The organism is uncultured Rothia sp. (genome assembly GCF_963555405.1).
Lineage (GTDB): Bacteria > Actinomycetota > Actinomycetes > Actinomycetales > Micrococcaceae > Rothia.
In genome coordinates this window covers 115,343-173,013 of the sequence record NZ_CAUVVO010000001.1, presented here as the reverse complement: position 1 = coordinate 173,013, position 57,671 = coordinate 115,343, and the positions used below count along the sequence as shown (strand labels likewise).

At 61.7% G+C, this 57,671-nt stretch carries 44 protein-coding genes (2 of these 44 running past the window's edge); 21 read left to right on the top strand and 23 right to left on the bottom strand.

Annotated features, from left to right (window positions below; genetic code table 11):
• A protein-coding gene (gene pgi / locus RWL87_RS00660) for a glucose-6-phosphate isomerase (RefSeq protein ID WP_313968569.1) crosses the window boundary here: on the bottom strand, positions 1-377 show its 5' end (the start). 1,300 nt of this gene lie to the left of the window's left edge; 377 of the gene's 1,677 nt are visible here — the first part of the coding sequence; the start codon lies at positions 375-377; its stop codon lies off the left edge, out of view.
• Between the two features lie 129 nt (positions 378-506).
• Between pgi and RWL87_RS00655 the strand changes: the two genes are divergently transcribed.
• From RWL87_RS00655 to dapC, 5 genes are all read left to right on the top strand, one after another.
• Positions 507-1,457, top strand: coding sequence for an NAD(+) diphosphatase (locus tag RWL87_RS00655; RefSeq protein WP_313968568.1), 951 nt, complete (start codon positions 507-509; stop codon positions 1,455-1,457).
• 209 nt (positions 1,458-1,666) lie between these two features.
• Positions 1,667-3,577 (top strand): translational GTPase TypA, encoded by a 1,911-nt coding sequence (gene typA / locus RWL87_RS00650; RefSeq protein ID WP_313968567.1) that lies wholly within the window; start codon positions 1,667-1,669, stop codon positions 3,575-3,577.
• A 381-nt stretch (positions 3,578-3,958) separates the two neighbouring features.
• Positions 3,959-5,308, top strand: coding sequence for a PIG-L family deacetylase (locus RWL87_RS00645; RefSeq protein ID WP_313968566.1), 1,350 nt, complete (start codon positions 3,959-3,961; stop codon positions 5,306-5,308).
• Positions 5,309-5,805: 497 nt separating this feature from the next.
• Positions 5,806-6,126, top strand: a complete 321-nt coding sequence (gene fdxA, locus RWL87_RS00640) for a ferredoxin (RefSeq protein ID WP_005505213.1) — start codon at positions 5,806-5,808, stop codon at positions 6,124-6,126.
• Between the two features lie 211 nt (positions 6,127-6,337).
• Positions 6,338-7,477: a succinyldiaminopimelate transaminase gene (dapC, locus tag RWL87_RS00635; RefSeq protein ID WP_313968565.1), complete on the top strand. Its 1,140-nt coding sequence runs from the start codon at positions 6,338-6,340 to the stop codon at positions 7,475-7,477.
• 119 nt (positions 7,478-7,596) lie between these two features.
• On the opposite strand, the gene RWL87_RS00630 is transcribed toward dapC, so the two are convergent.
• The 7 genes from RWL87_RS00630 to dapD all read right to left on the bottom strand — a co-directional run bounded on the left by RWL87_RS00630 (position 7,597) and on the right by dapD (position 14,590).
• Complete coding sequence (locus tag RWL87_RS00630) at positions 7,597-8,535, bottom strand: amino acid ABC transporter permease (protein ID WP_200962838.1); 939 nt, start codon at positions 8,533-8,535, stop codon at positions 7,597-7,599.
• The gene (locus tag RWL87_RS00625) at positions 8,532-9,215 is read right to left on the bottom strand and encodes an amino acid ABC transporter permease (protein WP_005505219.1); all 684 of its coding nucleotides are present in this window, start codon (positions 9,213-9,215) and stop codon (positions 8,532-8,534) included. Before RWL87_RS00625 ends, RWL87_RS00630 begins: the two co-directional genes overlap by 4 nt.
• A 20-nt stretch (positions 9,216-9,235) precedes the next feature.
• Complete coding sequence (locus RWL87_RS00620; RefSeq protein WP_070604112.1) at positions 9,236-10,066, bottom strand: glutamate ABC transporter substrate-binding protein; 831 nt, start codon at positions 10,064-10,066, stop codon at positions 9,236-9,238.
• A 15-nt stretch (positions 10,067-10,081) separates the two neighbouring features.
• Positions 10,082-10,846, bottom strand: coding sequence for an amino acid ABC transporter ATP-binding protein (locus tag RWL87_RS00615; RefSeq protein ID WP_005508489.1), 765 nt, complete (start codon positions 10,844-10,846; stop codon positions 10,082-10,084).
• 376 nt (positions 10,847-11,222) lie between these two features.
• Complete coding sequence (galE, locus tag RWL87_RS00610; RefSeq protein WP_049327623.1) at positions 11,223-12,236, bottom strand: UDP-glucose 4-epimerase GalE; 1,014 nt, start codon at positions 12,234-12,236, stop codon at positions 11,223-11,225.
• 201 nt (positions 12,237-12,437) lie between these two features.
• The gene (locus tag RWL87_RS00605) at positions 12,438-13,322 is read right to left on the bottom strand and encodes a DUF4253 domain-containing protein (protein ID WP_313968564.1); all 885 of its coding nucleotides are present in this window, start codon (positions 13,320-13,322) and stop codon (positions 12,438-12,440) included.
• 302 nt (positions 13,323-13,624) lie between these two features.
• Positions 13,625-14,590, bottom strand: coding sequence for a 2,3,4,5-tetrahydropyridine-2,6-dicarboxylate N-succinyltransferase (gene dapD, locus RWL87_RS00600; protein WP_005505235.1), 966 nt, complete (start codon positions 14,588-14,590; stop codon positions 13,625-13,627).
• 101 nt (positions 14,591-14,691) lie between these two features.
• Here dapD and dapE point away from each other — a divergent pair, with 101 nt between their 5' ends.
• From dapE to RWL87_RS00580, 4 genes are all read left to right on the top strand, one after another.
• Positions 14,692-15,870: a succinyl-diaminopimelate desuccinylase gene (gene dapE / locus RWL87_RS00595; protein ID WP_070737594.1), complete on the top strand. Its 1,179-nt coding sequence runs from the start codon at positions 14,692-14,694 to the stop codon at positions 15,868-15,870.
• A gap of 120 nt (positions 15,871-15,990) precedes the next feature.
• Positions 15,991-16,392 (top strand): taurine ABC transporter substrate-binding protein, encoded by a 402-nt coding sequence (locus RWL87_RS00590; protein WP_313968563.1) that lies wholly within the window; start codon positions 15,991-15,993, stop codon positions 16,390-16,392.
• A gap of 5 nt (positions 16,393-16,397) precedes the next feature.
• On the top strand, positions 16,398-17,756 hold the full coding sequence (locus RWL87_RS00585) for a hypothetical protein (RefSeq protein ID WP_313968562.1): 1,359 nt from the start codon (positions 16,398-16,400) through the stop codon (positions 17,754-17,756).
• Positions 17,757-17,939: 183 nt separating this feature from the next.
• Complete coding sequence (locus RWL87_RS00580; RefSeq protein WP_096741066.1) at positions 17,940-18,317, top strand: twin-arginine translocase TatA/TatE family subunit; 378 nt, start codon at positions 17,940-17,942, stop codon at positions 18,315-18,317.
• Positions 18,318-18,390: 73 nt separating this feature from the next.
• Here the strand turns inward: RWL87_RS00580 and RWL87_RS00575 are convergent, their stop codons facing one another.
• The 3 genes from RWL87_RS00575 to RWL87_RS00565 are packed head-to-tail and all read right to left on the bottom strand — an operon-like array spanning position 18,391 to position 21,818.
• Positions 18,391-19,593, bottom strand: a complete 1,203-nt coding sequence (locus tag RWL87_RS00575; RefSeq protein ID WP_313968561.1) for a P-loop NTPase — start codon at positions 19,591-19,593, stop codon at positions 18,391-18,393.
• Complete coding sequence (locus RWL87_RS00570; protein WP_313968560.1) at positions 19,583-20,497, bottom strand: DUF1003 domain-containing protein; 915 nt, start codon at positions 20,495-20,497, stop codon at positions 19,583-19,585. Before RWL87_RS00570 ends, RWL87_RS00575 begins: the two co-directional genes overlap by 11 nt.
• Positions 20,490-21,818 (bottom strand): magnesium transporter MgtE N-terminal domain-containing protein, encoded by a 1,329-nt coding sequence (locus RWL87_RS00565; protein WP_296548394.1) that lies wholly within the window; start codon positions 21,816-21,818, stop codon positions 20,490-20,492. The genes RWL87_RS00570 and RWL87_RS00565 overlap by 8 nt, the downstream gene beginning before the upstream one ends.
• 199 nt (positions 21,819-22,017) lie before the next feature.
• Between RWL87_RS00565 and RWL87_RS00560 the strand changes: the two genes are divergently transcribed.
• Positions 22,018-23,022: a hypothetical protein gene (locus RWL87_RS00560; protein WP_313968559.1), complete on the top strand. Its 1,005-nt coding sequence runs from the start codon at positions 22,018-22,020 to the stop codon at positions 23,020-23,022.
• Between the two features lie 150 nt (positions 23,023-23,172).
• Here the strand turns inward: RWL87_RS00560 and RWL87_RS00555 are convergent, their stop codons facing one another.
• Positions 23,173-24,708: an aminopeptidase P family protein gene (locus RWL87_RS00555; protein WP_070687483.1), complete on the bottom strand. Its 1,536-nt coding sequence runs from the start codon at positions 24,706-24,708 to the stop codon at positions 23,173-23,175.
• 215 nt (positions 24,709-24,923) lie between these two features.
• On the opposite strand from RWL87_RS00555, the gene RWL87_RS00550 reads away from it, so the two are divergent.
• Both RWL87_RS00550 and RWL87_RS00545 read left to right on the top strand, forming a co-directional pair.
• Entirely contained in the window at positions 24,924-25,895 is a 972-nt protein-coding gene (locus RWL87_RS00550; protein WP_313968558.1) for a PHP domain-containing protein, read from the top strand.
• 177 nt (positions 25,896-26,072) lie between these two features.
• On the top strand, positions 26,073-26,897 hold the full coding sequence (locus RWL87_RS00545) for an S-layer homology domain-containing protein (protein WP_070507628.1): 825 nt from the start codon (positions 26,073-26,075) through the stop codon (positions 26,895-26,897).
• A 53-nt stretch (positions 26,898-26,950) separates the two neighbouring features.
• Here the strand turns inward: RWL87_RS00545 and RWL87_RS00540 are convergent, their stop codons facing one another.
• The 5 genes from RWL87_RS00540 to RWL87_RS00520 all read right to left on the bottom strand — a co-directional run bounded on the left by RWL87_RS00540 (position 26,951) and on the right by RWL87_RS00520 (position 34,426).
• Entirely contained in the window at positions 26,951-28,609 is a 1,659-nt protein-coding gene (locus RWL87_RS00540; RefSeq protein WP_313968557.1) for a transcriptional initiation protein Tat, read from the bottom strand.
• 627 nt (positions 28,610-29,236) lie between these two features.
• On the bottom strand, positions 29,237-30,508 hold the full coding sequence (locus tag RWL87_RS00535; protein WP_313968556.1) for a site-specific DNA-methyltransferase: 1,272 nt from the start codon (positions 30,506-30,508) through the stop codon (positions 29,237-29,239).
• An 8-nt stretch (positions 30,509-30,516) separates the two neighbouring features.
• Positions 30,517-32,202 carry a DEAD/DEAH box helicase gene (locus RWL87_RS00530; protein ID WP_313968555.1) on the bottom strand — a complete coding sequence of 562 codons (1,686 nt, stop codon included), beginning with the start codon at positions 32,200-32,202 and terminating at the stop codon, positions 30,517-30,519.
• A 511-nt stretch (positions 32,203-32,713) separates the two neighbouring features.
• A complete protein-coding gene (locus RWL87_RS00525) occupies positions 32,714-32,941 on the bottom strand; it encodes a DUF3107 domain-containing protein (protein WP_296546467.1) in 228 nt (75 codons plus the stop codon).
• A 222-nt stretch (positions 32,942-33,163) separates the two neighbouring features.
• Positions 33,164-34,426: a glutamyl-tRNA reductase gene (locus RWL87_RS00520; RefSeq protein ID WP_313968554.1), complete on the bottom strand. Its 1,263-nt coding sequence runs from the start codon at positions 34,424-34,426 to the stop codon at positions 33,164-33,166.
• 369 nt (positions 34,427-34,795) lie between these two features.
• On the opposite strand from RWL87_RS00520, the gene hemE reads away from it, so the two are divergent.
• The 7 genes from hemE to hemB all read left to right on the top strand — a co-directional run bounded on the left by hemE (position 34,796) and on the right by hemB (position 43,271).
• Positions 34,796-35,974: a uroporphyrinogen decarboxylase gene (hemE, locus tag RWL87_RS00515; RefSeq protein WP_313968553.1), complete on the top strand. Its 1,179-nt coding sequence runs from the start codon at positions 34,796-34,798 to the stop codon at positions 35,972-35,974.
• A 130-nt stretch (positions 35,975-36,104) separates the two neighbouring features.
• A complete protein-coding gene (hemG, locus tag RWL87_RS00510) occupies positions 36,105-37,655 on the top strand; it encodes a protoporphyrinogen oxidase (protein ID WP_313968552.1) in 1,551 nt (516 codons plus the stop codon).
• Between the two features lie 115 nt (positions 37,656-37,770).
• Positions 37,771-38,598, top strand: a complete 828-nt coding sequence (gene hemQ / locus RWL87_RS00505; protein ID WP_313968551.1) for a hydrogen peroxide-dependent heme synthase — start codon at positions 37,771-37,773, stop codon at positions 38,596-38,598.
• Entirely contained in the window at positions 38,595-40,034 is a 1,440-nt protein-coding gene (locus tag RWL87_RS00500; RefSeq protein ID WP_313968550.1) for a ferrochelatase, read from the top strand. Before hemQ ends, RWL87_RS00500 begins: the two co-directional genes overlap by 4 nt.
• Before the next feature lie 162 nt (positions 40,035-40,196).
• Complete coding sequence (locus tag RWL87_RS00495) at positions 40,197-41,333, top strand: hydroxymethylbilane synthase (protein ID WP_313968549.1); 1,137 nt, start codon at positions 40,197-40,199, stop codon at positions 41,331-41,333.
• A 5-nt stretch (positions 41,334-41,338) separates the two neighbouring features.
• Positions 41,339-42,214 carry a uroporphyrinogen-III synthase gene (locus RWL87_RS00490; protein ID WP_313968548.1) on the top strand — a complete coding sequence of 292 codons (876 nt, stop codon included), beginning with the start codon at positions 41,339-41,341 and terminating at the stop codon, positions 42,212-42,214.
• Between the two features lie 55 nt (positions 42,215-42,269).
• The gene (hemB, locus tag RWL87_RS00485; protein WP_313968547.1) at positions 42,270-43,271 is read left to right on the top strand and encodes a porphobilinogen synthase; all 1,002 of its coding nucleotides are present in this window, start codon (positions 42,270-42,272) and stop codon (positions 43,269-43,271) included.
• 90 nt (positions 43,272-43,361) lie between these two features.
• Here hemB and RWL87_RS00480 read toward each other — a convergent pair whose 3' ends face one another.
• The 6 genes from RWL87_RS00480 to RWL87_RS00455 all read right to left on the bottom strand — a co-directional run bounded on the left by RWL87_RS00480 (position 43,362) and on the right by RWL87_RS00455 (position 50,522).
• The gene (locus tag RWL87_RS00480; RefSeq protein ID WP_313968546.1) at positions 43,362-44,015 is read right to left on the bottom strand and encodes a hypothetical protein; all 654 of its coding nucleotides are present in this window, start codon (positions 44,013-44,015) and stop codon (positions 43,362-43,364) included.
• A gap of 153 nt (positions 44,016-44,168) precedes the next feature.
• On the bottom strand, positions 44,169-45,359 hold the full coding sequence (locus RWL87_RS00475; RefSeq protein WP_313968545.1) for a carboxylate transporter: 1,191 nt from the start codon (positions 45,357-45,359) through the stop codon (positions 44,169-44,171).
• A 143-nt stretch (positions 45,360-45,502) separates the two neighbouring features.
• Positions 45,503-46,684 carry a sugar dehydrogenase gene (locus RWL87_RS00470; protein ID WP_313968544.1) on the bottom strand — a complete coding sequence of 394 codons (1,182 nt, stop codon included), beginning with the start codon at positions 46,682-46,684 and terminating at the stop codon, positions 45,503-45,505.
• A gap of 32 nt (positions 46,685-46,716) precedes the next feature.
• Complete coding sequence (gene hemL, locus RWL87_RS00465; protein WP_313968543.1) at positions 46,717-48,066, bottom strand: glutamate-1-semialdehyde 2,1-aminomutase; 1,350 nt, start codon at positions 48,064-48,066, stop codon at positions 46,717-46,719.
• A gap of 214 nt (positions 48,067-48,280) precedes the next feature.
• A complete protein-coding gene (locus tag RWL87_RS00460) occupies positions 48,281-49,648 on the bottom strand; it encodes a threonine/serine exporter family protein (protein ID WP_313968542.1) in 1,368 nt (455 codons plus the stop codon).
• A gap of 178 nt (positions 49,649-49,826) precedes the next feature.
• Positions 49,827-50,522, bottom strand: a complete 696-nt coding sequence (locus tag RWL87_RS00455; RefSeq protein WP_049337874.1) for a 3'-5' exonuclease — start codon at positions 50,520-50,522, stop codon at positions 49,827-49,829.
• 191 nt (positions 50,523-50,713) lie between these two features.
• On the opposite strand from RWL87_RS00455, the gene RWL87_RS00450 reads away from it, so the two are divergent.
• Together RWL87_RS00450 and RWL87_RS00445 are read left to right on the top strand one after the other, a co-directional pair.
• Positions 50,714-54,544, top strand: a complete 3,831-nt coding sequence (locus tag RWL87_RS00450) for a PD-(D/E)XK nuclease family protein (protein ID WP_313968541.1) — start codon at positions 50,714-50,716, stop codon at positions 54,542-54,544.
• Positions 54,545-54,613: 69 nt separating this feature from the next.
• Positions 54,614-57,671, top strand: partial view of an ATP-dependent DNA helicase gene (locus RWL87_RS00445; RefSeq protein WP_313968540.1) — the 5' portion only. It continues 1,694 nt past the right edge of the window; the window shows 3,058 of its 4,752 coding nt (coding positions 1-3,058); the start codon lies at positions 54,614-54,616; the stop codon falls past the right edge of the window.

Here is a 57,671-nt window from a genome sequence, read left to right as displayed (position 1 = left end):
TTCAGCACGGCGTGAACGTCTGCGTCTACGTCCTGGCCGTCAACGGTCAATGCGGGGGTGTAACCCTCGGGGCGGCGCAGCGCAGTGTGCAGTACTGCGCGGTCCTCGGTGACGTTAATGTGCTCGCCGGAGAACATTGCCTCGCGAGCCTGCTCCAGCTTGACCTCTTCAGCGAGCTTGACCAGCAGCTCAACGGTTTCGGAGGTAATCAGGTTCTTGGACAGGTCGACGTGCAGTTCGTCGGCGGTGAAGCTGAACTTCTGCGCGCGTTCCGGGTCAGCGGCAAACCATTCGCGCAGGTTCGGGGTGAGAGCCTTGTGGTGAGCGGACAGAGCCGACCAGGCAGAGGTGGTCGTGGGGTCAATAGAAGTAGTCATGCTTCCATTCTCTTATTTTCGGGGGTCTCTGTCACCTCTTTCGAAGGTGATATGGGACGATACGGCGAAAAAATCGAAACCTGGCACGCTATCGTGGCCCTTGCAATATCAAGATGTAGAGTAAAACCTATGACTTCTTCACCTGAACACATGCCCGCTGATACTCACGCACCCGCTGATACTCACTCACTGCGCTACCTGCTGATTTCTCGCGCGGGAGAAACCCTCCTCAACGATGACGGAACCCTGCACTACCTGACCGGTAGCGATACTGCCGAGCCGCTGACCGAAGAGGCTATCCTTGCGCGTAGCGTGATTCGCCCCGCCGCCTACGGTACCGATGAGGAGAAGAACAGCGGGGCACAGGTGCACGTGCTCTACTGCGAGGACGAAACCCTCGCGCAGGTCGCCGCCGACCTCAACAACCCTCGGGTGCACGCCTCCACTAGCGGTTTCCGTTACTACCCGGTCCACGACGACCCGCAAGGCCGCGCCCACTACGCCACCGCCCTGGCGCGCCGCGACTACCTCATCGACATGCGCTACTCCGCCTACAGCGGCGAGGAGGCTCCCCTCGGCTCGAAGGGCATCCGCCGCACCGCCTCCGGCGAAATGGTGTTCCCCCGCATTGAACCTGCCGTCATGGCGCTGGTGACCAGCCGCGACGGCGAGCGCGTGCTGCTGGCGAATAACCGCCAGTGGCACCCCAACCGCTTCGCCCTCATCGCCGGTTTCGTTGACCCCGGTGAGAACCTTGAAGAGGCGATTGCCCGCGAAGTCTACGAAGAGACCGGTCTGCACGCCCTCAGCACCGAGTACCGTATGAGTGATGTGTGGCCTTTCCCGCGTTCGCTCATGATTTGCTACCGGGTGCGCGTGGATGAGAACGAAACTATCATTCATCACGACGGTGAGATCCGTGCCGCACGCTGGTTTACCGCCCCCGAGTTGCGTGAGGCGATTGCTATTTCGGAGGAGCGCGGTAACAGCGACGAGGATGACCCCGCCAAGCTGGAGTTGCCCGGCACGAATGCCGTTGCCCGTCGCATGATTGATGAGTGGCTCGCAGAAAAGCCCTAGTGATACACTGGTAGCTAAGCCCAACGGAGGGGGGTCCGTTTTGGCGTGCCCGGAAACGTTCTCATCGCAGAGCGGGTCCACTGGCATACACTCAAACCGGCAAACACCCCCAGATAACCTATCTAAGGTACTGCCCCGTGACCCCCGCGCCTTCGAGAGCGCACCCGCTGGCAAGACTATCCCCTAGATTTAAGCGAGAAACTTAACGCATGTCTGAAAACACCGCTTCGCGCCCCGACCTTCGCAATGTGGCCATCGTGGCACACGTTGACCACGGTAAGACCACCATCGTCGACGCGATGCTGCAGCAGACCCACGCCTTCTCTGCCCACGCAGATGTTGAAGACCGAGTCATGGACTCCGGCGACCTCGAAAAGGAAAAGGGCATCACCATTCTGGCGAAGAACACCACCGTGTTCTACAACGGCCCTTCCGCCAACGGTGAGACCATCACCATTAACGTTATTGACACCCCCGGCCACGCCGACTTCGGTGGCGAGGTGGAGCGCGGCCTGTCCATGGTTGACGGCGTTGTGCTGCTCGTGGACGCATCCGAAGGCCCGCTGCCCCAGACCCGCTTCGTGCTGCGTAAGGCACTGGCTGCTAAGCTGCCCGTGATCCTCGTGGTGAACAAGGTTGACCGCCCCGACTCCCGTATCGACGAGGTCGTTGGCGAGTCCATGGACCTGCTGCTCGGCCTGGCATCTGACCTGGCGGACGAAGTTCCGGACCTGGACCTGGACGCTGTGCTGAACGTTCCGGTGGTGTACGCATCCGGTAAGGCTGGCGCTGCATCCCTGAACCAGCCCGCAGACGGCCAGCTGCCCGACAACGACGACCTTGAGCCGCTGTTCAAGACCATCATCGAGCACGTGCCCGCCCCCACCTACGACCCCAACGAGGTTCTGCAGGCACACGTGACCAACCTGGACTCCTCTCCGTTCCTGGGTCGTCTGGCACTGGTCCGTATCTTCAACGGCACCCTGAAGAAGGGCCAGACCGTTGCATGGGCACGTCACGACGGTGAAATCAAGAACGTCCGCATCTCCGAGCTGCTGGCTACCAAGGCTCTCGAGCGTGTACCCGCAGAGTCCGCTGGCCCCGGCGAAATCGTCGCAGTGGCTGGTATCGAGGACATCACCATTGGTGAAACCCTCACCGACGCTGAGAACCCCAAGCCCCTGCCGCTGATCAAGGTGGACGACCCCGCGATCTCCATGACCATCGGTATTAACACCTCCCCGCTGGCTGGCCGCGTCAAGGGCGCAAAGGTCACCGCACGTCAGGTGAAGGACCGCCTGGACCGCGAGCTGATCGGTAACGTGTCTATCAAGGTTCTGCCCACCCAGCGTCCGGACGCGTGGGAAGTTCAGGGCCGTGGCGAGCTCGCCCTGGCTATCCTCGTGGAGCAGATGCGCCGTGAGGGCTTCGAACTGACCGTGGGTAAGCCCCAGGTGGTTACCAAGACCATCGACGGCAAGGTCTACGAGCCCATGGAGCACATGATCATTGACGTGCCCGAAGAGTACCTGGGCGCTGTCACCCAGCTGATGGCTGCGCGTAAGGGCCGCATGGAGAACATGGCGAACCACGGTACCGGTTGGGTCCGTATGGAGTTCGCTGTTCCCGCACGTGGTCTGATTGGTTTCCGTACCCAGTTCCTGACTGAGACCCGCGGTGCCGGTATTTCTTCCTCCTACTCGATTGAGCACGAGCCCTGGGCTGGCGACATTGAGTACCGCACCAACGGTTCGCTGATTGCTGACCGTGCCGGCGTGGTGACCCCCTACGCGATGATTAACCTGCAGGAGCGTGGCACCTTCTTCGTGGAGCCCACCTCCGAGGTGTACGAGGGCATGATCGTTGGTATGAACTCCCGTGCAGACGACATGGAAGTTAACATCACCAAGGAAAAGAAGCTGACCAACATGCGTTCTTCGACCGCGGACAACTTCGAAAACCTGACCCCGCCGAAGAAGCTGACCCTGGAGGAGTCCCTCGAGTTCGCTCGTGAAGACGAGTGCGTTGAGGTGACCCCCGAGGCGATTCGTATCCGTAAGGTCATCCTGGATTCCAACGAGCGTGTCCGCGAGTTCCGCCGCCGCGCACGTGCGAACTAGTACAGCGCGAACTGATAGCGCGTTAGCGACTCACCTGATGTAGCGGGCGTCGTTGCCCAGAGTCGTTGTTCAAGAGCCGCCGCTACCTTTCATATGGAAGGCAGCGGCGGTTCTGTTTAACCACCCCGATCCGTTCGGGAAATAACGGCGGGCGGCGGGAGAGAAGGGGGAGGAAAGCCGGGCGCTTTTGCTTTCTGCCTAAAACTGCTTCCGAAAAGCCTGAACACCCCGCGCTGTACATGCGAGTGTGTAAGATAAAATAATGCGCCTGCACGGTGGCGGCACCCGTCCGTTACTCAACGTCTGCTGATCAACGACGTAAATTGCTGGCGCGCTTTGACCGTCCAAGAAACCCAACCCTGCGTATGAGAGGGAAAGCCTGTGTCTGAAACCGAGAACACTCAGCCTGATTCTGCGACCCCCAGCTACCCCACGCAGGGTGAGCGCATCACTCCCGGTTCCCGCCGTGACCTGCTTCCGAATAACTACGATGCGAAGAAAGCACGCATCCTGTTTGTGCATGCACACCCGGATGACGAAACCTCCTCGACCGGCGCGACCATGGCGTACTATGCGCAGAAGGGCGCGGAGGTGTACCTGCTGACCGCTACCCGCGGTGAGCTGGGCGAGGTCATCCCCGAGGAACTGCACCACCTGGAGGTTGGTAAGCCCGGTTGCCGCGATAACGGTGAGGCGCTGGGCGAGTATCGCACCGGTGAGCTTGCCGGCGCTATCAAGGCGCTGGGCGTGAAGAAGCAGTTCTTCCTGGGCCAGGCGCCCGCCGTCGCGGAGGGCGCGCTGCCGCTGTACCGTGACTCCGGCATGGCGTGGGGCCCGGAGGGTAAGCCCGTCGCTAACCCGGTGGCGGCGGCTGATTCGTTGACCGCGCAGCCGCTGGAACCGCAGGCTCAGGCGCTGGTTGCCGCTATCCGCGCCCTCACCCCGGATGTTCTGGTCACCTACGATTCGGGCGGCGGCTACGGCCACCCCGACCACGTGCGCGTGTACGAGATCGTGCACCGTGCCCTGCAGATCCTTGAAGATGACGAGGACCGCCCGATTCTCACCTGGGGGATTGAGGGTGAGTTCGATACGGCGGATCAGCGCGTGCAGGCTGCTATTTACGGTGACGGCACCGCCAAGCGCAAGGCAATGGAGGCGCACCGCACCCAGATCACGGTGGTGGACGAGAAGACTTTTGAGTACTCGAATAAGGTGCCGCAGAAGATTTCTGCCGTGGAGACTTTCCGTGTGCTCGACGGTGACCCGACCGCGACCGTGCACCCGAAGCCGCAGGAGGCTGGTCTGGTGGCGGGCGTTCTGACCGGCTCGATTCTGGGTATTTTTGCCGGTATTGCCGGGTCGATTTACCACGCCTGGGTCGTGTACGCGGGGGATACCGCCCTGCCCCTCGGCTTGCTGGTGGCGTACCTGACGGTTTTCTTTACCGCCCTGTGGTGCGCCCTGTCGCTGCGTCGTGGCTATGCGGCGGCGGTCGTGGCTGTTGCAGTGTTCGTGACCGTGTACGTGCTCGGTTACGGTCGCCCCGATTCGCCGTTTGTTTTGGTGAACCCGGGCCATTCGGCGATTGGCTTCTACGGTGCCCTGTGGTGGTTTGGTGCCCCGGTTGCGGCGATGCTGGGCATGCTCGTGTACACGCGCGCTCGCGTGAAGGACGCACAGTATTTCTCACCGCGTGCGGCGCATCAGCGCGCTCGCGCTAAGAAGTAGCCTGATGGTTATCGCTAAGTCATAACGTGGGGGAGGGGCGTTCCTGTCTGCCGGGGCGCCCCTCCTGCTGTTTTGGGCGCGGCACAGTTGCTGTCTTCTGCACCCGCCGGACAGAGGCCCGGATAGCGGAAAATAGGGAAGAAAATTTATGCGTTATTCGGTGAATTTAGCGGGGTGGAAATAGTGGCGACTTCATCAAAAAACTATGTGACGAAGATTTCATTTTTGGCTTAATCTATTTTTAAAAACCAGCCGACTAGTCGTAATGCAAATAAATACCAGGTCAGCCTAGCCTAAAAAATGCCCCCACAAACCCAATTACCCACTGTCTGATACACCACGAAAATACTGTTAAACAGTCAGCGCGCGATAGACTATACACAGACTTCCCCGCCGGGTACCACCTACTCGGCGGTTTACTCTGTAGATTTTGCCCTGCAGCAGACGACCCGCAGACCGGCGGGCACGGGGCGAACAGCTTCTAGAAAGGCACACCAATGACCTACGTAATCGCGCTTCCCTGCGTGGATGTCAAAGACCGCGCATGCGTTGAAGAATGCCCCGTCGACTGCATCTACGAAGGCGAACGCACCCTGTACATCCACCCGGATGAGTGCGTGGACTGCGGCGCCTGCGAGCCCGTCTGCCCCGTAGAAGCAATCTACTACGAAGACGACGTCCCCGAAGAGTGGAGCGAATACGTCAGCGCCAACGCAGACTTCTTCGACGACCTGGGTTCCCCGGGCGGCGCAGCAAAGCTCGGCCCCACCGGCAAGGACGTGCCCTTCATCGCGGCACTGCCCCCTCGCGGCGAGTAACCCAAAGCGGCGAGTAGTAGCCTGCGGCGAATAATAGCGACAACCGCATAGACTGACCGCACCCGCTAACGGGTGCCAAGAGCCTCCATCACAGCACCCGGTGCCCACGCACCGTCTAGGCGCTGGAATGGAGGCTCTTGCTGTAGGCACGCCAACGCACGGACGCTAGACTAAAATGACGAAAACTATTCCCAAGCAACCAGGTGACACAATGACTTACGGCCTGAACCTGCCCGAATACCCCTGGGAGGCGCTCGCCCCCTACCGCGCAACCGCGGCCGCCCACTCGGATGGTCCGGTGGACCTGTCCATCGGCACCCCGGTCGACCCGACCCCGCAGAACATTCGTGAGGCGCTGGCGGCTGCCTCCGATGCACCCGGCTACCCGACCACCCACGGCACCCCCGCCCTGCGTGAGGCTATTGCCGAGTGGTTTGCGCGCCGCCGCGGCGTGACCGGCCTGAGCCCGGAGGCGATCATGCCCACGGTCGGTTCGAAGGAACTCGTGGCGTGGCTGCCGTTCCTGCTGGGTCTGGGCCCGGGCGATGTGGTCGTGTACCCGCGCGTTGCGTACCCCACCTACGATATGGGTGCCCGCTTTGCCCGCGCCGAGTCCGTGCCCGCCGACAGCCTGGACGAGCTGGACGCTGACATCCGCAGCCGTGTGAAGCTGATTTGGGTGAACTCCCCGGCGAACCCGAACGGCACGGTCCGTACCGTGGAGCAGCTGCGTGAGATTGTGGCGCAGGCGCGTGAAATCGGTGCCGTGGTGGCGTCCGACGAGTGCTACGCGGAGCTCGGTTGGGGTGCCTGGGATGAGGCGCGCGGCGGTCAGTCGGTGCCGTCCATCCTGGATCCTCGTGTGTGCGATGGTGATTTTACCGGCCTGTTTGCCGTGTACTCGCTGTCGAAGCAGTCGAACCTTGCCGGTTACCGTGCCGCGTTCATTGCCGGTGCCCCCGAGCTGATGCCGAACCTGATTAATAGCCGCAAGCATGCCGGCATGATTGTGCCCGCCCCCGTGCAGGCTGCCATGATGGTGGCGCTGGCTGATGAGGCGCACGTGGCGGCGCAGAAGGACCTGTACCGTGCCCGCCGCGAGGTACTGCAGGAGGCGATTGCCGCCGCCGGTGGCCGCATTGAGAATTCTGAGGCTGGCCTGTACCTGTGGACCACTTTCGGTGAGTCCACTTGGGATTCGATTGGTCGCCTGGCGGAGCTGGGTATTATTGCTGGCCCCGGCGTGTTCTACGGCGAGGACGGCGAAGGCTACGTGCGTATTGCCCTGACCGCTTCTGATGAGGCGGTGGCGAAGGCTGCTGAGCGTCTGAAGGCATCGGCCGCTAAGTAGCCCCGACGGGTCTAACTAGCCCGCATAGCAGAAAGCCCCCGCACCCTCCCGAAAGGGGAGTGCTGGGGCTTTGCCGTATCTGCTGATAATCGTTGGCTGAGGAGCCCGAACGAGAAGGGTTACTTGCGGTCGCCGGGCAGAACGAACATCTGAACGGTCGGCGGGTTCGGGTTATCCAGAGCGTCCGGAATCAGGTTTCGGGTCACCTTCGCGGAGGTGCGCGACGCCAGCCTGTCCGTAATGCCGGTTGCTACAGCCGTCAGCACGAAGTTCACCGTCACGAAGAGTGCCGCCGCCAGAATCAGGGTCTGCAGCACGTTACCGTCACCGGAACCGATGCGGCGCGCCGAGGCGAGCAGCTCTGGGTAGGAGATGATGTAACCGAGTGCGGTGTCCTTCAGAATCACCACGAACTGGCTGAGCATCGAGGGCATCATTGCGGTGAACGCCTGCGGAAGCAGGATCCGAATCAGCGTCTGGGTCGGGGTCAGACCAATCGCAAGACCCGCCTCGCCCTGGCCGCGAGGAAGCTGCTTCACGCCCGAACGCAGCAGCTCAGCAATCACCGAACCGTTGTACAGGGTCAGACCAATCACCACGGCGATGAAGGGCAGCTGAGCAGGCGGAAGACCGCTGTACTTGCCCAAAAAGAGCCAGAAGAAGATCATCATGATCAGCACCGGCACGGCGCGGAAGAACTCCACCACCACGGTGCCGAACCAGCGGATAACGCGGTACTGGGAGAGTCGAGCAATACCGAAGACCACACCGAACGCAACCGAGGTAACCACCGAAACCGCTGCCGCCGACAGGGTCGAGGCAAGGCCCGGCAGGTAGTAGGAGCTCCAGGCGCGGGCGGTGAACAGGTCAGTCCACTTTTCTGCCTCCAGCTGCCCCTTCTGACCCATCACGGTCAGCACATACACCGCAAATAGTGCAAAAAGGATTACAGCAGCAATGTTGAAGATGCGGATACGACGCTGCGCAATAGGACCCGGCTCGTCGAAAAGCACCGAAGAAGTGGCGCGGGTGTCATTACTGATAAAAGGGTTTTTCATCGCTTCACCGCCAGCTTACGGGATGACCAGGTGGTCAACGCACCAATGGGAACAACAATAATGACGAAGCCCATCGCAAACATGATGAAGATAGCGAGCACCATGTTCGCGTCGAACTCAATCATAGATTTCATCAGCCCGGAGGCCTCCGCCACCGACGCGACCGAGGCGACAGTGCTGTTCTTCGTCAACGCAATCAGAGTATTGCCGAGCGGGGTAATGGCACCGCGTAGAGCCTGAGGGAAAATCACCAGGCGGGCGGTGTCGAAGAAACCCAGACCGATAGCGCGTGCCGCCTCAGCCTGACCCTTAGGCACGGTGTTCACACCCGAACGGATCGCCTCGCAGATAAACGCCGAATGGTAAATCGACAGGGCAATGACCGCGTACACGAAGAAGTTCGTGTCGAAATCGTGCGAGAAGGAGAGCTGGAACTGCGTCCACACACCCAAAATGGCGAAAGTCATCATGATGGTGAGCGGAGTATTACGGACAGTGTGCACATAGGCGGTGCCCACCCAGCGCAGGGACGGGACGGGGCTGATGCGCATGAGCGCCAGCACGGTACCGAGAACGAACGAGCCAATAGCCGCCCAGAAGGTCAGCTGAATATTGGTCATGAAGGCGCCAACCACATCGTACTTGGACAGGAGGGTGCCGAGTTGGTCAAAGAATGACATTCGTGAACCTCTCTAGAGGCCTAGGCGCAGGAGGTGCCCAGGTGCGGCGGGTTGGTTTCGGTGTTGTAGTGGTAGCCGGTGCCTTCGGTGTACTTGGTGATGAGTTTCTCCCAGGTACCGTCGGCAACCATCTCGTTGATGGCGTTGTTCACGGCTTCGCACTTGTCGGTGCCCTTGGGCAGACCCACGCCGTAGCGTTCGGTCGTGAAGGGGGAGCCGACCACTTTCAGCTTGCCCTTGTTCGCTTTGGTGGCTGCCAGACCGGCGAGGGTAATGTCGTCGGTGGTGACGGCGTCCACCACGCCGCCGTTGAGGGCGACCACGCAGTCGGAGTAGCTGTTCTGCTTGACCAGGTTCACGTTCTTGGCGAACTTGTCCTGCACCTTCTGGGCGCTGGTGGAGCCGGTGACGGAGCAGAGGTTCTTGCCGTTGAGGTCGTCGGGGCCGTGAATATCGGTGTTATCGGCACGCACGAGCAGGTCCTGACCTGCGGTGTAGTAGGGGCCGGCGAAGTCCACGGTCTTCTTGCGGCTTTCAGAGATGGAGTAGGTCGCAAAAATCATGTCTACCTGACCGGTGTTGAGCATGTTTTCGCGGTTAGCGGCGGGGGATTCGACGAACTCAATCTGCTCTTCGGAGTAGCCGAGCTTACCGGCGACGTAGCGTGCCACCTCCACGTCGAAGCCGGTGTAGGTGTTGCCGTCCTGGTAACCGAGGCCGGGCTGGTCTACTTTGATGCCGATGCGGATCTTGTGGTCGCTGTCTGCGCTGGAGCATCCGGCGAGGACGCCGGTCAGAGCGAGGGATGCTGCTGCGGCGAGTGCCGCGAGCTTGCGTGAATATTTTTGCATGTTGGTCCCTCTGCTTTAGTGGTTGATGATCTTGGAGAGGAAGTCCTTGGCGCGCTCGCTCTTCGGGTTGGTGAAGAACTCGTCCGGGTGCGCCTCTTCGACGATCTCGCCGTCGGCAAGGAAGACGATGCGGTCTGCCGCCTTGCGGGCAAAACCCATCTCGTGGGTCACCACGATCATGGTCATGCCTTCCCTCGCGAGGGAGACCATGGTGTCGAGCACCTCGTTGACCATTTCGGGGTCGAGCGCGCTGGTGGGTTCGTCGAAGAGCATGACCTTGGGCTTCATGGCGAGTGCACGGGCGATGGCGACGCGCTGCTGCTGACCGCCGGAAAGCTCTGCGGGCATCTTGTGCACCTGGGAATCCACACCGACCTTCGCGAGCAGGTTCATGGCTTCTGCTTCTGCCTCTGACTTGGACATTTTGCGGATTCGGCGGGGCCCAAGGGTTACGTTATCGAGGATGTTCTTGTGCGCGAAGAGGTTGTAGGACTGGAAAACCATGCCGACTTCGGCGCGGAGCTTGGCGAGTGCGCGGCCTTCTTCGGGTAGTTCTTGTCCGTCAATGGTGATGGATCCGCTGGTGATAGTTTCGAGGCGGTTGATGGTTCGGCAGAGGGTGGATTTGCCGGAACCGGAGGGGCCGAGGAGGACGACGACCTCACCTTTTCCCACGGAAAGATTGATGTTCTTCAGAACGTGGTTGGTGCCGTAGTACTTGTTGACGTTGGCGATTTCGATGAGGTTTTTCTGCGCTTCGGGAGCTGCCTGTGCGGACATTTTGAACCCTTTCACGTGAGGTGCGTCTATGATGCGGGTTGTCTGTATGCTGAGTTTTCAGCTTACGCCTCAGACGGTTTCCTGTCTGCAAAATATTCACTTTACTGGGTAAGCAATGTGAATTTTTAAGCATGAATGCATAGTTATAGTATTTTTGACGTAAAAATATGGGTAAAAAACACCCCATCTTCACAAAAGGCTCTGACTAGGGAATATATCCTTCTCCTTCTCAACGCACTCACGAGGTGTCAAACGCCTTTGGGGAGGTAGTCACGACTTGGTAAAAATTTCGAAAAAAGTGCAAAAAAGTGCCCGATAGGTGAGATAAACACCTATCGGGCACTCTTCAACACCCCTCACAAGGGGCTAAAACAGCTTAGGCTTCGTAACCGTTGGGGTTGTTCTTCTGCCAGTTCCAGTGGTCGCGAACCATGGTCTTAATGTCGCGGCTAGCGCTCCAACCCAGATCCGCCAGAGCAGAGGAGGGATCAGCGTAAGAGACCGCAACGTCACCGGGGCGACGATCCACAATCTTGTACGGCAGCTCCTTACCGCACGCCTCCTCGAACGCGTGCAGAACCTGCAGAACCGAGTAGCCGTTACCGGTACCCAGGTTCCAGGTGTGCAGGCCGCCGTGCTCAGTAATGTAGTTCAGCGCCTTCAGGTGACCGTCAGCTAGGTCAACCACGTGGATGTAGTCGCGCACGCCGGTACCGTCAACGGTCGGGTAGTCGTTACCGAAGACGTTCAGGTGATCGCGGCGACCCACAGCAACCTGCGCGATGAAGGGCACCAGGTTGTTCGGGATGCCCGCCGGGTCCTCACCGATACGGCCGGACTCGTGCGCACCAACGGGGTTGAAGTAACGCAGCAGAGCGATGTTCCACTTGGAGTCGGAAGCAGCCAGGTCAACCAGCATGTCCTCAATGTGCTCCTTGGTGCGGCCGTAGCAGGACTGCGCATCCATGTTCATCTTCTCGATCAGAGGCATGGACTCGGGCTCACCGTACACGGTAGCGGAGGAGGAGAACACGATGGAGTGGCAGTCAGCCTCGTCCATTGCGTACAGCAGGTTCAGGGTGCCAGCCACGTTGGTCTGGTAGTACCACAGCGGCTTCTCTGCGGACTCGCCCACAGCCTTCAGACCCGCAAAGTGAATCACAGCGTCGGGGCGAACCTGCTTGAAGAGAGCCTTCATACCTTCGAGGTCGAGCAGGTCAACCTTGTGGAACTCGGGGGCGCGGCCTGCGAGTTCAGCGACGCGCTTGAGGGACTCCTCGGAAGAGTTCGCGAGGTTATCCATGACGACGACGTCGTGGCCTGCCTTGAGCAGTTCAAGTACAGTGTGGGAACCGATGTAGCCGGCGCCGCCGGTAACGAGTACCTTCATGATGTCCTTTCGGGCTTTATATATCCGGAAAAAGCGCTCCGGATGGGGGACAAAAGCTGTTGAGCTGTATCTAATAGTACAGCTGTGCACGGGGTGTAAGTACTGCGGGACACTGTGCGCTTGTGCACTCTGGTGTGAGCATGTGGGAGGCGTTATTGAGGTGTGCCGCCACTCGCCCCCGCCTCGCTGTATAGCTCGCGTCTAATCCCACCAGAAATACCACTGGCGGCTCTGGTGAATAAACTCCGCCAGCCGCTCAACATCTTCAAACACCTGGAACGGAAGATCGGAACAAAACGCGAACTGCTCGACCGCCAGATTCTTCGCCTCGACCGGGTCGGTGACGGGGCGTTCCACCAGAAACTCCAGGCAGTCAGCACCGTCAAGAGCCGCCGGGATTGCGCCGTACTTTTCACGCCAGTAGTGGGTGAACGCCAGCTGCGTCTCAGCATCCGGGCAGTCATTCCAGCCGCCGAAGGGCAGGTAAGCGGGGATATCGGCGGGGTCATTGGTCGGAATCTGTAGCAGGAGCATCTCGCCTTGATCCTCCTCATCCACAAGCTCATAGCGGAGCAGAGCACAAAGACACGGGGCGTCAGCTTCGGGTTCCTCATCAGGTAGAAAATCGGAGCTCATAAACTCGCCCATAAGTTTGTTGAGGTTGAAGTCGTCCGGGTCGTCCTCGTTGGTATCTTCGCCATCGCCCACAACCCGTTGCAACTGCCGGGCAATGGCGGCGCTGCCGTATTCTTCGGCGGAGGCACCACCCCGGGCTGTACGGTAACGCCCCAGGACAGCACGAGTGTAGGCGCTCACTTGCTCGGGGGTGAGAGTCTCAACATCGTCGATAATGTCGTGCTCAAGGGACACCGCGATAACCATGCTCTCAAGCACCGTATCGTTCAGGTTCAGGAAGAAGGGAACGAACCCCTCCGTGCGCCCCAACTCCGCCAGCTCATCGTAACGAGCCATGGCATCAGCTGCCGGGGTACCCGCCGGAATACGCTCGTGCGGGTAGGGGAAAAGGCGCGTAAAGTGCCGGTAGGTTTCGCTCATCGTCGACTCTGACTTAGTTGATTCAGGCATCTGAGTTCCTCTCTGAACTGTACAAGTGGTCAGTCATGGCGGGTACGCTGTACCCGGTACTACCAGCCTAGCGAAAGCCCGAGCCGTACGCCCTGAAAACGGTCATCGTAGCCGCCGCGGATTCGCGCCCAGCCTGTAAGAGCGGCGGACGAGGGAACACCGGGCGCAGAAAAGGGGCCGGGATGCTTCACACATCCCGACCCCTAAAGTTCACGGGCCGACCCCTAAAGTTCACGGGCCGACCCCCAACGTTCGCAAGGGCAACCAGCGCTAGTCCAGGTACAGACTAGTTCAGATGCAGACTAGTTCAGGTGTAGCGCCTCGTTCAGCTCCACGGTGTTCTTCGCACGCGGCAGAACCTCAATCGCGCCGCTGATCGAATTGCGGCGGAACAGCAGATTTGACACGCCGGACAGCTCCGCAGCCTTCACCACGCGCGCCTCCTGACCGGGCAGCAGAACACTCACGCGCGAACCAGCGGTCACATACAGGCCAGCCTCAACCACGCAGTCATCACCCAGGGCAATACCGATACCGGACTCCGCACCCAGCAGAGAACGCTCACCAATAGAGACGCGCTGAGTGCCACCACCGGAGAGGGTACCCATCGTGGAGGCGCCGCCACCCACATCCGAGCCGTCGCCCACCACAACGCCCTGAGAAATACGGCCCTCAACCATGGAGGTGCCCAGGGTACCGGCGTTGAAGTTCACGAAGCCCTCGTGCATCACGGTCGTGCCGGACGCCAAGTGCGCACCCAGGCGTAGACGGTCACCGTCGCCAATACGCACGCCGGCGGGAACCACGTAATCCACCAGGCGCGGGAACTTATCAATGTGGCTCACGCTCAGGTGGCCCAGCTTGCGCAGACCAATCGCCAGCTTCTGGAACTCGGCGGCAAGCACCGGGCCGTGGTTGGTCCACGCAACATTCGCCAGGGTGCCGAACAGACCGTCCAGGTTCAGCTCGTTGGGGCGAACCAGAGTGTGCGAGAGCAGGTGCAGACGCAGGTACGCGTCGACCGCATCTTCGGGTGCCTCATCCAGGTTGATGGAGGCGGTACGCACCTCGGTACGGGCGTTGCGCGCCGGATGCTCAACGGCCAGGTCCTCCAGTTCGTCCGCGATGGACAGGTCGGGAGTCTGGGTGAGGGAGGGAGCGGGGAACCACGCATCCAAGACGGTGCCGGCGTGCTCGCCAGAGACAACAACATTGACCAGTGCGACGCCGGAGGCGTAACGGGGAGTGTTTTCAGACATGCCTCCCATTATAGTTTTGGGGGTGAGAGCCCCTTCAAGACCGTCTCATATGCTCGATATCGGCGTTGTGGGCGTGGGGGTGGGCGCGGGCGAACCTGTAAGGTGGAAGGATGAGCGTTTCCCCCAAGAACTCTGAGCTTCACCCTGTACCGCAGCCGCCCCTGAACCTGGACGTGTCCATGCCTGAGCTGACGCGTGCCCTGCTGGATTACGAGTCGGTTTCCGGCAATGAGCAGCCAATTGCTGACGCCGTGCACATGGCGCTGTCGTTCTGCCCGCACCTGCACCTGACCCGTGACGGGGACGCCATTATCGCCCGCACCGAGTTCCCGCCGCTACCCGGCGCTGAGGGGGAACGCACCCGCATTATTCTTGCCGGTCACCTGGATACCGTGCCCTTGCCCACCGTTGAGGGTTCCCCGGGTACCGTGCCGTCCACGGTGCGTGAAGAAGAGGACGGGTACGTGCTCTACGGCCGCGGCGCAACCGATATGAAGGGCGGCGTGGCGGTCCAGTTGAAACTTGCCGCCGAACTGACCGCGCAGGACACCGACTACAACCTGACCTATATCTTCTACGACAACGAAGAGGTCGCCAGCGAGCTCTCCGGCCTGGCGCGTCTGATCCGCAACCACGGTGAGCTCATCACTGACGCAGACTTCGGCGTGCTACTTGAACCGACCAACGGCACCATTGAGGGCGGCTGCAACGGCACCATGCGTTTCTTCGTGCGCACCCGCGGCCTTGCCGCCCACTCGGGACGTGCATGGCACGGCGAGAACGCAATTCACGCCCTGGCACCGGCGTTGGCGGCGCTCGCCTCCTACGAGCCGAAGACTATTGCTGTGGAGGGCCTGGACTATCGTGAGGGTCTGAATGCGGTGCAGATTTCTGGTGGCGTTGCCGGTAACGTGATTCCTGATGCGGCGGCAATGCACGTGAACTACCGGTTCGCCCCGGATAAGACCCTGGACGAGGCGGTCGCCCACGTGCGTGAGGTCTTCACCGGTTACGAGCTGGATTTTGTGGATCTTTCCCCGGCGGCTCGCCCCGGACTGGACACCCCGCTGGCGGCTTCCCTGATTGAGGCGGTGGGGCAGGAGCCTCAGCCGAAGTACGGTTGGACGGACGTAGCACGCCTGAGCGAGATCGGTATTCCCGCGGTGAACTTCGGCCCCGGTGACGCTCTGCTGGCTCACACCGATAACGAGCACGTGAGCTTTAGCCAGCTGACCCGCTGCCACGCCGATTTGCGTGCCTGGCTGCTCAGCGACCGTGACGAGGACTAACCGCGACGAGGACTAGCCGCGGCGCTAACTCTGTTGGTGCTGATTCTGCCGGTGCTGGCGCTACTATTTAAATTTAGGTGACCGTCAGGGGTTGACGGTCCTGCATGATATGAGATTGACATGAACTTTCTTCTGATTCTGCTTGCCCTGCTGATTTCGGGCATTGCGGTGCTCTCCGTTGTGGCGCTCGGCGGTGAGCGTGCCGTGCCCGGTGCCGCGTTCTTCAGCGGCGTGGGCCGTGACGGTCTGGGCACCTTCGACCGTGTGGAGGATTTCGGCTTTATCGCTCCTCTCGTCGGTGCATCCGAAGATAACAAGGCACTTGAGAACGCACCCGCCGCTGAGTCTGCTGCTTCGACCGCAGAATCTGCTGATGCTAACGTCGCTGCCGCTGAGCCGGTTCGCCGCGGCGCGGTTCCGCTGGCTGACGAGGCTGAGAGCACCCTGAGCGCTCACGAATTCGTGGAGAAGCGCAAGAGCCCGCAGGCTGAGGGTGCGTCTTCGGCGGCTGAGGGGAACTAACTCCTGTGAGTGTTTCGCCTGAACGTAATAGCGCTTCCCCTGCGCATTCCCCCGCGCAGGATGCCGCTACCCCCGCCTCCGGCAAGGAGCAGAGCGAGTCCTTTGATGAGCTACTGACCTGGGCGTACACCGCCGCCGGTGAGCGCCTGCACCGCGTGGGGGAGCGTCTGCGTGCCCTGCCCGCGTGGCTGTCGGTGCTGCTGATTTATGGTCTGTCCCGTGTGTGGGGTTTCATCGTTTTTGCCGTGGTCGGTCAGCAGCAGTTGCGCAGCCCCTGGGGTCAGCACCTGGATTACCTGTCGTTCATTAGCATCTGGGATGCCGGCTGGTATGAGCAGATTGCGGTACAGGGCTACCCGAGCGAGCTGCCGGTGAACGCGGCGGGCGTGGTGCAGCAGAATCAGTGGGCGTTTTACCCGATTTTTCCGCAGCTTTCCGGCGCTATTAGCCATGCGACGGGCATCGGCTACTACCCGGTGGCGGCGACGGTTGCTCTGCTTGCCGGTTTCGCGGCGGCGTGGGTGATTTACCTGCTGTTTGAGGCGTCGTTGAAGGCGACCGGTTTCAAGAGTGAGGAGTCGCCTTCTGCGCTGTCCATGTGGGCTGTGGCGTTGGTGTCGTTCTTGCCGGTGGCGCCGGTGCTTCAGGTGCCGTATGCGGAGTCGCTGAACCTGGTGCTCCTTGCCGGTGCGCTACTGTGCCTGGTTCAGGGACGCTACGGTCTGCTGGTTCCTGTGGCGGCGTTGGCGTGCCTGTCCCGCCCGGTGGGTGTGCCCCTGGGCGCGGCTGCTGGCCTGTGGTGGTTTGCGTGCTGGGTTCGTTCGAGCCGCCAGTCGGGTATGGGTGCGGCGTTTGTGCGCCATCTGGGGCAGCTGGTCAGCGCCTTGGTGGTGTGTGCGTGTGCGCTGGTGTGGCCTGCGATTGCGTGGTGGGCTACGGGCCGTGTGGATGCGTACACCGCCACGGAGACAGCGTGGCGCGGCACCCATTTGGCGCCGATTCAGCCGTGGCTTTCGCAGGGGTACCTGTACTTTGGGTATGCGGCTCCGGTGCTGCTGACCCTGCTGATTTTGGGTTTTATTGCTCTGTGCTTGAGCCCTCTGGCGCGTAGGGTTTTGGCGGCTCCGTTGAACCTGTGGTGCCTGAGCTATTTTGCGTATTTGATTCTGTTTTTGAATCCGCAGTCGTCGACGTTCCGTCTGTTGTTGCCGTTGTTTCCGCTGGTGATTGTGGTGGCGGCGGCGAGCCGTTCGCGGGCGTATCGTTGGGCGCTGTTGGTGGCGGGTGCGTGTGCGCAGTGGGGCTGGGTTGGCTGGCTGTGGCATTGGAAGCAGCTGCCCGGCGGTGGAGACTACCCGCCGTAAACCGAATATCGTGACTGGAGACCGCCGGTGTGCTGCCGGCGGTCTTTTGCGTTCTTAGCCGTGGGCGCAATGGCCCTCTATGGTGCGGTACCACACGCCTTCTGCTTGTCCAGAGCTTAAAGACACGTCCAGAAAGCGCCGCGGGTTCGGCGGTGCTGGCTAGGAACTGATAATCTATATTCTGTGTTTGGTATTAGTGGCACCGAGTTGATTATTTTGGCCATCATCACGTTCGTGGTGATCGGTCCCGAACGCATGCCCGAATACGCCCGACAGATCCGTGAATTCGTCAAGACCGTGCGCCGCATGGCGTTCGACGCGAAGGACGACTTCAAGGAAGCGCTGGGCGAGACGGGTCTGGAAGATATTAACTGGCGCCAGTACGACCCCCGCCAGTACGATCCGCGCGTGATTGTGAAGCAGGCATTCGCTGAGGATGACGCTGAGCGTGAGCGTGAGGCAAGGGAACGTGAAGAGGCGCTGCTGAAGGAGAAGGAGAAGGCTGAGAGCCGTGCTCTTCCGCGAGGCGCATACGCCCCCTTCGACGTGGACGCCACCTAAGATTTTGAACAGAAAGAACCCCGCGCCGTGATGGTGCGGGGTTCTTTCTGTATCAGCTTGTAGAAGCTCAATCCTACACGAAGAGCGGCAGGCTCTGACCCGCCCGCGACTCGCCCGACTGCAGCAGCTGCGAGGCGATGGACTGGATTTCTTCGGCGGTGGGGGAGTCCGGGTGACCCCAGACGACGGGCATGCCGTCGTCGCCGCCGGTACGCAGGTTCACATCCAGCGGGACCGAACCGAGCAGCGGTACCGGGTAGGAGAGCGCCTCCGAAAGACGTTCAGCGAGCACCTGACCGCCGCCAGAACCGAACATATCGAGCACGGTGCCGTCCGGCAGGGTCATTGCCGCCATGTTCTCGACCACGCCTACGACCTTCTGACCGGTCTGCAGGCTCAAGGTGCCGGCACGCTCCGCCACATCCACCGCGGCGTGCTGAGGAGTGGAAATGAGCACCAGTTCCGCATTCGGCAACAGCTGAGCCATGGAGATGGCAATATCGCCGGTGCCGGGCGGTAAATCGAGCAGCAGCACATCCAACGCGCCGAAGTGGACGTCCATGATGAACTGCTCCAGGGCACGGTGTAGCATGGGGCCGCGCCACGCCACCGGCTCGTTACCCTTGAGGAACATGCCGATAGAAATCACGCGAATAAAGCCGCCGCTGACCTTCTGCTCACCCCAACGCTGGGCGGGGGCGGGCACGTCCACGGTCGGCGGAAGAATCAGGTCATCCAGGCGGGTCGGGGCGTCGGTAATGCCCAGCAGACCCGGAATGGAGAAGCCGTGCACATCCGCGTCAATGATGCCCACCGCAAGCCCGCGCGAGGCGAACGCGGCGGCAAGGTTCGCGGTCATGGAGGACTTGCCCACACCACCCTTACCGGACACCACACCGAACACGCGGGTCAGCGAACCGGGCGCGGTGAACGGGTTGGAACGCTCCGGCTTAAGCATAGAACGCAGGGCGGACCGCTGCTGCGGGTTCATCGCGCCCACCTGCAGCTGCACGCGCTCAATACCCTCAACGGTAGCGGCGGCGTCACGAACCTGCTGCTCGATGGTGTTCTTCAGCGGGCAACCCTCAATGGTGAGCAGAACCGTGACCTCAGCCCAGTGGCGGCCGGGAATCGGCTCACCGCGCTCATCCAGTTCAGGATGCACGAGCGCAGTCTCCACCATGCCCAGCTCCGTAATGGGGCGGCGCAGTTCGGGGTCCTCGACGCGGGCGAGCGCCGCGTAGAGCGCATCCTGCAGCGGGTTATCAGCGGTCACGGGCGCCTCCCTCACGGGTGCGCTCTGCCTGCTGCTGTGCCTGCTGGGATTCGCGGCTCTGAGGCTGGCTCAAATCGCCGTGACGGGAATCCTGCGCGGAGTCCTTCACGGAGTCCTTCACAGGGCGTTCAGCCTTGTCAGAAGACTTCTCGGTACCGTTCTCGGCGCCTTCAGTGCCCTGCTCCTCAGCGTCCTTCTCTTCACCCTCGGAGGTATCGATATCGTCGATAGCCTCCTCCAGGTCCTCAATGTCCTCGCTGATGTCCTGCAGCTGCTCGGCGTGACGTTCCTGCTCCTGCGCAATGTTCTGCAGTTCCTCAAGAATGTCACGTAGCTCGCTACGGACGAAGTCACGGGTCGCGACCTCACGCAGAGCAATACGCAGCGAAGCAATCTCGCGGGTCAGGTACTGGGTCTCCTCCAGGTTCTGCTGATCACGCTTACGGTCCTCGGACGCCACCACGCGGTCGCGGTCATCCTGACGGTTCTGCGCCAACAGCAGCAGGGGAGCAGCGTAAGAAGCCTGCAGGGACAGCATCAGGGTCAGCAGGGTGAAGTTCAGGCTACGCGGGTCGAACTGCATCTCCTCCGGCGCCAGGGAGTTCCAGGCAAGCCACACGCCACAGAAAATGGTCATCCACATCAGGAACTGCGGGGTACCCATGTAGCGTGCGAAACCCTCGGTCATACGGCCGAAAGCGTCCGGGTTGGGGCTGGCGAACAGCTTCGGCTTGCGGGTGCCGGGGGTGCTCAGCTGCGAGTCGCTACGCTGCGGGCGGGAGTCGCCGCGCTCGCGGTTGCGTTCTGCGTACTTCTTCTCCAGGCGGTCCTTGAGAATGCGCGCCTTATCGATGCGGGGGTTCTCTTCGGTACGGTTTGCGTCGCGGCGGTTCGATTCAGGCAAAGCGTCGTCCTACCTTTCGTACGGGAGTTCCATCATCGTAAGTGCGCCAGTCTTCGGGCAGGAGCGCATCGAGCACGTCGTCGATGGTCACTGCGCCTACTAGGCGGTGCGATTCGTTCACAATGGGAACGATGGTCAGGTCGTAGGTTGCCAGCACGCGTGCCAGCTCTTCCAAACTTGCCTGGTCAGAGACCGGCTCGGTGTCGGTATCGAGGATGTGACCGATCGGCTCGCTCGGCGGCACACGCAGCAGCTTCTGCATGTGCACCAGGCCCAGGTACTTGCCGGTCGGGGTTTCCAGGGGCGGGCGGGTCACCATGACGGCAGCCGCCATCGCCGGAGGAATCTCTTCGGCACGGATGTGCGCAAGCGCCTCGGCGACGGTCGCCTCGGGGGAGAGGATAATCGGCACGGGGTTCATGAGCGAACCGGCGGTACCTTCGTCGTATTCGAGCAGTCGACGCACGTCGTCTGCCTCGTCGGGTTCCATGAGTTCGAGTAGCTTTTCACGCTGGGCGTCGTCGAGCTCGATGAGCAGGTCGGCCGCGTCGTCCGGTTCCATCTCTTCGAGGACCTGCGCGGCACGCTCATCGTCCAGGTGCGAAAGAATTTGCACCTGGTCCTCGGCGGGCAGCTCCTGCAGAACGTCCGCGAGGCGTTCATCCTGCAGTTCGGCGGCGATTTCGACCATGCGCTTATCGCTCATCTCGTGGATGGCGTCCGCAAGGTCGGCGGGCTTGGAGTTCTCGTGGTTGGCCACGAACGCGGTTGCCGCCTGCGGTTCCACGTCGGTGGAGAGCAGGGCCTCGTCCCAGTCGACGATGAGGGTCTCCTTGGACCGGCGGCGCCACGTGCTGGAGGAGGAGCTGACGCGGGAGACGAACAGCTCGGTCACGCCCCAGTCGCCGTTGCGGCGCTGCTCAATGGCGACGTCCTCAATGACGGCGTCGCCGCTGCCGTCGAGCAGGCGCACGCGGCGGTCAAAGAGCTCACCGACGATGAGGGTCTCAGAGTTGCGCTGTTCGAAGCGGCGCAGGTTCACCAGGCCGGTCGAAATAATCTGTGAAGCGTCGATACTTCGCACACGGGTCATGGGCATGAACACGCGTTTCTTGCCGAGCACCTCAACGATGATGCCGACAACAATAGGTTCGGTGCCCTTGGCGGGGCGGGCGCCCGCAATGGACGCGCCCAGGCCGCGTTTGAGCACGACGACGTCTCGGAGACGGCCGAGGCGGTCACCGAAGGGGTCAAAAACGTCGAGGCCCAAAAGGCGGGCAATGTAAATCTTGCTGGGGGTGCTGAACTTCGAATTGCTCACCTCTCTAGGGTACGCTCCGCCGCGGGGATTCGCACTTTGAGAAGCCGAATTGAACAGGTGTTCTTACGCCCCGTTGGTACTGCGTGTACGTGCCCTCTACATTCGCTCTACGCCGCGCCCCTACGCAGGGTTCTATGCCGCGGGAGAGCACTGACCGCCTCACCCCTCACGGTTTTTGACGGGCGGTAGAATAGGAGCCATGACTTCTAACCTGCCGAATATTCCCTCGACCCCGCCTTCTTCGTACTTGGCGTCGCGCCTGGCGCAGGCTCAGGGCAAGCCCCTGCCCGCCGGCGAGGCGATCGCTTCCTTCGTCCGTCACGATGATGCGCTCGCCGCTTTTGACGTGCTCAGCGAGCAGGATTACCCGGTCACGGCGCTGTACCTGGTCAATGACGGTATCCGCCAGGTGGAGTACCCGGTACCGTTGCCCTATGGTCGTCTCTTGACTTTTGCGGCACTTCGAGGCGCAGGATTCGGCGCGGTTTTTTCACTGCTGATGATGGCCTCGACTAATGACTCCTCTGCTGTTGAGGTAATAAAGTATGTGTTGCTGTCGATTGCCGCGTTTGTGCTTTGGCAGATGTACATTCTGCGTCGCTCCCACGGCAGTCGCCACCCGATACGTACTGAGTCAATCCCCTCGCGTACCGTGATGTACGCCCTGCCGGAGTACGCTCAGGATGCGCGCCGCGTGCTGGGTGCGCACCCTCGCTTCTCGGCGGCGGTTGCGGCTGCGCGTGCGGCGGCAGCCCCGGAAGCTTCGCAGGCGCGTGCCGCCCAGAGCACGGTCTCGATGAACGGCGCCCCGGTTCCGACCGGCGCCCCGAAGGCACCCTCGTACCGTGCGCAGGCGGGTAGTCAGCCGGCACCGAACCAGAACCTGCCCGAGCGTGATACTTCCGCGCAGGATGCGGTGGCTCAGAGCGCGGCGCAGAACATGCCCGCGCCCACCCAGCCTACGCAGACTGTTCAGCCCGCTCAGACTTCTCAGACTTCTCAGACTGCTAGCCAGGAGCCGGCAAACACTGAACCGGCGACCGCCCAGAAGTCGGAGCCGCAGAAGCGCCCGGCTCAGCGTTTCGGTCTGCGTGTGGACGACCCGGAAGAGTACGCGAAGCTGATTCAGCCCAAGCCGCAGCGTCCGACTCCGCGCCCGCAGGGCCTGCACGATAAGAACCAGCCCGCCAAGGACTCCGAATAACCTCACGCCGCAACGGCGGTAGCCGCCCGTAACAGCTCATACGGCAGGCATAGAAGACACGCGAAAGCCCCTCACCGAACGAATCGGTGAGGGGCTTTCGCTACGCATTATCGTCAGACCGTACTAGCCGGTACAGTCCGGTGGGAATGGTTAAGCCTCCTTGGAGAGCTTCGCCATCCACTCCTCAATGCCCTCAACGGTGCGGGGCAGTGCAGCGGACATGTTCACGTTGCCGTCCTCGGTGCAGAGCACGTCGTCCTCCAGGCGGATACCGATACCGCGGTACTCCTCGGGAATGGACATGTCCTCTTCCTTGAAGTACAGTGCCGGCTCAATGGTGAAGACCATGCCCGGCTCCAGCTCAGCCCACATGTACAGTTCAGCCTTCGCCTGCGCGCAGTCGTGCACGTCCAGACCCAGGTGGTGGCTGGTGCCGTGCGGCATCCAGCGGCGGTGCTGACCGCCCTCAATGGTGAGGGAAACCTCGGCAGAAACCGGCAGCAGGCCCCACTCTTCCAAGCGGTGAGCCAGAACCTCCATTGCGGCGTCGTGAATCTCGTGGAACTTACGGCCCGGCTTAGCCACCTCGAACGCTGCGTCAGCTGCGTCCAGCACAGCGTTGTAGACCTTCGCCTGAACCTCGGTGAACTTGCCGTTCACGGGGAAGGTACGGGTCACGTCTGCGGTGTACAGGGTGTCGTCCTCAACGCCTGCGTCCAGCAGCAGCAGCTTGCCGTCATCGACGGTGCCGTTGTTGCGGATCCAGTGCAGGATGGTTGCGTTGTTACCGCACGCTGCGATGGTGTCGTAGCCCAGGTCGTTACCGTCGGTACGTGCCACGGAGAAGAACGCGGTCTCAACGACGCGCTCGCCGCGGTGGTGCGCAACAGCCTTAGGCAGCTCGCGAACGACCTCTTCGAAGCCCTTGACGGTCAGGTCAACGGAACGCTGCAGGTTCTCAACCTCGATAGCGTCCTTGATCAGGCGAGCCTCGGAGAGAGCCACGGCAAGCTCGGAGTCCAGCTTGTCAGCCTGCTCCAGCTCCACGCCGGTGTTGTAGCGGGAGGTGTCAACCAGTGCGTCAACAGCCGGGTCAACGTTGCGGACCAGGCGGATGTTCACGCCGCCCAGGCCCTGGTTGCCGGCGTTCTTGGTGATAGCAACCTCAAGCTCGGACAGGTCGCGGGTACGCAGACCGTAACGCTCGGAGAACTCCTTCAGAGTGGGGCGGGGGCCAACCCAGAACTCGCCGTAGCGTGCATCCGCGTAGAACTCTGCGGTGTCGCGGCCAGCCAGCGGGCGGAAGTACAGGGTTACTTCGTGGTTGGAGCCGTTGTCGCCGGTGCCCTCTTCGACGGGCTCGAAGACCAGCACGGCGTCGGGCTCGTGGTCGATGCCCAGACCGGTCTGGTGCGCAAACGCCGAGTGCGGGCGGAAGCGGTAGTCGCAGTCGTTGGAGCGGACCTTCAGCGGGCCCGCGGGCAGGACGAGGCGCTCGCCGGGGAATGCCTTGGAGATCTTGGCGCGGCGCTCAGCTGCGTAGTCTGCTACGGGCTCGCGGGTGTAGCCGTCATCTTCGGCAGGTGCCCAGTTTGCGGCAATGAATTCGGTGAATGCAGACGCCTTGGGGGTGCTGCGGTGGTCAGTCTTCTGAGCTTCGGTGCTCTTCTCGTTGTTCTCAGTCATGGGTTAATCATATCGTCTTCAATACTGGTGGGCAGGTGTTTTAGCGCTTTTGACCATAAGAGAGGGCGCGGTGGGTCAGAATATATCTTTGACCTGCGACCGGGTGCCCGATATTGCGCCGCCGATATTGGTAGGGTTGAATCAGAAGAGTAGATGACATGCTTAAAACCCCGCTGAGGCGGCGACGAACTAGCAGGGGCGGGGAAGGAGAGAATATGACGCAGACAGAACACCTAAACAGTGCACCTAATACGAAGCAGGCACCGCAGCCCGCTGAACCGGGCGCGCCTGAAAGCCTGAACCCTGCCGGACGCTACGACCTGCATATTCACTCCGCTATTTCTGACGGAACGCAGAGCCTGACCGAGCTGGTGCCGCTGATTGCTCGCACCGGGTTGGCGGGTTTCGCGCTGACTGATCACGATACGACGGCTGGGTGGGCGCAGGCGGCTCAGCTGGCGGATGAGTACGGTCTGGATTTTCTGCCGGGTGCCGAGTTCTCTTGCCGTTACCGTTACACCGACGGTGGGGGTCGTGCACGCACGAAGACCATTCACCTGCTTGCTTATGGTTTTGATCCGGTGGGTTCGGAGTTGGCGCGCCGTGTGGAGGCGATTCGTGCCAGCCGTGCGGGTCGCGCGCAGGCTATTGTGCAGCGTCTTGGCGCTGACTACTCGCTGACCTGGGACGACGTGTTGGCGCAGGTGGGGGAGGGGAACACGGCGGTGGGTCGCCCCCATATTGCGGACGCGCTGGTTGCTGCCGGTGTGGTTGCTGATCGTTCTGAGGCTTTCGCGAAGCTGCTGTACACGGGCAGCCCCTACTATGTGCCGCAGGAGGCGCTGGACCCGTTGGAGGCGGTGCGTCTGGTGCGTGAGGCTGGGGGCGTGCCGGTGATTGCGCATCCGATGAGTACGATGCGTGGGCCTGCGTTGAGCCTGGAGTACCTGGGTTTGATGGTTGAGGCTGGCCTGGCGGGTGTGGAGGTGTACCACCGCGAGAACTCCGCGGAAGACCGGGCGCGCCTGCTGGAGTTTATTGAGCGTCAGCGTGCGGCGGGCCGTGAGGTGCTGGTGACGGGTTCGAGCGATTATCACGGCGCGGGTAAGCCGAACCTGCTGGGTGAGAACACGACGGATGCGGCGACGGTGGCGCGTATCCGCGAGCAGCTGGCGGCACAGCACTAAGACGAAAAAGAGTGGGGCGGGTTCCTTGATGGGGAACCTGCCCCGCACTCTTTTGTTTTCACCTCATTGCATATTCTCTAAATCTCTACCTGAAGGTTAGGATTTTTGATACGCTGAGAACGTTCTACTCATGAGGGTGCACAAAGATTGTGTCCCTCTGTTCATGAAGGAGCTAGGATGCTTCGACAATTATTCGCCCGTCCTACGAAGCGGGCTATCCAGGCTGGCGGCACGGTACTGCTGGCTGGCGCCATGGTGTGCGGCAGTGTTCCGGCGTATGCCACCGGGCATTTGAAGCCTCACGAGGTGACCCCTATTGTGCAACCGGACGAACCGGCAGTGACCTGTAACGACCGCGCAGAATATGAGTATTATCGGCAAGATGGCGAGTTGGGGCGTCGCGTTATCTTTAGTTGGGCACAGTGTGTTGGTCTGATTTCTGAGCGTCAGAAGTACAAAATGGTCAAGAAAGATAGTGTTATTTCTCGCGGCCAGTTTGTGGAGTATCTATACCGTCTGTCAGGTTCTCCCGAAGTGAAGAATCTTCCGGCTCAGTCTCCGTATGGTGATATTAAGACTGATGATCCGCGTTTTCCCGTGGTGATGTGGGCTCGTCAGCGGGGCATTACCTGGGGTTGGAGTGATGGGAATTTCCATTACGATACCCCTGCTAGTGAGGCTGCTACTGCCTTGATGGTGTATCGATTGGCGGGTAGTCCAAACGTAACGGTAGAAGTAGACGATCCTAATGCCTATTTCCTATATACTCCTTGGAAGGAAAAATGGCCGAATATGCCCTATAATTCGGAGCTTCATAAGGCATACACCTGGTTATACTATGGTCTTCAGAATCCAAATAATAAAGATTCTGTCGAGAACGTATCGTATCGACAGCATGGTATCGTATCACCTAATGATGAATTTGAGTGGTTGACTTACGCTACGTATGAGCAGGCCTTTGAAGTGATTCGTCTGGCAGATAAATCTTTCAAATTTAAATAAGAAACGTATCCCCGCTTATGTATCAATACATAAGCGGGGATATGTTTATGAATTTATTCCACAACTATATATTCTTTTTTATTGGAAGTTCCCACTGGAGTCTCAGTAGATTTATAGACATACTGATTAATTTCAATCTTGTAGGGTGGGTTCAGGGAATTTTTAATAGAAAACTTCCATTTATCGTTCAGAACCTTGGGTTTAGGTTTGTTATTGTCTTCGTAGTCCATGTGGCATTCGTCGTATGCATTGGCTCCAATAATATTCAAACGCCTAACACTACCTTCAAGATAGAAGCCCCACAGTGAAGCGAGGATTCTTTCTAGGGGTACTTCTTGGCTTGGCCCGTAGGGGTTGTCTGAGCGTACTCCTGTAAAGGTGCAGTCGCTAGCCCATGAGCTGATATACCAGTTCGCTGCCTCATGATTACCCGCTGTACCTGAGACTGCGTCATGCCAGCTGGAGGATTCACCGATACAGCCTACATAGTTATTCCGCGGCATGAGGGCGAACCATCCGTGGCCGCCGTTCTCTTGTGCCGTGCATCCTTGAAAGAGGTTACGAGTTCCGGCGACATACCATCCAGCACCGGCTTTGGCGGTGTATTGATCGTCGGACTGATCCTTTTTCCGCGTTACGTAGATAGGATTTTTTGGTACGGAGCGACGGTTGTACCAACTGGTTGACCCAAAGAATTTGCATTGGGAGGCGTAGATTTCAATTCCGGCATAGTTTTTATTTGAAAGATTGGCATCAGAGATATCTACTGTAAAGAACTTATTATCTGCACCGCCAGGATTATTGTCATCTATCCTGCGCAACGGATGACCGACAGGTTTGCCAACCAGCAAGCCTTGACGCAAAGACTTACGGACACGAATTTTATCAACTTTCATACCGCGGTCATGAAGCCCCAAAATCGCAACGCCCATATCTACATCCCAAATTTCTAGGTTAGAGAGGGAAGGGACAGCCTCAGGGTCATTGGGCTTACCCGTAAACTCAGTATGTAGAATAATGCCTGCCACATGGGCTAGCGGTGCCCTAGTATGCGTATTATCCCTAAGTTGATCTACGTTGATATGCCCTTTTTGAGGGCTCGTGCGAATCCACATATCACGCACTCCGAAGCGCATTGGACGATTATTTGTCGCATTAGATATCGGATTTTGATAAGTTCCCGTATGAAAAACACCGAAACATTCATCAGAGGTACCCGCTGCCTTGGTAAGCGCATCTGTGGGCGTCGCAATAATTCGGGTGGACATTCCATGGCCGAAAAACTCCACCTTATCGAGCAAGTGAATGAAGGGGTGCGACACCTTGTAAATACCGGCAGGTAGCTCAATTGACCCTCCACCGAGCCAATACAGGCGCTCTGCCAGCTTATTCAGCTGATCGGTGCAGTCCACCCCGCCCGTGGGGTCTACGCAGTAATCCAGAACATTAACGTGAAGGCCGTTCTTCGCAAGATTATGGGCTGTGTACTCCCTCGCAGTATCAGTGTACGTGAGATATTGCAGACGCTTATTGAACTCGTCTAGCCGCTTCTGGGTATTTTTTACCCATTCTGGGGCGCGAGTCATGAACTCTTCAGTCTTATTTGCTTGCTCCGCATGGGCTGGGGAGAAAGCTGAGACCCCTGCAGTGGTTGCGGCAAGAGCTCCTCCTGCAAAAAGGGCGCGCCGCGATGGCGCATGATATTCAGACATCGATGTCTCCTAGAGGTGAGTGAATTATTCGCCCTTCATCACGACGAAGTGATGTTAGTGGGCGGATACTTTCTGCACGTAGCACCGTGCTGCGTTGCAGAAGGTATCTCTAGTGTGTATCGCTTTTTCTTCTCTTTGCAAGAAAATTTATGATTTTTACATAAATTCGTTTCAAGTTTTACGTAAATATTTTAATTTTCTTCAATGTGTTAATGAGGTATATAAAATCTATTGCCTTAAATATTTTTAATATTAAATTAAAACTAAAAAGAATCATAAAGCATAATTTCGAACCCTCGTTGGGAGGAACGTCATCACAACATCCCCAGTGGTTCGGAATTGCGCCGGGCATATGCCTGGCTGGAATTTAGCGGGATGGCCGAACGTATTTAGCTGGTGACGTTGCAACTGTTGACGAGCTGTGGTTCGATGCATGGCATTTCAAGCCACTCATATACAGGCTTTGGAGGTGTTGCGTTTAGCCGACACTCGAGGTGCATTATAAAGAGAAGGCACCTTAGAACAGAACACTAGAGCAACACAAAAGAGTGTGGGGCGGGTTCCTCATCAAGGAACCCGCCCCACACTCATAACGCGTAACTCTCACGAACACGTGGAAAAGACCGCCTAGACGCTCTCACGCGACGCATGATGCTGCAACACCGCACCCGCCGCCGCCGCATCCAGCTGCGCAGCCGCACGCGCCGCACGAGCCTTCGCCCGCGCCTGATGCTGACGCTGACGACGCAACTCATCACGCCCATCAATACGCATCTTCTTATCCACCGCATCCATCGACCAGTGACGCACAAACCGACACGACGCACCCTCAACAGGCTGCGTAGTCTCCGTCAACGTATCCAACACGGCCTTGAGCGCATGACGGCTCGCCGCCGTCAACGCATCACGACTCGTACCGCCACGAACACCCACCGTACGCTTCGGCGTGAACAACACACTCGCCCCACGCGGCACACCACGGTACGCCTCAAAAGACACCGGATCCACGCCCAGACGCTTAGCCATCACCTCAATCGCCGGCGGGTTCTGATCCACACACACGAACTTACGGCCCAACTGAGCCGCCGCCGCACCCGTAGAACCAGAACCAGCGAAGAAATCCAACACCCAATCACCCGGGCGGGAACTCGCCGCAATCATACGGCGCAACAGACCCGTAGGCTTCTGCGTCGGATAACCCGTCTTCTCCTTACCCGTAGGCGACACAATCGTATGCCACCACACATCCGTAGGGAGCTTACCGCGAGAAGCCTTCTCCTCAGTCACCAGGCCCGGAGCCATATAGGGTTCGCGATCAACCTCCGCAGTATTGAAGTAATAGCTGCGGTGATCCTTCGCGTACACCAGAATATTGTCGTGCTTGGTCGGCCAGCGGCGCGTTGACTTCGCACCGTAGTCGTACGCCCAAATTAGCTCATTAATGAAGTTCTCACGACCAAAAATCATGTCGCACATGATCTTCACGTAGTGCACTTCACGCCAATCCAGGTGCAGGTACAGGGTGCCGTCCTGCGCGAGCAGACGATGCGCCTGCTCAATACGCGGAGCAAGGAACGCCCAATAATCCTCGAACGAGTCGTTATAGCTCGCCAGGGTCTGCAGGGTGCTCGAATAGCTCTTGCCCTTAAAACCGGTGCGGTCACCCTTCTCAGAAGCCTCCGCGCTCAACGTGCGGCGTGTCTGCTTCTTACCCGTATTGAACGGCGGGTCAATGTAGATGACAGTGAACGCACCATCGGGCAGCTCACGCAGATACTCCAAGTTATCTGCCTGCACCAGCAACGACGGGCCCTGCGGGTCGAAAAGCGCCGAATCTGCGGGGTTCGCCTCAGCGGCAGGGGAGGGTGCGGCGGGCGTCGGGGATGCTGAAATACCCAACCCCGGCCCTAGCCTTCAGAACCAGCACGGTCAGCGCCACGGCCCTTACCGCGCGAACCCTCAGCACGGGAGCCTTCAGCACGGGAGCCTTCAGAACGGCGGCGGGTACGGCGGCGACCCTCACCCTCCACCGGCTGACCCTCAACACGGCGGGTACGGCGACGCTGGCGAGGCGCACACTCAGAACGCTCAGCAGAACGTTCGGAACGCTCAGTGCGCTTGCGGCCCTCGGAGCGGCTACGGCGCTCGCCGCGGCCCTCACCGGAACGACCCTCACGGCCACCGTCGCGGCCACCGCGAGAACGGCGCGAACCCTTCTCACCGCTACGGCCACCCTCACGGGAACCGTCACGGCCACCGCGAGAACGAGCCGGACGGCCATCACGCGAGTCACGGGCACTCTCAAAGAACTCATCGCCCATGCCCTCAGCCACACGCTCCTCGCGCGGCAGACGGCCCTTAGTACCAGCCGGAATGTTCAGGTCATAGAACAGGTGCTCAGAGGAAGAGTAGGTCTCAACCGGCTCGGGAACACCCAGCTCCAGGGCGTCGTTAATGACCTTCCAGCGCGGCAGGTCATCCCAGTCAACCAGGGTGATGGCGGTACCCTCATTGCCCGCACGACCGGTACGACCGGTACGGTGCAGGTAAGTCTTCTCATCCTCGGGCACGCGGTGGTTAATCACGTGGGTCACGTCTTCAACGTCAATACCGCGAGCCGCCACGTCGGTAGCGACCAGAATATCGACCTTGCCGGTGCGGAACGCCTTCAGCGCCTGCTCACGCGCAACCTGGTTCAGGTCACCGTGCAGGGGAGCGGCAGCGAAGCCGCGGTTCACCAGCTCCTCCGCCACACGGGCAGCGTCACGCTTAGTCTTGGTGAAGATGACGGTACGGCCACGGCCGGTAGCGCGCAGAATGCGGCCAATCATCTCGTCCTTGTCCAGGTGGTGCGCACGGTAGACAACCTGGCGAATCGACGCCTTAGTCTTCGAAGCGTCCTCGGGGTCAGCGGCGCTAATGCGCATGGGCTTGGTCATGTACTGGCGTGCCATCGCAATGACCGGGCCGGGCATGGTCGCGGAGAACAGCATGCTCTGGCGGTCCTCCGGCAGGTAGCTGAGGATCTTCTCAACCGAGGGCTGGAAACCCAAATCCAGCATCTCGTCAGCCTCATCGAGGACCACAATCTTAACCTGCTTCAGGTTCAGGAAGCCCTGCTGGTACAGGTCGATAATGCGGCCGGGGGTACCCACCGCAACCTCCAGGCCGCGGCGTAGCAGCTCAGCCTGAGGCTCAATCGGCACACCACCGTACAGGGTCGCGACGCGGGCGTTGCGCAGCTTCGCAGCAATCGCCAGGTCCTCACCCACCTGAATGGCAAGCTCACGGGTCGGAACCAGAATCAGCGCCTGAGGTGCGCCGGGGTGCTCCAAATCAGCCCAGCCCTCATCGTCGCGGCCGACCACACGCTGAATGGTGGGCAGACCAAAGCCGAGGGTCTTACCGGTACCGGTCTTCGCCTGACCAATGATGTCCTGGCCAGACAGAGCCACGGGAAGAGTCAGCTCCTGGATGGGGAAGGGGGAGGTAATGCCAACCGCCGCGAGGGCATCGCTAATATCCTGGCGAACGCCGAAGTCGGCGAAGGACTTTGCAGTCTGAGTGGTTTCCTGCGTGTTCGTTTCAGTCACTGGACCGTATCTTTCTACCCCTGTTCGGGGTGTGTTTCTCCCCGTAACGGGGGTGTACCAGCCAGCGCCTCAACGGTGGAGACGGTGACGGGCGGGCGTCGAAAGCCGGCCGCGGGAAATTCTTACACGGGAAATTCTTGCCGAGACGCCGCCTGCACACATGCTCAATGCACATGGTTAGTGCTCATGGTTGATTCATGATGAGGTGCAGCCTCGGGGTCTTGAAAGGGGTACGACCGGTCATTCACTTAACCCCTCAATATTAACCCGGATTTGCTTCCGACGCACCCCCGACCGGCTGTGGTGTGCACCCGTGATGGGCGATATACCGCCCCAAAACCGGGTATTGCGAGGTTTTTGTGTAGGTGGTTTAAAACGCAAACCCCCGCATTCGGCACGGCGTAACCGTACGGCGCAGAAAGCGCACGCACACAGCGCATAAAGCGCGGCTACGCATCGTGACAGATGCGGGGGAAAGCTAAAGCTAAAGGGGGCTCAGCCGGCTGAATACTTAGGCGCCGATACCGAAACCAACGTGACGCTTAGCGTCAGAACCCAGCTCAACATAGCCGATCTGAGCGCCAGAAATCAGGGTGGTGTTGCCCTTATCGTCAGTAATCTGCAGCAGAGAGCCGTCCTCAATCGCCTTAGCGACCTTCTCGGTGATAACGTCCTTGGATTCGCTGGTCTCAACAACGATTTCGCGGGCGATGTGGCGAACGCCAATCTTGATTTCCATGAGTCTCCTCGCAGAATAGTCCGGCGCCGCTAAGCGCGCGCCGGGTATGGGAACTGTCTTATCTAGCATCTACTCTAGCGTGAATGCGCCCATTAGCACCTGGAATAGGGGATGCTTCGCCGGGGGCTAATAAAATACTCCGTCAGCAGAGCGCCGCGAGAGCACCGCGTCACGCATGAAAATGCGCGCAAAAACGCCGGGAAGAGGGGCGGGGGGAGGCTCCTAAGACTCCTCCACCTGAATACCGTAGAGAGTCTCCAGCGCCTGCACGTAATCCTCCGCGCGGCCCTCAGCCGCAAGCTTCTTGGCGCGCACCGTCGGGGTGTGCAGAAGAGACTTCACCATGCGGCGCATTGCCAGCTCAAACTGCTCCGTCGCTGCACCACAACCAAACTGGTTACGCACCTTCTCCAGCTCAGAATCCAGCACATCCAGCGTGTGTGAGCGCAGCGCAACAATCGCGGAGTCAATCGTGCGTGAACGCTGACGAGACACAAACGCCGCCAGCTCAGACTCCACGATGCGCGTAGCCGTCGCCACGGATTCCTCGGTTTCCTCGGGTGCGGCAAGGCGCACCGACTCGAGGGTAATCAGCTCAACGTTCGGCAGGTCGGCAACCGACGGGTCAAAGTCACGCGAAAGCGCCAGATCAAGAATCGTGTGGTGGCCGGCCGGAATCTGCTCGGGAAGCAGCGGATCGGAACCGCCGGAGCAACCAATAATGACGTCAGCCTCAGCCATCGCCTGCTCCATGCCGCCCTCGGGCACCGCGAAGACGTCGCGCTTTGCCGCGAACTCGGGGGCACGACCCGAACGGGAATTTACCCAAATATCGGTGCAACCGCGCTCACGCAGAGCCGCAATGGTTGCGCCCGCATAGGCGCCCGTACCGAAAATCAGGGCGCGGCGGGTCGACCAGTCCTTCTCGGCAACCTCATCCGCAAGGTCCAAGGCAACAGACACAATCGAGCGGCCCTGGGCGCCAAGCGCCGTATGCTGACCTACCTGACGAGCCGTATGCGCCGCATGCTCAAAGAGCTGCACCAGCTCACCCGGAAGGGTTACGCCGTCCTCCTGAGCCTTCGCCTGAGCGGCAGCCAGAGCGCGGCGCACCTGACCGGCGATTTCGCGCTCGCCCACCACGGCAGACTCCAGGCCGGAGGCGACCGTCAGCAGGTGGCGTGCCGCCTCCTCATCTGCGTACAGGTCAAAGCTGGAGGCAACCAGCTCTTTGTCCAAGCCGGAGGTCTGCGCAATCGAATCAACAATCAGCTCACGAACCATGGGGACATGGGCAGACACGTGCAGCTGAACATACATTTCAAGACGGTTACAGGTGGCAAGAACTACTGCACCCTTAACACCGAGCTGACGCGCTACATCCGCCGCCAGAACATCGGGTACGCCGGAAGCACCGGCGCTCAACGCAGCGACGGTGGTCAAATCAACGGTGTGGTGCGATGCCACAAATGCATAAGTACTCACTAGAGACTAATCATAACCACGCCCACTAAGCCCCTGTAAAGCTTATAGAACCTAAGTTCACGGCTCCACGCGGCTTAGTGGGTGCCACATAGCGGACAGGAGGCGGGGGAATCTGCGGGGGTGCGGGTGCGGTATTTCAAAAGCGGGGGAGGGAAGAATATCTCGGAATGTGATGCGGCGTATTCGGTGCCTCACCTGCGTATTCTTCGCGTCAACAAGGGGTCTAATAGGGCATATGCAGGGTGTCAGCAGAGCTCTAGTAGGTGCAAACTAAGGTGTCCCTCACCACTAAGAAAGTCACCATTAGGTAAAAGTCACCATGACAAAGTGTCGCAAAAACACCCACATAAACCTGTCACACTAGACACTATGAGCGAAAACCAGCACACCACTCCCGCGTCGGCAGAAGGCGCCGCACAGGCACCCGCCCTGCCCGCACACCCCACCGACGCCCAGCGACCCCTGCTCACCGACGAGCAGCTCGCACACCTACCCGCCAACCACCCCCTGCGCGCAGGCACCGCCGCAGACTCGCCCATGCTCCGCGCCCTCACCGGCCGCCCCTCCAGCCACCGACCCGTCTGGTTCATGCGCCAGGCAGGCCGCTCCCTGCCCGAATACCGTCAGGTACGCGAAGGCATCCCCATGCTGGACGCATGCCTCACCCCCGACCTCGCCGCAGAAATCACCGTGCAGCCCGTCCGCCGCCACAAGGTCGACGCCGGCATCTTCTTCTCCGACATCGTCATCCCCATGAAGCTCGCGGGCGTCAACGTCGACATCGTTCCCGGTAGGGGCCCGGTCCTCGACCAGCCCGTACGCACCCTCGACGAGGTGCGCGCCCTGCCCGAACTCAAAGACAGCGACCTCGACCCCATCCGCGAAGCCGTCGCCGCAACCGTAGAAATGCTCGGCGACACCCCGCTCATCGGCTTCGCCGGAGCGCCCTTCACCGTCGCCGCCTACATGGTCGAAGGCGGCCCCTCCCGCGACCACCTGCGCCCGCGCACCATGATGCACGCCGACCCCGCCGCCTGGCACGAACTCGCCGCCTGGGCAGCCCGCACCGCAGGCCAGTTCCTGCGCGCGCAGATCGAGGCGGGCGCATCCGCCGTGCAGCTCTTCGACTCCTGGGCAGGCTCCCTCGGCGAAGGCGACTACCGCCGCTACGTGCAGGCGCACTCCGCAACCGCCCTCGATATGGTGCGCGAATACGGTGTGCCGCGCATTCACTTCGGTACCGGCACCACCGCGCTACTGCCCGCCATGCACGAAGCCGGTGCAGACGTCATCGGCGTGGACTACCGCCTGCCGCTGTCCGCAGCGAACACCCTGCTTAACGGTGCAGTACCCCTGCAGGGCAACATCGACCCGGCACTGCTCGCCGCAGGCACCGAAAACCTCTACGCACACGTAGACAAAGTGCTTGCCGAAGGCAACGCCGCCCCCTCGCACGTGGTCAACCTCGGCCACGGTGTACCCCCGACCACCGACCCGCAGGTGCTCACCGACCTCGTGGCATACATCCACGAGAAAACGGCGAACTAAAGCGACGGACCCGCGGGGCTAACACATATCAGCACCGCAGGATACCGCCCCTAAAGCACCAATCCCAGCACACGCTGATAGAGCACAAAGCCACCGGGCAGACCCGCTGACAGACCAAAGGAGAACCACCATGGGCCACACCAACCAGGCACCGCACCGCACCGCACAGGTCAGCTCCTCCGCCGCTACCCAGAACGCACGAGCATACAGCCGTAACGAGAAGGTACCCACCGCCATTGTTATTGGCGGCGGCCCCTCCGGCCTGATCTCCGCGCGCCGCCTCGCCGCAGCCGGTATGCGCGTTACCCTGCTTGAACAGCGCCACCACCTCGGCGGTGCCGTCGGTGCCCACGAAGTTGGCGGACTGCTCCTGGACTCCGGCGCGGAATCCTTCGCAACCCGCAGCCCCATCGTGAGCGACCTCGTCAAGGAACTCGGCCTGGGCGACCAAATCGTCACGCCCAACTCCTACGGCTCCTGGCTGTACCTGCCGCAGGGCGCCCGCCGCACCCCCAGCACCGGCATCATGGGTATCCCCGGCAACGTTAACGACAAGTCGCTAATCCCCGTCATCGGTAAGAGTGGTCTACGCCGCGCCCAGGTGGACAAGTTCCTGCCCGTCTCCGCGGGTGAGAATGCAAAGACCCTCGGCGAGCTCGTGCGCATCCGCATGGGTCAGAAGGTCCTCGACAACCTCGTCGCCCCCGTGGTCTCCGGTGTGTACTCCACCCACCCCGACAAGCTCGACGTGGACGCCACCATCCCCGGCCTGCGCGCGGCACTGCGCAAGCACCGCTCCCTCTCCGCCGCAGCGGCAGCATTCCGCTCCGCAGCACCCGCCGGATCGCAGGTTGCGGGCATCGTCGGCGGCATGAACCAGCTGTCTGAACGTCTCGTCGAAGACCTGTACGCCGCCGGTGTTCGCATCGTCACCGGATTCGACGTCATCGCCGTAGACCGCGACGAATCCACCGGCCAGTGGTTTATCATCCAGCGCCACACCAGCGACGGCGAAAACACCCCCCTCTACGCCGACTACCTGGTGCTCGCCACCGACGGCCCGACCGTAGCACGACTCATCGGCCCGCACGTCTCCACCGCGCTACCCGCCCTGGAACCCGGCCCCGAAGTCGCCCTCGTCACCCTCGTCGTTGACGCCCCCGACCTGAACAAGCATCCGCGCGGCACCGGCCTGCTCGTCTCCGAACAGGCAACCGCCGTACGCGCCAAGGCACTCACCCACGCCACCGCCAAATGGCAGTGGGTGGCAGATGCCGCCGGCCCGAACCGCCACGTGGTACGCCTGTCCTACGGCCGAGGCGGAGAAGACTCCCGCTTCTCCGAGGTTGCCCTCGCTGACGAGCAGCTCATCACCCTCGCACTGCGCGATGCAAGCCGCATGATGGACGTAGCCCTCACCCACAGCAACCTCATCGACGCGGACGTCGTACGTTGGCGCGGCGTACTGCCCGCCTCCACCCCCGGCCACCGCGACCGAGTCAAAGAATTCCGCGAACGCGCCAGCGAACTCGGAACCCTCAGCACCGTCGGCTCCTGGGCGGCCGGATCCGGTCTAGTCGTAACCGTCAAAGACACCTACGAGCAGATGGACCGCCTTATCTACCACGCCGCACAGGACTGGGAAGGCATCACCGCCCCGCAGGTCGCAACCGCCAAGTAACGGCACCGCAACCACGCAAACCAGCCAACAACTAAGCCAAAAATTTGAGAAAATGCGCAGCTACGGAAGCCGCGCCTCCAGCACAGCGAACCCTCGCTGAAGAAAGGAACACACAATGTCTCACGATCACGCAGCACACGGCGCACACGGCGGCCACGGTCACGGCGCAGGTCAGGGCGGCTACACCCACGCCGGCCACGGCTACGGCGGCGCCCCCAAGGGCTACGCAGTCCAGCACTCCGCAGCTGACGAGAACCGCCGCGGCCGCGAAGAAGGCGAAACCCTGCACTACGCCCTCTACACCGTGTTCGCACGCTCCGGCGCACGCCCGGCAGAGGCTAACACCGACGAGGCTCGCGCCGAGTTCGAGAAGGTCGCCGAGCAGCTGGCTGCCGAGGGCGTGACCCTGCGCGGCATCTACGACGTCTCCGCAATGCGCGACAACGCCGACATCATGATCTGGACCCACGGCCAGAGCCCCGAGAAGCTGCAGGCAGCCGTGCGCAAGATCCGCCGTACCGCACTGTTCGCAGGCACCACCATCGTCTGGTCCACCATGGGTGTTCACCGCGAGGCCGAGTTCACCCGCAACCACGCACCCGCCTACGCCCGCGGCAAGGCCCCCGAGGCTTGGGTCTGCGTGTACCCCTTCGTGCGCTCCTACGACTGGTACTACATGAACCCCGAGCGTCGCGCCGAGATGCTGAAGAACCACGGCATGAAGGCCATCGACTTCCCGCAGGTTCTGGCCAACACCGTCGCATCGTTCGGCCTGAACGACTACGAATGGGTCCTCGCCCTCGAAGCACCCGAACTCGTGGACCTCGTCGACCTGATGCGTCACTTCCGCAACACCGAAGCACGCCTGCACGTTCGCGAGGACACCCCCTTCTACACCGGCCGCCGCATCGGCGCAGACGAAGTAGCAGAGGTTCTGGCGTGAGCCATCAGCCGAACGACGGCGTAACCCTTAACGGCACGCTCCTGCCGGACGACGTGGTGCCCAACCGCACCGACCCGGTGAACACCGCCTCCAACGGCCCCGCCGCGCTCAACGAGCAGACCCTCGGCGACTACCGAAGCGAACGCAGCATCACCCGTGACCGTGCCGAAGAGGCACGCCCCTACGACCTGGTGATTCTCTCCTCCTTCGGCGGCCCCGAGGGGCAGGAGGACGTCATCCCGTTCCTGCGCAACGTGACCGCCGGCCGCGGTATTCCGGATGAGCGCCTCGAAGAGGTCGCCACCCACTACCGCGCCAACGGTGGTGTCTCGCCGATTAACGAGCAGAACCGTGCCCTGCTTGCTGCGCTGCAGCAGGCGCTCGCCGAGCGCGGCCCGCACATCCCGATTACCTGGGCGAACCGCAACTGGAAGCCCTACGTGAAGGACGTGCTCGCTGAGGCTTATGAGAACGGCCACCGCAACGTGCTCGTGCTGGCGACCAGCGCCTACCCCGGCTACTCGAGTTGCCGCCAGTACCGTGAGGACTACGGCATCGCGATTGAGCAGCTCGGCCTGGAAGGTCGCGTGCATGTGGGTAAGATTCGTCAGTTCTTTGACGTGCCCGGCTTCTCCCGCGCTTTTGCCGACGGACTGAAGGACGGGCTTGCCACGGTCCGCGAGCAGCTTGCCGCACGCGATAGCGGTTCGCTGAACCCGCGCCTGCGCATCATGTTCTGCACCCACTCGGTGCCGACCTCCGCCGCGAACGAGGCCGGCCCGCGCGGCGTGAACTACGAGGGCGGCTCCGCCTACGTGGAGAAGCACCTGCAGGTCGCCCGCGCTGTGCTTTCGCTCGTGCGCGATGAGGCCCCGCAGCTTCTGCAGAACGTCGAGTGGGAGCTGGTGTACCAGTCCCGCTCCGGCCCGCCGTCCATGCCCTGGCTGGAACCGGACGTCAACGACGCGCTGGAGGCGCTGCCCACCCCCGCCAACCCCGGCGAGGACGGCGAGGCCCCCGTGGAGGGCGTCGTGCTGGTACCCCTCGGCTTCGTCTCCGACCACATGGAAGTCAAGTGGGACCTGGACACCGAGGCGCTGGACACCTGCGAGCGCCTGGGCGTGGTCGCGGTACGCACTCCCACCCCGGGTACGCATCCGGCGTACGTGGAGTCGCTGCGCCGCCTCATTGAGGAGCGCGTGGAGAACGGCGTTCCCGCCGACCTGCGCCCCGAACGTGAGAGCGTTCTCGCCCCGAGTGCGAGCGGTCAGTACGGCTGGTTCGACGAGTGCGAACCGGGCTGCTGCAAGCCCGGCCGCGGCGCGCCGAAGCCGGTTATTGCCGAGTACGCAGCCGGTGCTAGTACCGCCGCTTCTGAGGATGCTCCCGCCAGCCGCTCCGGTGGATGCGGCTCCGGCGGATGCTGCTCCCACTAACACCACCCCTGTAGCTCCGGCTCGCCCAACCACCCCATCACCGGGGTGCGCGGGCGGGTCGGAGCGCACGTGCCTACAAGCCCGCACACAGTTGCAGGCACAGCTCAACGCACAGACACATGCACCTACGGGCTATCACACACATCACCGACAAGGAGAGATATGAGCCATCACGAGTACATCTTGGGCACCCGCGGGTCTGCTCTCGCCCTGACCCAAAGCCGTATCGCTGCTGAAACCGTCACCGCCCTCTACACCGAACACCAGGCGCACCACGGTACCGCAGATGCCGCTGAGGTCGTGGATTTCACCCTGCGCACCGTCAAAACCGAAGGCGACGTGCTCACCGGACCCCTGGCAACCCTCGGCGGCACCGGCGTATTCGCCGCCGCCCTGCGCCAGCGCCTGCTCGACGGCGAGAACGCCTCCGAAGAAAACCGCGTGGACATGGCAGTACACTCTCTCAAGGACCTACCCTCCGCGCCCTGCCCCGGCCTGGTTATCGCCGCAACCCTCAAGCGTGAAGACCCCCGCGATGCTCTCGTGGCACGCGACGGCCTGACCATCGACACCCTGCCGGAAGGCTCCCGCGTGGGCACCGGCTCGCCGCGCCGCGCCGCCCAGCTGCGCGCCCTGCGCCCCGACCTCGAAATCGTGGACATCCGCGGTAACGTGGGCACCCGCATTGGCCGCGTCAAGGGCCTCGAAGAGCACGCCGGTAAGCAGGTCGTGCTCCGCCAGAACACCGAAACCTCCGAGCGCGCCGACCACGGTGTAGGCACCGAACGCAGCGGCGACTGCGACGCCGTGGTGCTCGCCGTCTCTGGCCTCAAGCGCCTGGGCAAGGAAGAACTCATCACCGAGTACCTTGACCCCACCCGCATGCTGCCCGCCCCCGGCCAGGGTGCGCTCGCCCTGGAAGTGCGCGAAAGCGAATTCGAGAACCCGGACCCCGCCGTGCTCGCCGACCCCGAGGTAGCGCGCCCGGTGCGTGCCCTCGGCCGCGCCCTGCTCGCCGCAAACCACCACGAAACCCGCCTCGCCGTCAGCGCTGAGCGTGCCCTGCTGCGCCGCCTCGAAGCCGGATGCGCCGCGCCCATCGGCGCGTACGCGCAGGTGGTTGAGGGCGACCTGGTGCTCAGCGTTGTGGTGGCGTCCCCGGATGGCACCGACATGTTGCGCCACACCTCCGCAACCGCCGAACTGGACGTGCCCGGCGCCGAACGCCTGGGCGTGCGCGTGGCAGAAGACCTGCTGCAGATGGGTGCCGCCGCCCTTGCCGGTTTGGATCTGAAGTAGGGGTCATGTCTGCCGCTAGTCCGCAAGCTGAGGCCCCGGAAACTGAATCCCCGGAAACTGAGTCCCCACGCACGGTTCTGCTGACCCGCTCAGCCGCCCAGGGCGCCGCCTTCGCGCGCGCCCTCGCAGAGGAAAGCGCACAGAACGGGTTGGGGGAGTGTCGGGTACTCTTCGCACCGCTACAGCAGGCACGCACCGTCGAGCCGAGCGAAGACCACGCCGCCGCGCTGGAGGCGCTCGCCTCCGGCCACTACGCGTGGGTGAGCTTCACGAGCGCCAACACGGTACGCGCCTGCGCCGAACTGTGGGGCGATGAGTTTGCCCGCGCGGTTCGCGCCGGGGGAGCGCGGGTTGCCTGCGTGGGTGCGGCAACTGCCCGTGCCGTACACGATCAGCTGGGGCTGGACACGGATTTTCAGCCGCAGGTGCAGAGCGCGGTGGGTATGCTCGCGGAGTTCGGGCAGCCCGTAGATGAAGCCCCCGCTGTGCTGGTTCTGGAGGGCTCCAACGCCCGCCCGACCCTGCGCGAGGGTCTCAAGGACTTGGGCTGGAACAGCCATCGCTGCGTGCTCCACGACATGGTGCCCGCCGAACAGGTGGCGCCCGGCGAGCTGAGCCTCAGCGCTGCCCGCGCGCTCGTGCAGGGGAACACATCTGAGGCGAGCGCCCCCGAAACCCCCGCGCCGGATGTGCTCGTGGCGACTGCCCCCTCCCGCCTGCACGCCCTGCTGGACGGCGCACTACCGCCCGAATCGGTGCCGCCGGTGGTGGCGATTGGGGCGAGCACCGCCTCCGCATGCCGCGCCCTGAACCTGCGCCACGTGCAGGCTGATTCGCCCTCCCCACAGGATTTGGCGCGCGCCGCTGCGTCCCTTATGTAGGCGCATCCCTCATCTAAGACTTCACAATATTTCGCAAGAATTTTCAGGAGAGATCATGAACCTCACCCGCCGTCCCCGCCGCCTGCGCACCACCGCAGCCATGCGCTCCCTCGTCGCCGAGACCACCCTGCGCCCCTCGCAGCTGATTCAGGTGTTCTTCGTGCGCGACGGCATTGACGAGAAGCAGCCGATTCGCTCCATGCCCGGCCAGTACCAGCACACCCTGGAGAGCATCATTCCCGCCGTGCGTGAGGCGTACGAGGCGGGCATCCGCTGCATTGACCTGTTCGGTATTCCCCGCGACGAGGATAAGGACGAAATCGGCTCGACCGCCTGGGATCCGCAGGGCATCCTGAACCGCGCGATTGCCGTGTGCCGTGAGGAGTTCGGCGACGACCTGGTGGTCATGGCTGATACCTGCCTGGACGAGTTCACGAGCCACGGCCACTGCGGCGTGCTGGTCGATGACGGCCACGGCACGCTCGTGGTGGATAATGACGAGACCGTTGAGCTGTACTGCAAGATGGCGGTTTCGCAGGCTCGTGCGGGTGCGCACACGGTTTCGCCTTCGGGTATGATGGACGGCCAGATTGCGGCGATGCGTGCCGCCCTGGACGAGGCCGGATTCGAGGACGTGTCGATTCTGGCGTATTCGGCGAAGTACGCTTCGGCGTTCTTCGGCCCGTTCCGTGATGCTGTGGAGTCGACCTTCAAGGGTGACCGTAAGACCTACCAGCAGGATCCGGCGAACCGCCGCGAGTCGCTGCTGGAGGTGCGCGCTGACCTGGAGGAGGGCGCGGATATGGTGATGGTTAAGCCTGCAGGCAGCTACCTGGATATTGTGCGTGAGGTGGCGGAGTTTTCTCCGGTGCCGGTGGCTGCGTATCAGGTGTCGGGTGAGTACGCGATGATTGAGGCGGCTGCGGCGAACGGCTGGATTGACCGTAAGGCTGTGGTGTTGGAGTCGCTGCGTTCGATTCACCGCGCCGGTGCGGACGTCATCCTGACCTACTACGGTACGGAGGCGGCGGGCTGGCTCCGCGAGCTGGACGACTAACCCCTCCCACTTTTAATGCCGAGAAGCCACATGTGTTTCGAAAAGCCACATCTTTGGTGGCTTCTCGAAACACATGTGGCTTTTCGCCGTTTATGCTTGTTCTTCCGATTCCTCAGTGACGGGTTTGTACCCGAGGGAGGTACACACGATGTTGCCGTTGGTGAAGTACTCCGCGAGCTTCTCACGGTCGGCGGGGGAGCGCAGGTCCGCCCAGCGTTCCTGCTCCAGGTAGAACGCGACCTGGGAGGTCAGGCAGACGACCCGCTCATCGTGCACCGCCACAATATGCCTGCGCAGCCACGGCATACGCTTGGCGAGGTTCGGCGGAATCTTGGACGGCACCTTGATTTCTATCTGCCATTGCGACGGTTCGTAGAAGGTCGGCTTAATCTGTTCGGGGTTCTTGGGGAAGACGCAGAACTCCACAATATCGGGGTAACTGTACTTTTTCGCGGGGAGGAAGAGCCGCCCAATATAGAACGAATCGGGGTTAAACAGCAGGTAGCGCCTCCTGCAGTACCACCGTGTCGCAAAGGTTATAGCGGCAACAATCCCCAACAGGATGGACGCGTCGCGGCGGGACATCGGACGGACGCCCAGAATGGTCCAACCAATGAGCGCGTAGAAGAAAACGCAGAACGCCAGAAACAGCACAAAGTGGGTTTCAAAATAGAACTGGTTTCGTTTCCAGACTCGTCTGGCTCGGGGAGGAACGTCCTCCAGCGTTGAAGCGTTGAGCTCCATGATTTGTCCTCTCTACGGGGTTATCGCTGATGGTGGTCGGTGATGTTCAGAAGCCACATGTGTTTCGAAAAGCAACATAAAACGTGGCTTCTCGAAACACATGTGGCTTCTCGCCGGTATAGGCCGTGGACTATTAGCCGCGCAGCTTAGCCGCTAGTCCGACTTACGGTAGGACGCCGCGATACGTGCCGCCTCCTTTTCCGTCAGTTCGTTCGTCGGCTTGTAGCCCAGCGTGAGGCAGGTGGCACGCCCCTCCACAAAGTACTTCTCCAACAGCTCACGGTCCGCCGGGGAATCCACATCCGCCCAGCGCCCCTGCTCAATGTTGAACGCAATATGCGCCACCAAATAGTCGGTGAAATCTTCTCCAAACCCAAAGCTTTCGTAACGACCATCCACCAAAGTGATAGCCAGCCGCCAGCCGCTAGGCATGTCCTCATTAGGCTTTGTACCCTCAGCGTAGACAGGATAGATCTTGAACTGTTCGATATCGGAGTATTTGTATTCTTTTGCTGGTTGGAAGACACGCCCTCTTTTTATCGCTGTCGGGGTGAATCGGTAGTATGTGCGTTTCCCAAACAACACCATGAGAGCCGACAGAATGTATGGGATAGACAACAAGATAGAGGGCACACCGATATCGGATGAAGAGTAGCGGTCCCTATTGACGTTCAAGAGTGAATTCATATAGATGAACAGGATCAATACTCCGCCCTGTAGGAAGAGATTGATCATAACGTATTCCCCACGTCCCTCGACGAGACATGGCTGGCATCTAGGGTCCTCAAGTTTGCGGCGAAAGGGAGCGCTCAGCCGGCCCAACGTCCTAACGTAGATATCGGGCATGCCAAGGGCGCGTTCATCCGGGCTGAAACCGCGTGCGATGCGCCAGCCTCGGCGACCCCAACGGGCACCTAAATACACCATGAGAAAAGGCAAAGCCAGAGCATTAATAAGAGACCCTTCGTCGACAATGAACCAGTACAGAGCAAAGGTCGCGTAGGTGACAAAGCAAGCCCCAACGTAAAGCAGGCTGTGCCCGAAATCCATAGTGATGCTGGAGCCCTTGATATTTTCTAGCTGAGCTTCAGCTTTGCGGAGCGCTTTTTCTTTCTCATAATCGGTGAGGGGATTTCCATCTTCCGCAAGCTTCTCAATTTTCTTTTTGACAGCTTCAACCGGAGAACCCTTTACGGATATATATACTTTGTGGGCACGCTCTGCATTGATAATCGTCGGGTAGGCGACCTCCACTAGCAGGCAGCACGCCAGGTAGATGAAGAACGCCACCAGCCATACGTTGCGCACCTGCTCCATGGGCAGGCCGAGGGCTGCAAGGTCCATGAGTTGTCCTATCTGCGGGGTCGGTGATTGTGGTCGGTGATGGTGTGTTTACGGTGCTGAGAAGCCACATGTGTTTCGAAAAGCAACATAAAACGTGGCTTCTCGAAACACATGTGGCTTCTCGCGGTATGTAGGCTGCAGGTTTACTTGTACTGCGCCTTCTGGAAGGACGCGCGGCGGGCCGCCTCCTCCGCATGCTTACCGGCAGGCTTGTACCCCATGGTCGTGCAGATGACGCGGCCGTCCACGAAGTACTTCGCCAACAATTCACGGTCCGCCGGCGAGTCCAGCTGCGCCCAGCGTTCCTGCTCAATCTTGAACGCAATCTGCGCCACAAGACAATCAATCTGGTGCTCATTGAGCTCATAGTCGTGCTTGCGGCCGCCAGGAAGCAAAATCTCCAGCGTCCACTGGCTCGCGTCCTTCGGGTTCAGCTTGATAGCATCCGGGTTCTTCGGATACACACGGAACGCGCGAACATCCGAGTAAGGGCGGGACTTCGCCGGAAGGAACAGACGCCCAGCCTGGAACGAATCAGGGTTGTACAGCACATAATCGCGGTTGTACATCAGCAGCATGATAATCAGCGGAATATACGCCGCCGCCAAGAACCAGGACGCGTTACCAATATAAATCGCTTCCCAATCCTCACCGATGCTCCAGCCCGCAAGCGAGGTCAAGAAAACCAAAGCAAGCAGGAACGCAATACCGTTGAGCACCCAGTAGACGGTGCGGTCGTCACGAATCGGCTCCACACCCGGCACGGTGCCGCGCACACGGAACGGAGCGCTCAACTTACCCAGCGTCGCCGAGTAGATACGCGGCATACCCAGTGCACGGTCCTTCTCGCCGTAACCGCGTGCGACACGCCAATGGACGCGGCCAAGAAGCGCCCCCAGGTACACCATGAAGAATGGCAGAATCAGCGCCGGCAACAGGATGCCGTCGTACACGATATCCCAGTACAGGGTGAAGATGGAGACCGCCACAATCCAGCCCCACAGGTACATGACCACGTGGAACCAGCCGCTTATCACACCGGCGCCCTCAATAGAATCCAGCTTCTTCTTTGCCTTCTTCGTGGCGCTACCCTTGCGGGAGGAACTCAGCGGCGCACCCATCGCGGTACGTTCCGCGGTGGCGCGGCGCGCCTCATCAACGGGCGAACCGGACACCTCAAGGTACAGGTCGGCCGCCTTCTCCTTCTTGATGGGCACCGGGTAGGCGATATCCACCAGCAGGCACAAGCCCAGGTACACCATGAAGGCGATCAGCCACACGTCGCGTAGCTGCTCCATGGGCAAGCCCAGAGCGCTCAAATCCATGAGCGGTTCACCTCCTTACGTCTCTCAAACCCTTAAGCGGAGGCAGCCGCAGCGGCGGCAGCCGGAAGAGCCGAGATGATACGGTCCATCGCCTCATCGTCGTGGGCGGCAGAAACGAACCACGCCTCGAATGCGCTCGGCGGCAGGTACACGCCGGATTCGAGCATGGAGTGGAAGAACGCGTTGTAGCGGCTGGTTGCGGACGCCTTGATGTCGGCGTAGTTGTGCACGCCCGCCTCGGAGGTGCCAAACGCTACCGAGAAGAGGTTACCCGCGTTCTGGATGGAGTGGTCCACACCGGCGGCGTTGAACGCCTCGGTCAGCGCCTGCTGAAGCTGGGCGCTGCGGGAATCCAGGTGCGCGTAGACCGCGGCATCAGCCAGGGTCAGGGTCTTAATACCCGCCGCAACGGACAGCGGGTTACCCGAGAGAGTACCAGCCTGGTAGACCGGGCCGACCGGCGCCAGGTACTCCATGACCTCACGCTTACCCGCCAGCGCCGCGATGGGCATACCGCCACCAATGACCTTGCCGAACGTGAAAATATCGGGAACCCAGCCGCCATCCTCGGGAGCCGCGTAACCCCAGTAACCAGCCGAAGACACACGGAAACCGGTCAGCACCTCATCAAAAATCACGAGCGCACCGTTCGCGTGCGCAATCTCGTGCAGGCCACGGTTGAAACCGGGCTCGGGGGTGACAACACCCATGTTGCAGGGCGCCGCCTCAGTAATAATCGCGGCAATCTGACCCTCGTGGTTCGCGAATGCCTCACGCACAGCGTCCAGGTCGTTATAGGGAAGAACGATGGTTTCCGCGGCGGTTGCGGCAGTCACGCCAGCAGAACCCGGCAACGCCAGGGTAGCCACACCCGAACCAGCCTCAGAAAGCAGCGCATCCACGTGACCGTGGTAGCAGCCAGCAAACTTAATAATCTTGTCGCGACCGGTCACACCACGCGCCAGACGAATCGCAGTCATGGTCGCCTCAGTACCGGTCGACACCATACGCACCTGATCAATCGCACCAGGAATCACCGCGTTAATACGGTTGACCACCAGCTCAGCCAGCTCAGCCTCCGGCGCGCTCGCCGCACCAAACGACAGGCCGCGCTCAGCCGCCTGCTGAACAGCCTCAACCACCTGCGGATGCGCATGACCCAGAATCGACGGACCCCACGAGCAGACCAGGTCAACGTACTCGTTGCCGTCCGCATCGTACAGGTACGCGCCCTTAGCCTTCGCCGCAAACGCAGGAGTGCCGCCCACAGAATTGAAGGCGCGCACCGGGGAATTCACGCCGCCGGGAATCACCGCGCGAGAACGCTCAAAAAGCTTCTCGCTGGTTTCATGATGCAGCGGGTGGGTAGAGGAGGGAGTCATCGTATCGGTGCCTTTCAACAGGGACGGCGAACTAAAGAATTACAAGGGACGATGCACGGCAAGCAACAGAGCCCGCACGTTACTAACGTCCCGTACCCTAACCATCATAGGCGCTACAGATGAACCGCAGGTGACAAGCACCTGAACGTACCGAAAGGTGACGATAAAACACAACAGACAAGTTAGGGAACAGATAGGTGGAGAAACCCAGAAACTAGCGCATATGCCGGTCGGTATCCAGACGGTTCAGCACCTGGGTGTCCTGATCAAACAGCCAGTTCTTATCAAAGAGCAGACGCACAAACGCCAGACCCATACCTAACGCCATGAAAATCAGTAGGGACTGCACAAAACCGCTCGCCGCCGAATACATGTCACCGCTCGCAAAATACGACATGGAACGGTAGAACGGAACACCCGGAACCATCGTCACCACCGCCGGAACCGACAGAGAAATACGCGTGTACTTACGCTGATGCAGCGGCGCCACAATCTCAGCCAGGATACCCACACCAAACACGGCAATTGTCGCCGCCATATGCGCGGGCATGCCCGCCTCCACCATATGAATACGGGCGGGGTTCGCCACCGCAGCAATCAAACCACCCCACACACACGCCACCGGGGAGGCGGCAAAGAGCATCGCGAAGCCGGCCGCCGCAACACCCGAGGAAAGCACCTGCAACACCAAATACAGGGTTGGGTCAAGGTTAAGAGGCGCAGGGGCAGTCAACGGCAGGTGGAAGAGCGAACCCAAAACCCACACCGCAAACGACGCGCTCAGCAGCAACAAACCCACATAGGTCAGACGCGAAATACCCGCCAAAAAGTCCATGCGCGAAATATCAAGCATGCCCGTCACCATGGGGAAGCCAGGCACCAAGAACAGCACCGACGAAATGAAACCAATCATGTGGTTCGGGCTAACCCAACCCGCCGCGACCAGCACATTAACAATCGCAATGTACAGGCCCGCCGCCAGGAAGCCGCACGCCATCCACGTTGCCAAATGGCTCACCCCGCGCTTGAGCAGAGTCGAACGCAAAAACTGGCCGGCACCCGCCGCAAAGAACACCACCGTGCACTCCACCAGGCCGCCACGGTTCAGGAACGCGAACCCGGCACACGCCACCGCGGAGGCGAGCGCCAGCATCCAGCGGGTGTACAACGGCTTCGCCGAATCGATAAGGTCCAGCTCGGCGTTCGCCTCTGCAGGGGTGATGCGCTCGGGCAGCTCAGAAATGAACTTACCCAACTGATCCAGCTTATGAGCGTTAATGCCCATCGTGCGCTGCTCAGCCACCTCAGTACGGAAATTACCGTCCGTGTACGAAGACGTCGAAATCTCGGTGAAGGTCACCTGCGCGTGATGCTCCTTCAACCCCACAGCCTTCGCCAAACGCGCCATCGACGCCTTAATACGGTACGCACTCGCACCCGACTTCATCAGGATGCGGCCCAGGCGGAGCACCACCTGCGATTGCGCCACCAGGTGCTCATGCGCCAGACGGGTAGACCCCAGATAAATACTGCGCGTATTTGTATCAGGGTACGGCTCGGTAGTGCGGGGCTGATCATCCATGAGAGGCCTTCCGGGTCGTGCTATTCGTGTAGGTATGGTTCCTTATCTAGCATAGGGGAGAAGCCCAAACGGGGATAGTGTCAGCCCGTCAGTAAAGGCGGATGCGACGGGCACGCTGAGCGCAGATGGGGGAAGGCCGCGGGGTGCTTATTTACGGCGCCGGTTTAGCAGGGCAGGTTTAGCGGCGCACCGGCCAGCGGCCGTCAATAACCTCAGATTCCTTACCCGGCTGCGTGCGCAACCACGCCTGGAAGCTCGCCGCCTGCTCCGCCGCCCACTGAATCTGCTGCTCGTGCAGCTGGCGCGCATCCACGTTGAGAACTTGCGGGAACTGCTCGGTCAGCTTCACCAGCAGACGCTCCGCCGCCAGGGCATCATCAGCGGAGGTGTGCGCGTTCTCCAGGGAGACACCGTACTCGGCGGCAAGAACCTCAAGGGTGCGCTTGCCGCGCTTACGCGGAATCACGTGCTTATGCAGAACGTACGGGTCGAGCACCACGCCCGGCGGCAGCTCACCGTTGGCAATATTGTGGCGTAGCATTTCATGGTGCAGTACCGAAAAATCGTAGGCGGCATTGAACGCAATAATCGGCACACCGTCAAGGTTCAGTGCACCAATCGCGCCGGCAAGCTCCCACACGACCTCGCGGGCGGGACGGCCGTGCTCACGCGCGTACTCAGTCGTAATACCGTGCACGGCGGCGGCACCGGCAGGGATCTCAACGCCGGGGTCAGCCAGCCACTCGCCACGGCGCACCACATTACCCTGAGGGTCCAGCAGGATCAGGGAAGCAGTCACGATGCGGGCGGTGGTGACGTCCACACCGGTGGTTTCAAGGTCAAAAGTGGCGCGCAGGCCGTTCATCCAGGTCATGCTATAAGACTAACCCAGCGGCGGTGCAAGCGCGCGCCCGGTCGTCACGCGGCTGTGGATAAGCCCCCGCGGGGCGGCATATTAAGCCCTGGGAGCGGCATATTAAGTCACCGAGGCGGCACATAAGTAGCCGACGAGCCCAAATGACCGCCGACAAGGTACAACCGCGCTACAGCCGATAGACTGAAACCATGACAACCCAACTTCTCACCGGCATCCCCGGAACCGGTAAAACCCACCACCTCACCGAACGCGCCCTGCGCTACCTCGCCGACGGGAACGACCCCGCCCGCCTGCTCATCCTCGCACCCACCCGCACCGCCGCAACCCGCATGCGAGACACCATCGCCGCATCCAGCGACCGCAGCCTCTCCGTAGCACCCACCCGCGCCTGGGCAGCATACGCCTTCGACCTGCTCAAACGAGCCCAAACCCGCGGGCTCCTCAGCGGCGTAGAAGGCAACCTCAAACTCCTCTCCGGCCCCGAACAAGACGTCATCATCGGCGAACTACTCGCCAACCACGCCCAAGGCATCGCACCCGGCCCCACCTGGCCCGACGTGCTCCGCGACGCCCTACCCACCCGCGGATTCCGCCACGAAATCCGCGACTTCTTCGACCGCATGGCAGAATACGACCTCACCGCCGACGACGTACACCGCCTCGCCACCGAACACAACCAACCTGCCTGGCACGCCCTCGCCCAACTGCACACCGAATACCGTGCCGTGCGAGCCCTCCGCGCCAAAAACGCCTACGACCCGGCAGTACTCATCAACGACGCCTGCCGGCTGCTACTGCGCGCCCCCGAATTCCTCGCCGAAGAACGCCGCCGCTACGACCTGATCCTCATCGACGACGTGCAGGAACTCAGCCCCTCCATCTACCGGCTGCTACGCCTCATCGCCGCAGAAGTCGCCCCCGCAGACGCCACGCACCTGACCGAAACCCACCCCGACCTCTTCGCTGAAGGCCCCCAGGTTGTCATGACCTACAGCGACGAAGCCGTCGTCCAGGGCTTCCGAGGCGCCCGCCCCGACCTCGTCACCACCCTGCAGGCAAGCTTCCCGAGCATGCGCACCCGCACGCTCACCACCTCGTACCGTCTGCCCGCACTCATGATGCCGCTCGTGGCGGACATTCGCCGCCGCCTGCCGCGCTACACCCGGTTCGTGCCGCTCACCGCTGAACAGGAAGGGGCGAAGAATGGTGTGCAGGAGGGGGTCAAGAATGGTGCGCCTGCAACCTTTGGACGCATCAACACCACCCCCGCCGATGAAGCCCTCACCTGGGGTGCCACCGACGAACCGCTGCTGCACCTGGGTGCCGACGGCAAAATCCTCGACCCCGCACACTACCGCACCGCACCCGCCGGCGTGTATAAGTATGCGCTCGCCAGCTCCCAGGACGAGGCGAACCTCATCGCCCAAATGCTGCTCGAAGAACGCATCTACGGCAACCACCCCTACCGCGAGTCAGCCATCATCGTGCGTAACGGTGCGGACGTGGCGCGCATCCGCCGCGTGCTCTCCTCGAACGGTATTCCGTCGCGTACCTCCGCGGCGCTCGTGCCGGTGCGTGACGAGCCCGCCGTGCGCCCATTCCTCGATGCGCTCAGCCTGCTCGTCTACGCCCGCAAGCGCGGCGAGAAGGCACTCAACCCCGCCGTGCACATGCCCGCTGGAGAAGGTACTGAGGCGGGGGAGCACGGCGGTTACGAAACCCTCAGCGCCGCCGAAGCTGAAGAGCTCATGCGCCGAAGCCTCAACGACGTCATCGCCGAAGAAAGCCGCGCCAACCCCCTCGGCGGCGCGCAGAGCGCCATCACCCTGCTCACCTCCCGACTCGGTGGCGCATCCAGCATGGACGTGCGACGACTCCGCCAGCAGCTGCGCTCTATCGAACTGCAAAGCGGCGGCCACCGACCCAGCGACGACCTGCTCCTCGGCGCCCTGCTACACCCCGAAACCCTCCCCGAAGAGGGCGTAGGACGCGCCGTGCACCGCATCGCAGCCGTACTCTCCGCGGGACGTAAAGCACTCGCGCGCCCCGAATCCACCAGCACCGAAGTGCTCTGGGCACTCTGGGAAGCCAGCGGCCTCGAAAAGGTCTGGGTCGCCCAGACGCACAACGCAGGCCCCGACGCGGACGCTGCCCACCGCAACCTCGACGCCATGATCGGGCTCTTCGAAGCCGCCGACCGCTTCGACGAGCAGATGCGCGGCGCCGGTGCCGAACAGTTCCTCGACTTCATCGACGCGCAGGACCTACCCATGGACACCCTAGCCGCCCGCGGCGTACGCCAAGACGCGGTCGAAATTCTCACCCCCGCGCTTGCCGCCGGTCAGTCCTGGCGCACCGTATATGTATGCGGTCTGCAGGAAGGCACCTGGCCCAACACCACCGTGCGCGGCTCCCTGCTGGCTACCGGTGATCTCGTGGACCTGTGCGATGCGCGCATCCGCCAGCGCGCACAGCAACAGGCTGGGGAAGAACAGGTGCCGCCCGCGCGCATCCGCAGCTACCCCGAACGCGTGCGCGACACCCGCCACGACGAGCTGCGCATGTTCGCCGTCGCCGCCACCCGAGCCAGCACCCGCCTCGTACTCACCGCCGTGCGCAACGACGATGAGGCACCCGGCGAGTTCTTCGACTTCGTGCTGCCCACCGACGCTGTCGGCGACTCCACGGACGTGCCGATTACCCGCGTGCGCCGCCCCGCGACCCTGCGTTCTCTGGTGGCGGAGCTTCGCCGCACCCTCGTTGAGGAGTCGCTGAACGCCATGCGCGCGGAAGATGCTCAGCAGGAGGGCTCACAGCGGGCCGACGCGCAGGCTGGAACCGCGCCGGACGAGGATGCCCTCACCCCGGAGGCGTCCGCGTACCGACTCGACGCCGCCTCCCGCACACTGGCGCGCCTGGCGAACGCCCAGGCACCCGGCGCCGCACCCGACGAATGGTGGGGCCTGCTGCCGCTGTCGAGTACGGAGCTGCTCTTCGCGCACCGTCCGGCAGACCACGCCGAGGGTGAAAACGATGGCGAAGAGCCTGCCGAAAACCCGGGCCGCCGCACGATTACGCTTTCGCCCTCACGCCTGGAAACCATCCACAGCTCCCCGCTGGACTGGCTGGTTTCCGCCGCCCGCGCCGAAGCGCAGACGGACCTGTCCCGCTCCCTCGGCACGCTCGTTCACGCCATCGCCGAGGAGTACCCGACCGGCACCCTCGAAGAGCTCCAAACCGCCCTCGACGAGCGCATTAGCTCCCTCGGCGTGCCCGCCCGCAAGGACGACGAAACCGACGAAGAATACCGCGAGCGCGTGCCCTGGGAGTCCTACGCCCTCTACGAACGCGCCAAGCGCATGATTCTGCGCCTGAGCTACTACTACCGACAGCACATGGGCGATGCCGGCTGGCAGAACCTCGGTGTTGAAGGTTCCTTCGCTGTGCGTGTGCCGGTGCCCTTCGACCCAGCCGGTGAAGTCGGCGAGCTGGATGCGCTGCTCACCGGCCGTGTGGACCGCCTCGAGGGTACCGCCCCGGCTGAGGACGGCACCCGCCGCTACGCCATTGTTGACCTGAAAACCGGCAAGTCCAAGCCAGACGGCAAAACCATGGAAACCCATCCGCAGCTTGCCGCATACCAGATTGCGGTGGAGGCTGGCGCGGGCGAGCAGCTGGAGGAACGCTACCGTGCCGAGGCCGCCGCCCTGGAGGCGGGTGAACCGCTACCGGATGCCCGCCCTCAGGAGCTGGAGTACACCGGCTACACGGGTCGTTCCGGAGGCGCGGCGCTCGTGCAGCTGGGCGCTTCAGGCGTGAACGACGAGAGTAAGACTCGCCTGCAGGTTCAGCCCGCCCTGACGGAGCACGATTCGTGGGCGGCTGAGCTGGTGCAGCATGCCGCCGAGCTCATCGCCGGTGCGCAGGTGCAGGCTCGTCACCGTGAGGGCGGCTATGGGTGCCGCCTGCCGGAGATTTGCCCGATTTGTACGCGCGGCCGTCAGGTGACTCAGCCCTAGCACCCCCTGTTCTTTCGTTATCACTCACCCTGAACCTCCCATGAGAATGACCCATGAGGAAGAGGAATCATGACTGACTCTGGCGCACACGGCGCTACTAATCCCGGCGCCGGCATGCTCACCCCCGCCCAGTGGTGCGAGCATAATAGCTGGCAGCTGCCCAACGGCGCGCTCTTCTCTGCAGAGGCCGCCGCGAACAACCCCGCCCTGAAGCCCGCGGGCTACCGCAGTGCCCTCGATATTGCCGAGATGCTCAACGGCGCCGACGGTAAGAAACCGACCCCCGAGCAGGTCCGCATGATTGAGGCGGGCCCCGCCCCGACCCTCGTCATTGCGGGCGCCGGTTCGGGCAAGACTGCGACCATGGTCGACCGCGTGATTTGGCTGGTCGACAACGGTTTTGTGCGCCCCGAAGAGGTGCTCGGCGTGACCTTCACCCGCAAGGCGGCGACCGAGCTGCGCAGCCGCATGCGCGCCGGTTTGAACACGCTACGCCGTAGCCGCCGCATCGCCCCGACCGATGAGGAGCTACGCGAGGGCATCGCTGACCCGACCGTGCTCACCTACCACTCCTACGCGAACAACCTCGTCAAGGAGTACGGTCTGCGCCTGGGCGTGGAGCAGGACGCGCAGATGCTTGGCGACGCGCAGAAATGGCAGCTTGCCGCGCAGATTGTGCAGTACTGGGAGGGGGAACTGCCCCTCGACAAGGACGACGTGCCGGTGTCTGCGGCGACCATGATCAACCAGCTGCTGCAGCTCTCTGACGAGTGCGCGGAGCACCTGGTTGAGCCGCAGGAGGTTATTGACTTCTGCACCGAGCAGTTGGCGGCGTACGCGGCGGTGCCTGATCCGCGCCGTGCGACGAAGACCGAGAGGGACATTCAGAAGGTTCAGCGTCTGCTGCGGAACCGCCGAGTGTACGCGCGCATGGCGCAGAGCTACGCCCGCGTGAAGGCGCGCATGCAGGTGCTGGATTTTGGTGACCTGATGCGTTTTGCCGCCCGCATTGCGGAGGCTGACCCGGCAATTCGCGAGGGCGAGCGCGCCCGTTTCAAGGTGGTTCTGCTGGACGAGTTCCAGGACACTTCGCACGCGCAGATGAGCCTGTTCTCCTCGATTTATGGCGCCAATGAGGCGGCGGGTATTCCGGCTCATCCGGTGATGGCTGTGGGCGACCCGAAGCAGTCGATTTACGGTTTCCGTGGCGCTTCGGACGGTCAGATGTTCAGCTTCTACCGTCATTTCCCGACTGAGCACGCGCAGCCGCTGTTCCTGTCCATTGCGTGGCGTAACGATATTTCGGTGTTGAACGCGGCGAACCATGTGGCGGAGAAGCTGAAGGAAGTGCCCGAGTGGGTGCGTGCCGCCGACGGCGATATTACTGCCGCTCAGGTGCCTGACCTGCGCCCGCGTTGCGCCCTGGTGGGGGAGCCTGGTTCGCCCGCCTTTGAGCAGGCTGCCGCGGGCATGGTGGGCCGCGTGGATTTGACGTACCACGACTCTGACCGCGAGGAGGCTGTGGCGATTGCCGAGCGTATTGCGGCGATGCGCGCGCAGGCGGTGCGCGAGTATGAGCGCGCCTACGCGGCGCATCGTTCCGGTGATGGTTCGGTGCGTCCGCGCCTGAAGATGCCTGAGATTGCGGTGTTGGCGCGTGTGCACGGTCAGCTGGACCCGATTCGTGTGGAGTGCGAGCGCCTGGGTATTCCGGTGCAGCAGGTGGGTTTGGGCGGTCTGCTCTCCCAGCCGGAGGTTGTGGATCTGATGTCGGCGCTACGTGTGCTGGCTGATCCGAACCGTTCGGATGCCCTGGCGCGCCTGTTGACGGGTGCGCGCTGGCGCCTGGGTGCGGCGGATATGTTGGCGCTGGGTGATTGGGCGCAGTCGCTGGTGCGTGAGCGTGAGCGTGCCCTGCGTGAGCAGATGGCGTTGCGCATGCTCGCGGAGGCCGAAGACGCCGACAACGCCGAAGACATCCGCTTGGAAGCAGAGCACCTGCGCGCCGCCCAGGAGCGCCTGGACGAAACCCTCAAGGGCGCGGTGGAGGACTCCTCCGGCTACGCCTCCCTGATTGAAGCGGTGGAGAACCTGCCGCAGGACGGACCGGACGGAGAACCCCTCTACGGTGAGCAGTACCGTGGCCGCCGTTTCTCCCCGGCGGCGCTGGAGCGTCTGCGTGCTTTTGCTGAGCAGATGCGTGTGCTGCGTGCCGGTTTGAGTGACGACCTGGGCACTCTACTGTACGAGATTGAGCGCACCATGCTGCTTGATATTGAGCTGGCGGTCCGCCCGGGTACCGACCCGCTGGGTTCGCGCGCGAACCTGGACGCTTTCCATGAGGTGGCCGCCGCCTACGGCGTGTCTGCGCCGCGTATTAACGCGATGATTTACGCCGGCTCTGACGGCGTGAGCGCGGAGGAAGGCGACCCGGGTGCGCGCCGCTTCCTGCTGTCTTCGGGCGGCGTGAGCTACGTGATGGGCTTCCTCGCGTGGCTTGAGCGTGCCGATGATGAGGAGAAGGGCCTGGCGCTGGGTACCGTGGAGCCTGACCCGAATGCGGTGCAGCTGATGACCATGCACGCGGCGAAGGGCCTGGAGTGGGATCATGTGCTTCTGCCGTGTCTGTGCGGTAGCGCGACCGGCGGGCAGACCCCGAACCTGTGGCAGATGTCGGCTAATACGGCTCTGCCCTGGCCGCTGCGTGGTGACCGCGAGTACCTTCCGTCGGTCCTTGAGACTCCGGAGGAGATTACCGCATTCGAGAAGGCGAAGGACCTGGAAGACTACCTGGCCGAGCATAAGGACGATGCCGCCGAGCATGCCGGCATGGAGGACCGCCGCCTCATGTACGTGGCGATGACCCGTGCCCGTAACCTGCTGGCGTTGAGCGCCTACCGCTGGAAGAGCGCTGCCGCGCAACCTCTGCCGGTGCAGCCCTTCTGGGAGGAACTGATGGAGATGCTTTTCAAGTCGCTCTTTGACATGGGCACCCCCACGGTAGACGCGCCCTCTGTGCGTTTCGAAGAGACGATGGATACCCCCTGGGCGGCACCGCAGCTGGTGGGTATGGGCCTGTCGTACACGATGCCGAACCCTGCCGATAAGCGCAAGAAGGTGCACCTGA

Coding starts and splice junctions, on each gene's coding strand:
- RWL87_RS00655 (WP_313968568.1), top strand. CDS start 507: ATGACTTCTTCACCTGAACACATGCCCGCTGATACTCACGCACCCGCT.
- typA (WP_313968567.1), top strand. CDS start 1,667: ATGTCTGAAAACACCGCTTCGCGCCCCGACCTTCGCAATGTGGCCATC.
- fdxA (WP_005505213.1), top strand. CDS start 5,806: ATGACCTACGTAATCGCGCTTCCCTGCGTGGATGTCAAAGACCGCGCA.
- dapC (WP_313968565.1), top strand. CDS start 6,338: ATGACTTACGGCCTGAACCTGCCCGAATACCCCTGGGAGGCGCTCGCC.
- RWL87_RS00630 (WP_200962838.1), bottom strand. CDS start 8,535: ATGAAAAACCCTTTTATCAGTAATGACACCCGCGCCACTTCTTCGGTG.
- RWL87_RS00625 (WP_005505219.1), bottom strand. CDS start 9,215: ATGTCATTCTTTGACCAACTCGGCACCCTCCTGTCCAAGTACGATGTG.
- RWL87_RS00620 (WP_070604112.1), bottom strand. CDS start 10,066: ATGCAAAAATATTCACGCAAGCTCGCGGCACTCGCCGCAGCAGCATCC.
- RWL87_RS00615 (WP_005508489.1), bottom strand. CDS start 10,846: ATGTCCGCACAGGCAGCTCCCGAAGCGCAGAAAAACCTCATCGAAATC.
- galE (WP_049327623.1), bottom strand. CDS start 12,236: ATGAAGGTACTCGTTACCGGCGGCGCCGGCTACATCGGTTCCCACACT.
- RWL87_RS00605 (WP_313968564.1), bottom strand. CDS start 13,322: ATGCCTGAATCAACTAAGTCAGAGTCGACGATGAGCGAAACCTACCGG.
- dapD (WP_005505235.1), bottom strand. CDS start 14,590: ATGGGAGGCATGTCTGAAAACACTCCCCGTTACGCCTCCGGCGTCGCA.
- dapE (WP_070737594.1), top strand. CDS start 14,692: ATGAGCGTTTCCCCCAAGAACTCTGAGCTTCACCCTGTACCGCAGCCG.
- RWL87_RS00590 (WP_313968563.1), top strand. CDS start 15,991: ATGAACTTTCTTCTGATTCTGCTTGCCCTGCTGATTTCGGGCATTGCG.
- RWL87_RS00560 (WP_313968559.1), top strand. CDS start 22,018: ATGACTTCTAACCTGCCGAATATTCCCTCGACCCCGCCTTCTTCGTAC.
- RWL87_RS00555 (WP_070687483.1), bottom strand. CDS start 24,708: ATGACTGAGAACAACGAGAAGAGCACCGAAGCTCAGAAGACTGACCAC.
- RWL87_RS00550 (WP_313968558.1), top strand. CDS start 24,924: ATGACGCAGACAGAACACCTAAACAGTGCACCTAATACGAAGCAGGCA.
- RWL87_RS00545 (WP_070507628.1), top strand. CDS start 26,073: ATGCTTCGACAATTATTCGCCCGTCCTACGAAGCGGGCTATCCAGGCT.
- RWL87_RS00540 (WP_313968557.1), bottom strand. CDS start 28,609: ATGTCTGAATATCATGCGCCATCGCGGCGCGCCCTTTTTGCAGGAGGA.
- RWL87_RS00525 (WP_296546467.1), bottom strand. CDS start 32,941: ATGGAAATCAAGATTGGCGTTCGCCACATCGCCCGCGAAATCGTTGTT.
- hemE (WP_313968553.1), top strand. CDS start 34,796: ATGAGCGAAAACCAGCACACCACTCCCGCGTCGGCAGAAGGCGCCGCA.
- hemG (WP_313968552.1), top strand. CDS start 36,105: ATGGGCCACACCAACCAGGCACCGCACCGCACCGCACAGGTCAGCTCC.
- hemQ (WP_313968551.1), top strand. CDS start 37,771: ATGTCTCACGATCACGCAGCACACGGCGCACACGGCGGCCACGGTCAC.
- RWL87_RS00495 (WP_313968549.1), top strand. CDS start 40,197: ATGAGCCATCACGAGTACATCTTGGGCACCCGCGGGTCTGCTCTCGCC.
- RWL87_RS00490 (WP_313968548.1), top strand. CDS start 41,339: ATGTCTGCCGCTAGTCCGCAAGCTGAGGCCCCGGAAACTGAATCCCCG.
- hemB (WP_313968547.1), top strand. CDS start 42,270: ATGAACCTCACCCGCCGTCCCCGCCGCCTGCGCACCACCGCAGCCATG.
- RWL87_RS00480 (WP_313968546.1), bottom strand. CDS start 44,015: ATGGAGCTCAACGCTTCAACGCTGGAGGACGTTCCTCCCCGAGCCAGA.
- RWL87_RS00475 (WP_313968545.1), bottom strand. CDS start 45,359: ATGGACCTTGCAGCCCTCGGCCTGCCCATGGAGCAGGTGCGCAACGTA.
- RWL87_RS00470 (WP_313968544.1), bottom strand. CDS start 46,684: ATGGATTTGAGCGCTCTGGGCTTGCCCATGGAGCAGCTACGCGACGTG.
- hemL (WP_313968543.1), bottom strand. CDS start 48,066: ATGACTCCCTCCTCTACCCACCCGCTGCATCATGAAACCAGCGAGAAG.
- RWL87_RS00460 (WP_313968542.1), bottom strand. CDS start 49,648: ATGGATGATCAGCCCCGCACTACCGAGCCGTACCCTGATACAAATACG.
- RWL87_RS00455 (WP_049337874.1), bottom strand. CDS start 50,522: ATGACCTGGATGAACGGCCTGCGCGCCACTTTTGACCTTGAAACCACC.
- RWL87_RS00450 (WP_313968541.1), top strand. CDS start 50,714: ATGACAACCCAACTTCTCACCGGCATCCCCGGAACCGGTAAAACCCAC.